General features: G+C 72.8%; 45 protein-coding genes and 1 tRNA gene (2 of these 46 cut by a window edge). 17 read left to right on the top strand and 29 right to left on the bottom strand.

The genetic code is table 11. The annotated features are described in order from the left end of the window. On the top strand, positions 1-652 hold the 3' end of the coding sequence (locus tag ABLM29_RS02520) for an MMPL family transporter (RefSeq protein WP_349712103.1). Its footprint begins 1,748 nt before the window's first position; only the last 652 of its 2,400 coding nucleotides appear in the window; its start codon lies off the left edge, out of view; its stop codon occupies positions 650-652. Positions 653-769: 117 nt separating this feature from the next. Here the strand turns inward: ABLM29_RS02520 and ABLM29_RS02515 are convergent, their stop codons facing one another. From ABLM29_RS02515 to ABLM29_RS02490, 6 genes are all read right to left on the bottom strand, one after another. Further along, positions 770-1,270, bottom strand: a complete 501-nt coding sequence (locus ABLM29_RS02515; RefSeq protein ID WP_349712101.1) for a glutathione peroxidase — start codon at positions 1,268-1,270, stop codon at positions 770-772. A 72-nt stretch (positions 1,271-1,342) separates the two neighbouring features. Then, positions 1,343-2,092, bottom strand: a complete 750-nt coding sequence (locus ABLM29_RS02510) for an amino acid ABC transporter ATP-binding protein (RefSeq protein WP_349712099.1) — start codon at positions 2,090-2,092, stop codon at positions 1,343-1,345. Next, on the bottom strand, positions 2,089-2,958 hold the full coding sequence (locus tag ABLM29_RS02505; protein ID WP_349712097.1) for an amino acid ABC transporter permease: 870 nt from the start codon (positions 2,956-2,958) through the stop codon (positions 2,089-2,091). Before ABLM29_RS02505 ends, ABLM29_RS02510 begins: the two co-directional genes overlap by 4 nt. 28 nt (positions 2,959-2,986) lie before the next feature. Continuing rightward, entirely contained in the window at positions 2,987-3,877 is an 891-nt protein-coding gene (locus ABLM29_RS02500; RefSeq protein WP_349712096.1) for an ABC transporter substrate-binding protein, read from the bottom strand. Between the two features lie 99 nt (positions 3,878-3,976). Beyond that, the gene (locus ABLM29_RS02495; RefSeq protein ID WP_349712094.1) at positions 3,977-4,456 is read right to left on the bottom strand and encodes a hypothetical protein; all 480 of its coding nucleotides are present in this window, start codon (positions 4,454-4,456) and stop codon (positions 3,977-3,979) included. Then, the gene (locus ABLM29_RS02490) at positions 4,456-5,094 is read right to left on the bottom strand and encodes a nitroreductase family protein (protein ID WP_349712093.1); all 639 of its coding nucleotides are present in this window, start codon (positions 5,092-5,094) and stop codon (positions 4,456-4,458) included. Before ABLM29_RS02490 ends, ABLM29_RS02495 begins: the two co-directional genes overlap by 1 nt. A 133-nt stretch (positions 5,095-5,227) precedes the next feature. On the opposite strand from ABLM29_RS02490, the gene ABLM29_RS02485 reads away from it, so the two are divergent. Together ABLM29_RS02485 and ABLM29_RS02480 are read left to right on the top strand one after the other, a co-directional pair. Beyond that, on the top strand, positions 5,228-6,568 hold the full coding sequence (locus ABLM29_RS02485; protein ID WP_349712170.1) for an NAD-dependent malic enzyme: 1,341 nt from the start codon (positions 5,228-5,230) through the stop codon (positions 6,566-6,568). Between the two features lie 523 nt (positions 6,569-7,091). Then, the gene (locus tag ABLM29_RS02480; protein ID WP_349712092.1) at positions 7,092-8,546 is read left to right on the top strand and encodes a SulP family inorganic anion transporter; all 1,455 of its coding nucleotides are present in this window, start codon (positions 7,092-7,094) and stop codon (positions 8,544-8,546) included. A 69-nt stretch (positions 8,547-8,615) separates the two neighbouring features. Here the strand turns inward: ABLM29_RS02480 and ABLM29_RS02475 are convergent, their stop codons facing one another. From ABLM29_RS02475 to ABLM29_RS02420, 12 genes are all read right to left on the bottom strand, one after another. Then, on the bottom strand, positions 8,616-10,058 hold the full coding sequence (locus ABLM29_RS02475) for an amidase (RefSeq protein WP_349712091.1): 1,443 nt from the start codon (positions 10,056-10,058) through the stop codon (positions 8,616-8,618). Positions 10,059-10,214: 156 nt separating this feature from the next. Beyond that, positions 10,215-11,165 carry a YhjD/YihY/BrkB family envelope integrity protein gene (locus ABLM29_RS02470; RefSeq protein WP_349712089.1) on the bottom strand — a complete coding sequence of 317 codons (951 nt, stop codon included), beginning with the start codon at positions 11,163-11,165 and terminating at the stop codon, positions 10,215-10,217. A 189-nt stretch (positions 11,166-11,354) separates the two neighbouring features. Next, positions 11,355-12,365, bottom strand: a complete 1,011-nt coding sequence (alc, locus tag ABLM29_RS02465; RefSeq protein WP_349712087.1) for an allantoicase — start codon at positions 12,363-12,365, stop codon at positions 11,355-11,357. Continuing rightward, positions 12,362-13,672 (bottom strand): allantoinase AllB, encoded by a 1,311-nt coding sequence (allB, locus tag ABLM29_RS02460; RefSeq protein WP_349712085.1) that lies wholly within the window; start codon positions 13,670-13,672, stop codon positions 12,362-12,364. The genes alc and allB overlap by 4 nt, the downstream gene beginning before the upstream one ends. Continuing rightward, positions 13,669-14,529: a factor-independent urate hydroxylase gene (pucL, locus tag ABLM29_RS02455; protein WP_349712083.1), complete on the bottom strand. Its 861-nt coding sequence runs from the start codon at positions 14,527-14,529 to the stop codon at positions 13,669-13,671. Before pucL ends, allB begins: the two co-directional genes overlap by 4 nt. A 1-nt stretch (position 14,530) precedes the next feature. After that, a complete protein-coding gene (gene uraH / locus ABLM29_RS02450) occupies positions 14,531-14,824 on the bottom strand; it encodes a hydroxyisourate hydrolase (RefSeq protein ID WP_349712081.1) in 294 nt (97 codons plus the stop codon). Beyond that, the gene (gene uraD / locus ABLM29_RS02445) at positions 14,821-15,303 is read right to left on the bottom strand and encodes a 2-oxo-4-hydroxy-4-carboxy-5-ureidoimidazoline decarboxylase (protein WP_349712079.1); all 483 of its coding nucleotides are present in this window, start codon (positions 15,301-15,303) and stop codon (positions 14,821-14,823) included. The genes uraH and uraD overlap by 4 nt, the downstream gene beginning before the upstream one ends. Next, on the bottom strand, positions 15,300-16,487 hold the full coding sequence (locus tag ABLM29_RS02440; RefSeq protein ID WP_349712077.1) for a DUF6986 family protein: 1,188 nt from the start codon (positions 16,485-16,487) through the stop codon (positions 15,300-15,302). The genes uraD and ABLM29_RS02440 overlap by 4 nt, the downstream gene beginning before the upstream one ends. Continuing rightward, on the bottom strand, positions 16,480-18,033 hold the full coding sequence (gene aceB / locus ABLM29_RS02435) for a malate synthase A (protein WP_349712075.1): 1,554 nt from the start codon (positions 18,031-18,033) through the stop codon (positions 16,480-16,482). The genes ABLM29_RS02440 and aceB overlap by 8 nt, the downstream gene beginning before the upstream one ends. A gap of 307 nt (positions 18,034-18,340) precedes the next feature. Further along, entirely contained in the window at positions 18,341-19,204 is an 864-nt protein-coding gene (xdhC, locus tag ABLM29_RS02430; protein WP_349712073.1) for a xanthine dehydrogenase accessory protein XdhC, read from the bottom strand. After that, positions 19,204-21,483 carry a xanthine dehydrogenase molybdopterin binding subunit gene (locus ABLM29_RS02425; protein WP_349712071.1) on the bottom strand — a complete coding sequence of 760 codons (2,280 nt, stop codon included), beginning with the start codon at positions 21,481-21,483 and terminating at the stop codon, positions 19,204-19,206. The genes xdhC and ABLM29_RS02425 overlap by 1 nt, the downstream gene beginning before the upstream one ends. Continuing rightward, positions 21,480-22,928: a xanthine dehydrogenase small subunit gene (locus ABLM29_RS02420; RefSeq protein WP_349712069.1), complete on the bottom strand. Its 1,449-nt coding sequence runs from the start codon at positions 22,926-22,928 to the stop codon at positions 21,480-21,482. The genes ABLM29_RS02425 and ABLM29_RS02420 overlap by 4 nt, the downstream gene beginning before the upstream one ends. A 215-nt stretch (positions 22,929-23,143) precedes the next feature. Here ABLM29_RS02420 and ABLM29_RS02415 point away from each other — a divergent pair, with 215 nt between their 5' ends. From ABLM29_RS02415 to ABLM29_RS02390, 6 genes are all read left to right on the top strand, one after another. Next, positions 23,144-23,641: a hypothetical protein gene (locus tag ABLM29_RS02415; RefSeq protein WP_349712067.1), complete on the top strand. Its 498-nt coding sequence runs from the start codon at positions 23,144-23,146 to the stop codon at positions 23,639-23,641. 160 nt (positions 23,642-23,801) lie between these two features. After that, on the top strand, positions 23,802-25,160 hold the full coding sequence (locus tag ABLM29_RS02410; protein WP_349712066.1) for a MurL-like N-terminal domain-containing: 1,359 nt from the start codon (positions 23,802-23,804) through the stop codon (positions 25,158-25,160). Next, complete coding sequence (gene murD / locus ABLM29_RS02405; RefSeq protein ID WP_349712065.1) at positions 25,150-26,505, top strand: UDP-N-acetylmuramoyl-L-alanine--D-glutamate ligase; 1,356 nt, start codon at positions 25,150-25,152, stop codon at positions 26,503-26,505. The genes ABLM29_RS02410 and murD overlap by 11 nt, the downstream gene beginning before the upstream one ends. A 36-nt stretch (positions 26,506-26,541) precedes the next feature. Continuing rightward, complete coding sequence (locus ABLM29_RS02400; protein ID WP_349712063.1) at positions 26,542-27,357, top strand: aminotransferase class IV; 816 nt, start codon at positions 26,542-26,544, stop codon at positions 27,355-27,357. A gap of 144 nt (positions 27,358-27,501) precedes the next feature. Then, positions 27,502-28,884: an MBL fold metallo-hydrolase gene (locus ABLM29_RS02395; RefSeq protein WP_349712061.1), complete on the top strand. Its 1,383-nt coding sequence runs from the start codon at positions 27,502-27,504 to the stop codon at positions 28,882-28,884. A 57-nt stretch (positions 28,885-28,941) separates the two neighbouring features. After that, positions 28,942-29,103, top strand: coding sequence for a DUF8730 family Cys-rich protein (locus ABLM29_RS02390; RefSeq protein WP_349712059.1), 162 nt, complete (start codon positions 28,942-28,944; stop codon positions 29,101-29,103). 274 nt (positions 29,104-29,377) lie between these two features. Here the strand turns inward: ABLM29_RS02390 and ABLM29_RS02385 are convergent, their stop codons facing one another. The 9 genes from ABLM29_RS02385 to ABLM29_RS02345 form a co-directional block, all read right to left on the bottom strand. Then, on the bottom strand, positions 29,378-30,892 hold the full coding sequence (locus tag ABLM29_RS02385) for a CoA-acylating methylmalonate-semialdehyde dehydrogenase (protein WP_502889146.1): 1,515 nt from the start codon (positions 30,890-30,892) through the stop codon (positions 29,378-29,380). 4 nt (positions 30,893-30,896) lie between these two features. Further along, on the bottom strand, positions 30,897-32,228 hold the full coding sequence (locus tag ABLM29_RS02380) for an aspartate aminotransferase family protein (RefSeq protein ID WP_349712058.1): 1,332 nt from the start codon (positions 32,226-32,228) through the stop codon (positions 30,897-30,899). 182 nt (positions 32,229-32,410) lie between these two features. Next, complete coding sequence (locus ABLM29_RS02375) at positions 32,411-33,559, bottom strand: ABC transporter substrate-binding protein (RefSeq protein ID WP_349712057.1); 1,149 nt, start codon at positions 33,557-33,559, stop codon at positions 32,411-32,413. Positions 33,560-33,635: 76 nt separating this feature from the next. After that, positions 33,636-34,439: an ABC transporter permease gene (locus ABLM29_RS02370; RefSeq protein ID WP_349712055.1), complete on the bottom strand. Its 804-nt coding sequence runs from the start codon at positions 34,437-34,439 to the stop codon at positions 33,636-33,638. Next, positions 34,436-35,320, bottom strand: coding sequence for an ABC transporter ATP-binding protein (locus tag ABLM29_RS02365; protein ID WP_349712053.1), 885 nt, complete (start codon positions 35,318-35,320; stop codon positions 34,436-34,438). The genes ABLM29_RS02370 and ABLM29_RS02365 overlap by 4 nt, the downstream gene beginning before the upstream one ends. Then, positions 35,317-36,282: an ABC transporter permease gene (locus ABLM29_RS02360; RefSeq protein ID WP_349712051.1), complete on the bottom strand. Its 966-nt coding sequence runs from the start codon at positions 36,280-36,282 to the stop codon at positions 35,317-35,319. The genes ABLM29_RS02365 and ABLM29_RS02360 overlap by 4 nt, the downstream gene beginning before the upstream one ends. A gap of 10 nt (positions 36,283-36,292) precedes the next feature. After that, the gene (locus ABLM29_RS02355) at positions 36,293-37,321 is read right to left on the bottom strand and encodes a TIGR03842 family LLM class F420-dependent oxidoreductase (protein WP_349712049.1); all 1,029 of its coding nucleotides are present in this window, start codon (positions 37,319-37,321) and stop codon (positions 36,293-36,295) included. A gap of 128 nt (positions 37,322-37,449) precedes the next feature. Continuing rightward, positions 37,450-38,892 carry a dihydropyrimidinase gene (gene hydA, locus ABLM29_RS02350; RefSeq protein WP_349712047.1) on the bottom strand — a complete coding sequence of 481 codons (1,443 nt, stop codon included), beginning with the start codon at positions 38,890-38,892 and terminating at the stop codon, positions 37,450-37,452. 47 nt (positions 38,893-38,939) lie between these two features. After that, positions 38,940-39,788 carry a nitrilase-related carbon-nitrogen hydrolase gene (locus ABLM29_RS02345; protein ID WP_349712046.1) on the bottom strand — a complete coding sequence of 283 codons (849 nt, stop codon included), beginning with the start codon at positions 39,786-39,788 and terminating at the stop codon, positions 38,940-38,942. Positions 39,789-39,946: 158 nt separating this feature from the next. On the opposite strand from ABLM29_RS02345, the gene ABLM29_RS02340 reads away from it, so the two are divergent. Then, the gene (locus ABLM29_RS02340) at positions 39,947-41,302 is read left to right on the top strand and encodes an aminotransferase-like domain-containing protein (RefSeq protein WP_349712045.1); all 1,356 of its coding nucleotides are present in this window, start codon (positions 39,947-39,949) and stop codon (positions 41,300-41,302) included. A 185-nt stretch (positions 41,303-41,487) separates the two neighbouring features. Continuing rightward, on the top strand, positions 41,488-47,106 hold the full coding sequence (locus ABLM29_RS02335) for an ATP-binding protein (RefSeq protein WP_349712043.1): 5,619 nt from the start codon (positions 41,488-41,490) through the stop codon (positions 47,104-47,106). A gap of 79 nt (positions 47,107-47,185) precedes the next feature. Here the strand turns inward: ABLM29_RS02335 and ppdK are convergent, their stop codons facing one another. Further along, a complete protein-coding gene (gene ppdK / locus ABLM29_RS02330; protein WP_349712041.1) occupies positions 47,186-49,852 on the bottom strand; it encodes a pyruvate, phosphate dikinase in 2,667 nt (888 codons plus the stop codon). 181 nt (positions 49,853-50,033) lie between these two features. Here ppdK and ABLM29_RS02325 point away from each other — a divergent pair, with 181 nt between their 5' ends. Then, the gene (locus tag ABLM29_RS02325) at positions 50,034-52,181 is read left to right on the top strand and encodes an MMPL family transporter (RefSeq protein ID WP_349712040.1); all 2,148 of its coding nucleotides are present in this window, start codon (positions 50,034-50,036) and stop codon (positions 52,179-52,181) included. Between the two features lie 208 nt (positions 52,182-52,389). On the opposite strand, the gene ABLM29_RS02320 is transcribed toward ABLM29_RS02325, so the two are convergent. Continuing rightward, positions 52,390-52,473: transfer RNA gene (locus ABLM29_RS02320), tRNA-Leu, on the bottom strand. A gap of 241 nt (positions 52,474-52,714) precedes the next feature. Between ABLM29_RS02320 and ABLM29_RS02315 the strand changes: the two genes are divergently transcribed. The 5 genes in view from ABLM29_RS02315 to ABLM29_RS02295 are tightly spaced (at most 14 nt apart) and all read left to right on the top strand, a layout consistent with a single transcriptional unit that may run on beyond the window. Then, positions 52,715-53,440, top strand: a complete 726-nt coding sequence (locus ABLM29_RS02315; RefSeq protein ID WP_349712038.1) for an FHA domain-containing protein — start codon at positions 52,715-52,717, stop codon at positions 53,438-53,440. Continuing rightward, positions 53,433-53,903 (top strand): FHA domain-containing protein FhaB/FipA, encoded by a 471-nt coding sequence (locus tag ABLM29_RS02310; RefSeq protein ID WP_349712037.1) that lies wholly within the window; start codon positions 53,433-53,435, stop codon positions 53,901-53,903. Before ABLM29_RS02315 ends, ABLM29_RS02310 begins: the two co-directional genes overlap by 8 nt. Beyond that, the gene (locus ABLM29_RS02305) at positions 53,903-55,285 is read left to right on the top strand and encodes a PP2C family protein-serine/threonine phosphatase (RefSeq protein ID WP_349712035.1); all 1,383 of its coding nucleotides are present in this window, start codon (positions 53,903-53,905) and stop codon (positions 55,283-55,285) included. Before ABLM29_RS02310 ends, ABLM29_RS02305 begins: the two co-directional genes overlap by 1 nt. Positions 55,286-55,299: 14 nt before the next feature. Then, on the top strand, positions 55,300-56,709 hold the full coding sequence (locus ABLM29_RS02300) for an FtsW/RodA/SpoVE family cell cycle protein (RefSeq protein WP_349712033.1): 1,410 nt from the start codon (positions 55,300-55,302) through the stop codon (positions 56,707-56,709). Beyond that, positions 56,706-57,671, top strand: partial view of a peptidoglycan D,D-transpeptidase FtsI family protein gene (locus tag ABLM29_RS02295; protein WP_349712031.1) — the 5' portion only. It continues 546 nt past the right edge of the window; the window shows 966 of its 1,512 coding nt (coding positions 1-966); it begins with the start codon at positions 56,706-56,708; its stop codon lies off the right edge, out of view. Before ABLM29_RS02300 ends, ABLM29_RS02295 begins: the two co-directional genes overlap by 4 nt.

Here is a 57,671-nt window from a genome sequence, read left to right as displayed (position 1 = left end):
GATCGTGGTCGGCCTGGCGTTCGTACTGCTGGTCGTGGTGTTCCGCTCGATCCTGGTGCCGCTCACCGCGACCCTGGGCTTCCTGCTCTCGATCATGGCCACCTTCGGCGCCACCGTGCTGATCTTCCAGGAGGGCGCCCTCGGGCTCGTGGAGGGGGCGCCGATCATCAGCTTCCTGCCGGTGATGCTGATCGGCATCGTGTTCGGCCTGGCGATGGACTACCAGGTCTTCCTGGTGAGCCGGATGCGCGAGGCACACGTGCACGGGATGAGCACCCGCGAGGCCGTGATCGACGGGTTCCGCAACAGCGCCCGCGTGGTCAGCGCCGCGGCCACGATCATGCTCGCCGTGTTCGGCGCGTTCATCCTGATCGACAACGAGATCATCAAGGTGATGGGCTTCGCCCTGGCGGCCTCCATCCTCTTCGACGCCTTCATCGTCCGGATGGTGCTGATCCCGGCCGTGCTCTTCCTGCTCGGCGAGAAGGCCTGGTGGATCCCCGCCTGGCTGGACCGGATCCTGCCGAACGTCGACATCGAGGGCGAGGCGCTGGAGCGTGACTCGATCCCGGGCCGCAAGCCGCTCGACGCGGACCGCGCGGACGACTGGGACGGGGACCGCGACGACGACCTCGAGGTGCTCGGGGTCTGACGCCCCACGCGCGAGTCGGCAGAAACTGACTGTCAGTTTCTGCCGACTCGCGGAATCCGACGCCGAGTCGGCAGGAAGTTCCTGCCGGCTCGGCGCATTTTTCGGGTCGTGTGGGCCTCAGCCCTCGGTGGTGCGGGCCTTCGCCAGCGCCTTCTCGATGTCGCCGGTCAGCTTCTCCGGCTTGGTGGTCGGGGCGTAGCGGTCGATCACCTGACCGTCGGGGCCGACCAGGAACTTGGCGAAGTTCCACTTGATCGCGTCGCCGAGGATCCCGCCGTGCTCGCTCTTGAGCCACCGGTACAGCGGGTGCGCGCCGTCGCCGTTCACCTCGATCTTGGCGAACATCGGGAAGCTGACCCCGAAGCTCGACTCGCAGAAGGTGGCGATCTCGTCCTCCGTGCCCGGCTCCTGGTGCCCGAACTGGTCGCACGGGAAGCCGAGGATCGTGAAGCCCTTGTCGCCGTAGGAGTCGTACAGCGCCTGCAGGCCCTGGTACTGGGGCGTCAGGCCGCACTGGGAGGCCACGTTGACGACGAGGACCACCTGGCCCTCGTACGCGGAGAGGTCGAGGTCCTGGCCGTCGATCGAGGTCGCGGAGAAGTCGTGCATCGAGGTCATGGGGCCAGTGTGGCAGGGGACCGGACACCGCGGTCCGGTACGAGCGGGGCCGGTACGACGCCCGCCACCCGGTCAGGCCGGCAGCACGCGCCGCAGGAAGTCCCGCGTCCGCTGCTCCCGCGGAGCCGCGAAGACCTGCTCCGGCGGGCCCTCCTCCAGCAGCCGGCCGCCGTCCAGGAAGCAGACGCGCGTGGCGACGTCGCGCGCGAACGACATCTCGTGGGTGGCGATCACCATCGTGGTGCCCGCCTCGGCCAGGCCGCGCACGATGCCGAGCACCTCGCCGACCAGCTCGGGGTCGAGCGCGGCGGTGATCTCGTCGAGCAGCAGCAGCCGCGGCTCGGTGCACAGCGCGCGGACCAGCGCCACCCGCTGCTGCTGGCCGCCGGAGAGCCGGTCGGGGTGCTGGTCGGCGTACTCGCCGAGTCCGAAGCGCATCAGCAGGTCCCGGGCCCGCCGCTCCGCGTCGGCCTTGGACAGGCCGTGCACCGCCCGCGGCGCGAGCGTGCAGTTGGCCAGCACCGTGCGGTGCGGGAACAGGTTGTAGGCCTGGAAGACCATGCCGATGTCGCGGCGCACCTCGCGCGGGTCGACCAGCGGGTCGGAGACCTCCCGGCCGCCGAACTCGATCACGCCGTCGTCGATCTCCTCGAGCAGGTCGAGGCAGCGCAGCAGCGTCGACTTGCCCGACCCGGACGAGCCGATCAGGCAGACGACGTCGCCCGCCTCGACGCGCAGCGAGACGTCGTCGAGGACCACCCGGTCGCCGTACGACTTGCGCAGGTTCCGTGCCTCCAGCACCACGTTCGAACGGCGGGTCACAGCGCTCCCGCCCTCTCCCGGCGCGCGATCCGCCGCGCCAGCCAGTCGCAGAGCCGGGCCAGCGGCACGGTCAGCGCGATGAAGAAGCAGGCGACGACGACGTACGGGGTGAAGTTGAAGTTGTAGTTGGCGTAGTCGCGGGCCGTGAAGAGCGCGTCGAAGAGCGACACCGAGGCGACCAGCGCCGTGTCCTTCTGCAGCGAGACGAAGTCGTTGAGCAGCGGCGGCACGACCCGGCGTACCGCCTGCGGCACCACCACGAACCGCATCGTCTGGCCGCGGGTCAGCGCCAGCGCCTCGGCGCTGGCGATCTGGGAGGGGTGCACCGACTCGATGCCGGCCCGGAACACCTCGGCGACGTAGGCGGAGTAGGAGACCACCAGCGCGGCCGTGGCCCAGAAGAAGATCGAGTTGGTGACCCCCTGCAGCCCCAGCCCGGGGATGCCGAAGACGAAGAGGAAGACCAGCAGCAGCGTCGGGATGCCGCGGACCACGTCGGTGTAGCCGGTCGCCAACCCGCGCACCGGGACCAGCCACGGCGAGCGGGACTGGCGGACCAGCGCGATCGCCAGGCCGAGGACCAGGATCAGCGGCTCGGCGATCAGGAACATCTTCACGTTGAGCCAGAAGCCGTCCACGATCGCCGGCAACGAGTCCCGCGCATGCTCCGGGTCGAAGAAGGTCGCCTGGACGCGCGGCCAGCCCGGAGAGGCGAGCAGCGCGACGGCCACGCCGGCGATCGCGACCACGCTGGCCAGCGTGGCGATCGCCGTCCGGCGTCGCCGCAGCGCCCGGCGCGCGGCGCGGCGCTCCTGCTCCCGCACGCTCGGCTGCCAGCCGCCCGCGGGGTTCACCTTGGTGGTCACCGCAGAATCATCCCGTGCCGCGCGGACCTCACTGCAGCTCGGGCACGCTCACCACGTCGGACAGCCACTCCTGCTCGATCTGGTCGAGCGTGCCGTCCTCCCTCAGGGTCTCCAGGGCGCCGTTGACGCACGGCAGCAGCTCGCTGCCCTGCTCGAAGAGCATGCCGAACTCCTCGGTCTCGCCGCCCTCGACCTGGAACTGGCCGATCAGCGTGCTCTTCGGGATCTCGACGGCGCTGATGTAGAAGGCGGTCGGCAGGTCGGCCAGGATCGCGTCGACCTGCCCGTTCTCCATCGCCTGCTTGGCCACGTTGGTGTCGTCGAAGACGAGCGGGTCGGCGTCGGGCTGGATCACGTCGCGGATCGCGGTCAGCGAGGTGGTGCCGGTCTGGGCGCCGAGCTTGAAGCCGGCGAGGTCCTCCAGGCTGGTGGCCTGCGCGGCCGGGCTGTCCTTGAGCGCGATGACGGCCTGGGCGGCGGAGTAGTAGCCCTCGGAGAAGTCGACGACCTGCTCGCGCTTGTCCGTGATGGAGATCTGGTTGATGTCGAAGTCGAAGTCGGTGCCGCCCGGCTTGAAGAGGCTGTTGAAGCCGACCTTGATCCACTCCACCTGGTCGGCGGAGAAGCCCAGCTCCTCGGCGACCGCGTAGGCGACGGCGGACTCGTAGCCCTGGCCGTTGCTCGGGTCGTTGTCGCTGAACCAGGGGTCGTACGCCGGGGAGTCGGTGCCGATGGTGAGCACGCCCGCGTTCTTCAGCGGCAGGTCCTCGACCGCGCACTCGTCCGCCGCGGCGACCTCGCCGGTGTTGTCCGTCGGCTCCTCCTCGGCGGCGCAGCCGACCAGGGCGGCACCGGCCACGCCGGCCAGGGCGAGGGACGCGAGCGAGCGGGACAGACCGTGACGACGGATCAAACGCATGATGGGGATGCTAGGGCCTCGCCACTCCGGGTGACCCGCCGGTAGCCGGATTCGGGCGCGTCGCCGCCCGGATTCCGTCCGCGTGGCCGCGGCGCGGCGTCAGAACGGCCGGGCCTGGTCCGGGTCCTCGGGGTCCTCCTCGCCGTCCGCCGACCACCGGCCCAGCCGGCGCGCGCGCCACAGCAGGACCACCAGCAGCACCAGCATCACGTCGATGACCAGCAGCACCACCCAGCCCGTCGCCGTGCCGGTCTCGCCCTCGACCGAGAAGGTCGCGGGCCGGCCCGGCACCGACCGGACGTCGACCTCGCCGGACGCCTCGGCGCTGGCGAAGGCGGCGCGGTCGACCTCCACCGGCCACAACTGCTGCTCGGGATCCAGCTCGTCGTCGTACCGGAACTGGAGGACGTAGCGCGGCCCGTCGCCACCCTCCAGGACGTTGGCGTGCACCACCTCCGCGGTGGTCTCCACCCCCGAGCGGCTCAGCCGGAACTCCGACCAGAGGTGGTGCCCGATCGGCAGGTTGACCAGGACCGCGACGAAGATCAGGCCCCACAGGACGCTGCGGCTGCGCCCCATCAGCCGGTCCCCTCCGGCGCGCCGTCCCAGGGCGTGCCCCAGGAGCCGGCGAAGGCGAAGTCGGCCACCGGCCGGCGGTCGCGCACCCGCTCCTCCTTGCTCCGGTCACGCTCGGTCGCGGTCGCCGGGTCACCCGGTACGCCGACGGCGATCCCGGTCAGCAGCCGGACGTAGGAGGGGTAACCGAGCTCCGCCGCCACCGCGTCCCGGTCGAACCCGGCGAACTGGTGGGCGTGCAGGCCCATCGCGCGCGCCTGCAGGGTCAGGTGGGCGGCCGCCTGGCCGAGGTCGTGGAACGAGTACTCGGGCTGGTCCGGGCCCTCGCCCGCCTCGTCCGCCGCGAACTGCGCCGCACCCAGGAACACCACCGACGCCCGCGGCACCCAGGTCGAGTTGCCACGGCGCAGGTGCGCGACCAGGACGGCGTGCGCCGGCGTACCGCGCTCGGCGACGAGGAACCGCCACGGCTGCATATTGCCGCGGCTGGGCGCCCACCGGGCCGCCTCCAGCAGCGCCGCGACCTGCGCGGGCTCGAGGCGGTGGGCATCGTCGAAGATGCTGGGGCTCCAGCGCGAGCGCATCGGCTCGGCGAGGACCTCGGCTCCGGGCATCGGGGCGTGGGCCGGGCTGTCGGGCATGGCGCCCAGTATCGCGAGTCCGCGCGCCAGGAGGGCATCGGTGCGCTACTTGGGAGTAACGGCCCGGCCGGATGAGAATCGGCAGGTGACTCGACCCGTTCCGACCGCCACGTCCTCGTCCAACTCCATCACCATGCGCCTGCACACGGCGCCGGACCACCGCGTGGTGGGGGCGGTCGCCACCGCGATCGCCGTGGCCGGGGGCGTGGTCACCGCGATCGACGTCACCGAGTCCGGCCACGAGCGGCTGGTCGTCGACGTGACCTGCTCCTCGGCCGACGCCGAGCACGCGCTGGTGCTGCAGACGGCCGTCGCCGGGGTGCCCGGCGTGGAGGTGCACAAGGTCAGCGACCGGACCTTCCTGCTGCACCTCGGCGGCAAGATCGAGGTGCAGTCGAAGGTCCCGCTGAAGACCCGCGACGACCTGTCGATGGCCTACACCCCCGGCGTCGGCCGGGTCTCGATGGCGCTCGCCGAGAACCCCGACGACGTCTCCCGCCTCACCGTCAAGGGCAACGCGGTGGCCGTCGTCACCGACGGCTCCGCGGTGCTCGGCCTGGGCAACATCGGCCCCGGCGCGGCCCTGCCGGTGATGGAGGGCAAGGCGGCCCTGTTCAAGCGGTTCGGCGGCGTCGACGCCTGGCCGATCTGCCTGGACACCCAGGACGTCGACGAGATCGTGCGCGCGGTCGAGCTGATCGCCCCCGGCTTCGGCGGCATCAACCTCGAGGACATCGCCGCCCCGCGCTGCTTCGAGATCGAGGCCCGGCTGCGCGAGCGCCTCGACATCCCGGTCTTCCACGACGACCAGCACGGCACCGCGATCGCCGTGCTCGCCGGCCTGACCAACGCCCTGCGGGTGGTCGGCAAGTCCCTCACCGAGAGCCGCGTCGTGGTCTCCGGCGGCGGCGCCGCCGGCACCGCCATCGTCACCCTGCTGCTCGCCGCCGGCGTCACCGACATCGTCGTCTCGGACCGGTTCGGGCTGATCGTCGCCGGCGACCCCGACCTCTCCCCCGCGCACGCCGAGCTGGCCGCGGTGACCAACCCGCGCCAGGTCCGCGGCGGGCTGCGCGACGCGCTGCAGGACGCCGACGTCTTCATCGGCGTCTCCGCGCCGAACATCCTCGAGCCGGTCTGGATCAAGGAGATGGCCGCCGACCCCATCGTCTTCGCGATGGCCAACCCGGTGCCGGAGGTCGACCCGGCCGCTGCCGCCGAGTACGCCGCCGTCGTCGCCTCGGGCCGCTCCGACTTCCCCAACCAGCTCAACAACGTGCTGGTCTTCCCCGGCGTCTTCCGCGGCCTGCTCGACGCCCGCGCCGGCCACGTCACCCTGGACCAGATGATCCGCGCCGCCGAGGCGATCGCCAACGTCGTCACCGACGACGAGCTGAACGCCTCCTACATCATCCCGAGCGTCTTCCACCACGAGGTGCACCAGGCGGTGGCGACCGCCATCTCCGGCCACTGACCGAGCCGGGGGTCGGGGCAGCCCGAACCGGGGCTCGGGGCAGGCCGAACCGGGGTTTGGGGCAGGCCGAACCGGGGCTCGGGGCAGGCCGAACCGGGGGTTAGGGCAGGCCGAACCGGGGGTTAGGGCGGCGCGGGCCCAGCGCGACGCTGCCCAAGCCGCCCTTCGGCGCGGCGCGAGCCCCGGTTCGGTGCGGCGCAGGTGCCGGTTCGGCACGGCGCGAGCCCCGGTTCGGCGCGGCGCGAGCCCCGGTTCGGCGCGGAATCGGGGTCGCGGGCGGGCCGACGGTAGGCTGACCCACGGTGCTGTGCCGGCGATGGGGCCGGCCCGCCGCAGCGTCGCCCGCGGGGCCGAGACCTCGCGCCCGGGCAGCGCACCGTCGTACGTCGTGGTCGGACCGCGTCCCGCCACGCCGCGCCTCGACGCCCGAGCCGCGACACCCGCGACCCGAAACCGGAGCCGAGCCTTGTCCCAGACTGCGCCTGCCCAGCCGGCGACCCCGCCCGAGCAGACCGTTCGTGGGGTGCTGCGCTCCCCCAAGCTGCTGCGCACCGAGGCCCTCGCCGGCCTCGTCGTCGGCCTGGCGCTGATCCCGGAGGCGATCGCCTTCTCGATCATCGCCGGCGTCGACCCCCGGGTCGGCCTCTTCGCCTCGTTCACGATGGCCGTGGCGATCTCGTTCCTGGGCGGTCGCCCGGCGATGATCTCGGCCGCCACCGGCGCTATCGCGCTGGTCATCGCGCCCGTGGTGCGCGAGTACGGCTACGACTACCTGATCGCGACCGTGCTGCTCGGCGGCCTCATCCAGATCGCGCTCGGCGCGGCCGGCGTCGCCCGGTTGATGCGCTACATCCCGCGCTCGGTGATGGTCGGCTTCGTCAACGCGCTCGCGATCCTCATCTTCTCCTCGCAGATCACCCACCTGGTCGACGTACCGTGGCTGGTCTACCCGCTGACCGCGGCCGGCGTCGCGATGATCGTGCTCTTCCCGCGGGTCAACACCGTGATCCCCGCCCCGCTCGTCGCGATCGCCGTGCTGACCGTGCTGGTCGTGGCCGGCGGGCTCAGCGTCCCGACCGTCGGCGACGAGGGCGCCCTGCCCGACAGCCTGCCGTCGTGGTTCATCCCGGACGTGCCGTTCACGATGGAGACGCTGCGGATCATCGCGCCGTACGCGCTCGGCATGGCGCTGGTCGGCCTGCTGGAGTCGCTGCTCACCGCGCAGCTCGTCGACGACATCACCGACACCCGCTCGGACAAGACCCGCGAGTCGCTCGGCCAGGGCGCCGCCAACGTGATCACCGGCTTCTTCGGCGGCATGGGCGGCTGCGCGATGATCGGCCAGACGATGATCAACGTGAAGATCTCGGGTGCCCGCACCCGCGTCTCGACCTTCCTCGCCGGCGTCTTCCTGCTGATCCTCGTGGTCGGCCTCGGCGACGTCGTGGCGATGATCCCGATGGCCGCGCTGGTCGCGGTGATGATCATGGTGTCGGTCGGCACCTTCGACTGGCACTCGATCCAGCCCTCCACGCTGCGCCGGATGCCGAAGTCGGAGACCACGGTCATGCTGACGACGGTCGCCTTCACCGTGGCCACCCACAACCTCGCCATCGGCGTGGTCGTCGGCGTCCTGGTCGCGATGACGCTGTTCGCCCGGCGGGTCGCCTCGCTGACCCAGTTGCACCGCGAGGTGATCACCGTCGACGGCGTCGCGACGGCGCACTACCGGGTCACCGGCGAGCTCTTCTTCGCCTCCAGCAACGACCTGTACGCGCAGTTCGACTACGCCGCCGACCCCGAGCAGGTCGTGATCGACCTGACCGAGTCCCACATCTGGGACGCCTCCACGGTGGCGGCGCTGGACGCGGTCACCACGAAGTACGAGCGGCACGGCACCGAGGTGCGGATCGTCGGCCTCAACCAGCCCAGCGCCGACCGGCACGAGCGGCTGACCGGGACCCTCGCCTCGCACTGACGCGGCGCGAGCCCCGGCTCGGCACGGCGCGAGCCCCGGTTCGGCACGGCGCGAGCCCCGGTTCGGCGATCAGCCCGCCCAGACCGGCGGTCGCCGCCCGGACCACGGGCGGGCGGCCTCCATCTGTCCGGCGAGCCGGAACAGGGTCGCCTCGTCGCCGTACCGGCCCAGGAAGTGGACGCCGACCGGCAGTCCGTCGGCGTCGTTCCACCACAGCGGGACCGACATCGCCGGGTTGCCGGTGATGTTGGCGACCACGCCGGCGTAGGCGGTGGTGCGACCGCCGTTGCGGAGCGCGCGCAGCGGATCCTCCGCGGTGGAGGTGATCGCCCCGATGGGCGCCGGCAGGTCCGACAGCGTCGGCGTCAGCCAGACGTCGACCCCGGCCAGGAACTCCGCCACCCTCCGGGCGAACCGCTGGAGCACCTCGACCGCCTCCAGGTAGTCGGCCGCACTCACCTTCCGTCCCGCCTCGAGGTAGGCCCAGGTCAGCGGCTCGAGGTCGTCGCCCTCGGGCGGGCGCCCGAGCTTGCGGGTCCAGTGCGCAACCACCCAGGCGATGGCGGCGTCGAGGACCGTGCCGATCGCCGCACCGACCTCGGCGGTGAGCCCCGGCAGGTTCGCCTCCACCGGCTCGTGCCCGAGGTCGGCGCACAGCGCGACGGCATCCTCGAGCGCGGCGACGCAGTCGGGGTGGGGCCGCCGACCGTCGAACCGGCGGCCGGAGAAGCCGATCCGCAGCGGCGGGGGCTCCAGCCCGACCTCGCCGGCGAACGTGCCTGCGTGCGGCGGCGCCGGGTAGGGGTCGCCCACCATCCGGCCCGCCAGCGCGTCGAGGAGGCCCGCGCTGTCGCGCACGGACCGGGTCAGCGCGTGCTCGCAGGCCCAGCCCCCGACCAGGTCGCCGAACTCGGGACCGACCGGCACCCGCGCGCGGGTCGGCTTCAGGCCGAAGACGCCGCACGCCGAGGCCGGGTAGCGCAACGATCCGCCGAGGTCGTTGCCATGCGCCATCGGCACCATCCCGGAGGCCACCGCGGCCGCCGAACCGCCGCTCGACCCACTCGTCGACCGGTCGACGTCCCAGGGGTTGCGGGTCGGGCCGCTGAGCAGCGGCTCGCAGGCGGGCACCATCCCGAACTCGGGGGCGTTGGTCTTGCCGAGGATCACCAGGCCGGACGCCCGCAACCGGCGGACCAGCTCGGTGTCGTGGGTGGAGACCACGTCACGCAGGAACCGGGAGCCCTCGTGGAACGCGACCCCCTCGACCTGCGCGGCCAGATCCTTCACCAGGAAGGGGACCCCCGCGAAATGGGCGTCCGGCTGGACCCGCTCCGCAGCCTCCAGCGCGGCGTCGAAGGCCGGAGTGATCACCGCGTTCAGGGCCGGGTCCACCCCCTCGATCCGCTCGATCGCCGCGGCGACGAGGTCGCGCGGGCGGAGCTCCCCGCGGTGCACCAACGCCGCCTGCGCGGTGGCGTCGAGGGCGGCCAGCTCGGCAACCAGGGACATGGGTCCTCCTCGCCGGTGGTCCGTCCCGACAGTTCACACCAGGTGCCCGTCCCGCGCCACCGTCCTCGGGGACGTTCGCTCCCGCTGTTCGGCGCGAGCGCCGGTTCGGCGCGGCGCGAGCCCCGGCTCGGCCTGCCCCAAGTCCCGGCTCGGCGGTCAGGGACCGGCAGGTCGGCTGTCGGGGTCCGCGGTCGGCGGGGTCGGCGCGGCGGGCGAGCTGAAGCGGCGCGCCCAGGCGACGACCGGCCGCCAGCTGCCGACGACCTTCCGGACCGTGGGGTCCTCGGAGATCACGCGGCCGAGCAGGGCCGAGGCGACCATGATCGCGGCGTACCCGATCAGCCAGCTCGAGACCGCCAGGATGATGCCGAGGGTGCCGAACTGCTCGGCGTTGTTGCGCACGTACGGCGGCATCACCAGCGCCGAGCCCTGGTTGTAGATCACGCCGAGGTAGCCGGTCAGCGCCGCGCCGAGCAGCAACCGGTGCCACGGCACGCGGCCGAAGAGCAGCGCCCAGCTCGTCACGAGCCAGACGCCCGTCATCAGCAGTCCCTGGAGGAAGAACTCGAACCCGTTGCCGAGGAGCCCGTCGAGGCCGCTGATGATGCCCTTGATCGCGGCGAAGATCTGCAGCGTCATCAGCCAGCCGATCAGCCACAGCAGGCAGCGGCGCAGGCCCGAGACGCCGCCGATGTGCTTGCACGCCCAGATCCGCTCGTACATCCGCTGGATGGCGCGGGAGAAGCTGGTCGCGGAGAAGATCGTGATCGCCAGGCCGATGTAGCCGGTGTGCGTGCGCACGGTCGCCGGGTCGAGCTCGTTCTGGATGATCGTCGTCCCCGACTTGCCGACCCCCGAGGCCGAGGAGAACTGCCCGACGGCGTCACCGACCAGGGTCGGGAAGAACGCGGACAGCACCACCAGCACCGGCACCAGCGCGAGCAGCCCCTGCGCGGCGATCAGCATGCAGCGGTCGATGAACTCGATCCGGACGAACTCACTGATCAACCGGCCGATGATCGGGATCCGGTCGACCAGGTCCTTCGCCTGGTCCCGACGCATCTGGTACGTCGACCGCCACCGCTCGCGGGTCCCGGCGATGTCCACGGTCCCTCACCTCCCGTTCCCGGCGCCGCGCGGCCGTCCGGCGGTGCGGGTGACACGGTACGCAAGCACGGCAGGGGTGCGGGGCGACGTGCCGGATCCGGAGGTGCCCGAGCCCCGGTTCGGCCTGCCCCAAGCCCCGCGTCGGCCTGCCCCAAGCCCCGGCTCGGCCTGCCCCGAGCCCCGGCTCGGCTACGTCAGCTCGCCCCAGACGCGCAGGCGCGCCATCCCGCCGTCGGGGAACACGTCGAGGCGGACCGACTCCACCGGCACGCCCTCGGCCGGCACGCCCTCGGCCGGCACGCCCTCGGCCGGCACACCCTCGGCCGGGGTGCCTCCGACCGCGAAGACGTGGCGGGTGTCGGGCTGCAGGCGGGTGCGCGGCAGCAGCGCCACCCCGTCCGCCGGGGCGTCCGCCCCGAACCCGGTCAGCGAGGCCCAGCCCGGGGCGTTGCCGACGAAGTAGCTGGTGTCGAGCTCGACGCGGCGCACCACGCCGCGGCCGGCCAGCCGCACCTCCACGAAGTCGTTGCCGTCGTCGCGGCGGCGGGCGTTCTCCCAGCCGTCGCCCATGCTGCGCGCCCGGCCGGGCAGCAGGAGCTGCGAGGCCGAGCCGTAGAAGGCGTCGGAGCAGCCGGTGATGGTGCCGCCGTTCTCCAGTGCGGCGAGGTCGACGGTGCCGGTCAGCAGCGCCGGGTCCGGGGAGGCCACCCCGTGCACCCGGAACCGCGCCACCCCGCCGTCGGGGTAGATGGTGAGCCGGACGTGGGTGACGCGACGGTCCGCGGCCTCCCCGGTGAGCTCGAAGGCGTTCTCGCAGTCGCCCTTGACCTCCACCTTCCCCAGCAGCGGGAACCAGCCGTCGATCTCCTCCGGCGACGGGTACCCCTCCACCGCGGCCCCCTCGACGGAGACGTACGGCGGGTAGTTGCCCGCGAAGTAGGCGGTGTCGACCACGACGCCGCGCACGCGCCCGGGCACCGCGAGCCGGACGATGGCGTGGTCCGAGCCGGGCTCCCGGCGGCGGCGGGTCTCCCAGCCGTCGTACACCTTGCCCTTGTGCCCGAAGTCGTCCGAGCGCTCGGCGGGGCCGGGCTTGATCAGGTTCTCCTTCTCCGCGAAGAGCTCGTCGTTCGCGAAGACCACCGCGCCGCCCAGGGCGCGGGAGGCCAGGTCCGGCAGGCTCCGGAAGTCCATCGTCATCGCAGCTTCCCTCCCAGCAGCCGCCCTCGCGGCTCCTCGTCCGTCTCGATCCTCTCCCCCAGCAGCCAGGTGCTGCGCACGCGGCCGGTCACCTCGCGGTGGTGGTACGGCGACACCGGGTTGCGGTGCTCCAGGGCCGGCGCGTCGATCGTCCACGCCTCGTCGGGCGCGAAGACCACCAGGTCGGCGTCGGCGCCGACCGCGATCCGGCCCTTGCGGCGCAGGCCGACCAGGTCGGCGGTCGCCGTCGCCATCCAGCCGACCACCTCGGCCAGCCCGATCCCGCGCTTCCGCGCGCCGCTCCACACCAGCGGCAGCCCGAGCTGGAGGGAGGCGATGCCGCCCCAGGCGGTGCGGAAGTCGCCGGTCAGCTTCAGGTCGGCCGTGGCCGGGGAGTGGTCGGAGACCACGCAGCGCAGCGTCCCGTCCTGCAGCGCGGCCCACAGCCGGTCCTGGTGGTCGCCCGACCGGATCGGCGGGCAGCACTTGAACTCGGTGGCGTCGTCGGCCACGTCCGCCTCCGACAGCGTCAGGTAGTGCGGGCAGGTCTCCGCGCTCAGCACGCCGGGGTGCGCGGCCAGCACAGCCAGCGCCTCCGCGCCCGACACGTGGACGACGTGGATCCGGCAGCCCGTCGCCTCCGCGACCTCGACCAGGCGGGCGACGGCGTCGCCCTCCGACGGGCCGGGCCGCGAGGCCAGGAAGTCGGCGTACCCGGGACCGGCGGGATCGAGGATCTGCTCGCCGTCCTCGGCGTGCACGATCAGCAGCGAGCCCAGCCGGGCGATCTCGGTCGCGGCGGCGTCGAGCTCGGTGCCGGAGAGCGGCGGGAACTCGTCCACGCCCGAGTCGAGCAGGAAGCACTTGAACCCGACCACCCCGGCCTCGTGCAGCGCGGCGAGGTCGCCGACGTTCCCGGGCACCGCTCCGCCCCAGAACCCGACGTCGACGAAGCACTGTCCCTCGGCGGCCTCGCGCTTGACCTCCAGCGCGTCGAGCGTGGTGGTGGCCGGGATCGAGTTCAGCGGCATGTCCACGATCGTGGTCACGCCGCCGGCCGCGGCCGCCCGGGTGGCGCTCGCGAAGCCCTCCCACTCGGTGCGGCCGGGCTCGTTGACGTGGACGTGGGTGTCGACCAGGCCGGGCAGCAGCACCTCGTCGTCGGCCAGCGCGATGATCCGGTCGCCGAACGACAGCTCCCGGTCGGCCCGGACCTCCTCGACGGAGGCGATCCGGCCGCCCTCGACCAGCACGTCGCGCTCGGCGATCCCCTCCGGCAGGACCGCGTTGCCACGGAAGACGATCACCCGCGCTCCACCGTCGCCTCGATCAGGCCGTAGGGCCGGTCGGCGGCGTAGAAGACCTCGCCGTCGTTCTCGATCCCGAACCGGTCGAGGTCGTACAGGAAGTGGTGCTTGTTGGGCGCGGCGAAGGAGATCTCGGCGATCTCGGCGTGCTTCTCCAGCACCGCGCTGCCCATCGCGAAGAGCGTCTGCTGCAGCGCCTTGCTGTAGTGGTCGGCGAAGGTGGCCAGAACCGTCTCGACCACCGAGGCGTACGTCGCCTCCCAGTCCACGCTCCCCGCGCCCGCGGTGGAGGCGTAGCGCCACGTGGCGACCAGCGACGTGGCCAGGATCCGGTCGTCGGCCTCCTCCAGGGTGGTGAACTCGTCGCGCAGGAAGCCCTTGAACTCCGACCCGGTGGACTTGAGGATGACCAGGTCCTTGATGCCCGAGACCACCTCGACCCCGTCCGGGCCCATCTCGACGACGGTGGTGCGCACGCCCCGGCCCGAGCGCACGAACGCGTGGTCGTGGTCGCCGATCCGCTCCCAGGCGTACTGCTCGACCGCGATCCTGGCCTCCTCCGCGGCCGGCGTCGCCTCGAGCAGCCGCGTGCCGACGGCGATCGCGTACTCCTCGACGGCGCCGGTGGCGTGCTCCTTGGCCAGCGCGAACGCGGTGTTCTTCTGGGTGTCGGTGGGCAGCACCGCCGACTGGTCGCCGACCGTGTGCGCCGCCGCGAAGTCGCCGCGCAGGCTGGTGGAGACGTTGAAGTCGTGGATCTCGTGGCGCGGGGTGTCCCGGACGATCCGCACGACGCGGTTCTCGGCCTTGCCGTACTGGTTCTTGCCGAGGCGGATGCCGCTGGTCGGAGTGGACATGTCAGGACCCCCTGTAGGTCGAGTAGGAGTACGGGCTGAGCAGCAGCGGCACGTGGTAGTGGCCGTCGTCGCTGACGGCGAACGTGATCACCACCTCGGGGTAGAACGGCGTGGCGACCTCGAAGGTCAGCCGGTAGGTCCCGTGCGGCAGCGACGCGGGGCCGAGGTCGCGGACCCGGCCGTCGTCGTCGGTGACGCCGGTCGCCTCGATCCCGGGCCCCTCCAACCGGACCGGTACGCCGGCCTTGGGCCGCCCCGCGGCGGCGTCAAGGACGTGGGTGGTCACCTGGCTCACGACGCGCCCTCCTCCGTGCCGACCGCCTTCCCCAGCCGCGACAGGGCCAGGGAGCGCATCTCGGCGCGGACCACGTCGTCCTCGCGCTCGGCGTCGTTGGCCAGCCGGAGCCTCAGCTGCTCGATGATCTCAGCGCCCGAGCGGCCCTGGGCGTGGATCAGGAAGACCCGGCCGAACCGCTCCTCGTAGGCAAGGTTGAGGTCGATCAGCTCGTCGGCCTCCGACGTCCGGACGCCGCCCTGCTCCTGCCGCGACCAGCGGGCGTGGGTGCTGGCGCCGGTCGCGCGCTCCCCGATCCGCGGGTGCGCGCGGACGGCGCGGTCCACCTCGGCCTCGGGCAGCGCGTCGAAGGCCTCGCCGGCCGCGTCGGTGAGGGCCTCCAGGTCGTCGTACGGGCCGGCGGCGAGGACCGCGTCGACCCAGGCCGGGGACTCGCAGCAGGCGAGCAGGGTGGCGGCGTCGAGATCGATCGGCTTCATGCGACTCCTCCGGTCGTGGTGAGGGCGGTCAGGTCCGCGAGGGAGTGGGAGACCTCGGCCTCGTCGACCGCGCCGCACTCGACGGCGCGGAGCACGTAGTCGGCCAGGGCCGCGGCCGTCGCCGGCTCGTCCAGGTACGTCGACGACTGCCGCCCGAGGTAGGCGTCGAGCCGCTCCGTGGCGAGCGCCAGGCCGTCGCGGAAGTAGGCGAAGGTGGCCAGGAACCGGCTGGGCAGCTGGGCCGGGAGCAGGTCCCAGCCCTGGTAGAGCCCGCGGTGCAGCGACCGGGTGACCAGGCGCGCGTGCAGCCGCCACGCCTCGGCGCGGGCGTCCCCGGCCGGCGCGACGTTGGACGAGCCGTCGCAGACGAAGACGCCGGTGCCGGCCGCGGCGGCCTGCATCACGGCCTTGGCGTGGTCGGCGACCGGGTGGTCGAGCGCCTGGTCGCGCGCGGCGATGCCGAGCGAGCGGGCGTAGTCGTAGGTGCCGTAGTGAAGCCCGGTGACCCGGCCCTCGCCGGCCTCGATCATCGCCGGCAGCGGGGCGGTGCCGTCCGGGCCGAGCACCGCCTGCGCGGTCTCGACCTGGATCTCGAAGGTGAGCGCGCCCGCGGCCAGGCCGTGCCGCTCCTCCAGCGTGCCGGCGATCAGCGTCATCGCCGCTACCTGCTCGACCGAGGTGACCTTGGGCAGCGTCAGGTGGTCGCTGTCGGGGCGGTGACCGCCGGCGCCGAGCCAGCGGTCCAGCGTCCGCAGCGCCCGGGCGCGGGTGGGCGCCTCCAGGGACTTGAACCGGATCCCCTGCTCGGGCGCCTGCGCGGCGAACGCGGCCACCCGGTCGATCTCGGCGTCCTCGACATCGTCGGGACGCACGCCGTAGCCGTCCTCGAAGTCGATCCGCAGGTCGTCGACCGGCCGCTCGGCCAGCCGGACCCGCACCCGCTCGACGACCTCGGGATCGGCGCCGAGCACGTCGGCGCACTCGTCGAGCAGCGCGGCGGCCTGGGCGCCGTACCGGGCGACGGTGTCGGCGTCGTACCGGTCGGCGGGCACGTAGACGGTGTGCACCGGCTGCGGCGCCCGCGGCCTCGTACGCCGGCGCGCCAGCGTGGCGTCCGCGTCGGCGAGCAGTGCGTCGACCCGCCCGGCGAGCGTGGCGAGGTCCCCGGCCGACCGCTCAGCCATCGATCGCCTCGTAGGCGGGCAGGGTCAGGAAGTCGACGTACTCCTCGTCGAGGACGACCCGCTCGAAGATCGGGCGGGCTTCGGCGACCTGGTCGCCCAGCGCGGCGGCGACCTCGTCGATCGTCGCGGCGACCAGCTCGCGGGTGATGGTGCGGCCGTCGTCGAGCGTGGAGCCGTTGTAGATCCACTGCCAGAGCTGGGAGCGGGAGATCTCCGCGGTGGCGGCGTCCTCCATCAGGTTGTGGATCGCGACCGCGCCCTGGCCGCGCAGCCAGGCGGCGAGGTAGAGCAGCGCGACCTCGACGTTGAGCCGCATCCCGTCGTAGGTGATGGCGCCGCCCGCGGAGGCGACGTCGAGCAGGTCGCTGGCCGTCACCGACACGTCGTCGCGCTGCCGGTCGAGCTGGTTGGGGCGGTCGCCGAGGACCGCGTCGAAGGCCTCGACGCAGATCGGCACCAGGTCGGGGTGGGCCACCCAGGAGCCGTCGAAGCCCTGGCCCGCCTCGCGCTCCTTGTCGGCCTTGACCTGGGCGAACGCCTTCGCGTTGACCTCGGCGTCGCGGCGGCTCGGGATGAACGCGGACATGCCGCCCATCGCGAAGGCGCCGCGGCGGTGGCAGGTCTTGACCAGCAGCTCGGCGTAGGAGCGCATGAACGGCACGGTCATCGAGACGCTGGCGCGGTCGGGGAGGACGAACTCGGGGCCGGCGTCGCGGTGGCACTTGATCATCGAGAACAGGTAGTCCCAGCGGCCGGCGTTGAGCCCGGAGGCGTGCTCGCGCAGCTCGTAGAGGATCTCCTCCATCTCGAAGGCGGCCGGCACCGTCTCGATCAGCACGGTGGCGCGGATGGTGCCGCGCGGGATGCCGAGCGCGTCCTGGGCGTGGTTGAAGACGTCGTTCCAGAGCCGCGCCTCGAGGTGGCTCTCCATCTTGGGCAGGTAGAAGTACGGCCCGCTGCCCTGGCGGAGCAGCTCGGCGGCGTTGTGGAAGACGTAGAGGCCGAAGTCGACCAGCGCGCCGGCCAGCGGGACGTCTCCGGCCGTGCCGAGGTCGAGGTGCCGCTCGTCCAGGTGCCAGCCGCGCGGGCGCATCACGATCGTGGCCAGCCGGCCCTCGTCCAGCGCGTAGGACTTGCCCTCGGCGGAGGTGAAGTCGACCTGCCGGCGGATCGCGTCGTAGAGGTTGACCTGCCCGCCGACCACGTTGGACCAGTGCGGGGTGCTGGCGTCCTCGAGGTCGGCCAGCCAGACCCGGGCGCCCGAGTTGAGCGCGTTGATCGTCATCTTCCGGTCGCACGGGCCGGTGATCTCCACCCGCCGGTCCTGCAGGTCGGTGGGCGCGGGCGCCACCGTCCACGCGGACTCGCGGACCTCGGTGGTCTCGGGCAGGAAGCCGAGCGGCAGGCCGCGGCGGGCCGAGCGGGCGACCAGCAGCTGCTGGCGGCGTACGCCGAAGGCCTCGTGCAGCGAGCGGACGAAGTCGAGCGCGGGCTCGGTGAGGATGCGCTCGGCGCCCTCGACGCTCGGAGTGGTGTGGTCGGACATGCGGTGCAGGGTCCTTTCGCGGTCGCGGATCGGATGAGCTGCGGACCCCCGGGGTCGGTCGGGTGGCGACCCGGTGGGTGAAGCTGTGGTGGGCTCGTCTCCGTCTGACGGTAGACGCATGCGGCGCATGGGCCGGGCGAGCGCGTGCTCGACCAGCACCCTCGGCCGGGCCGGGACGCGGACCGCGATCGCGGACGGCGCCTGCTGCCGATCGTGCCGACGCAGCGGGTGCCGGGTGAGGTCCACCGGGTCGGCGTGGCCCACCGAGCGCAGCTGTTCGCCGACAAGCGACCACGTGGCCAGGACCCTAGCAGCCGGTCGGCGCCGTGATCGGCCGGGCCGCGGCCGCCTCCTCCAGCGCCAGCACCTCGGCCGCCACGTCCACGGCGATCGCCGCGGGCTGCTTGCTACGCAGCGTCCCCGCGCCGATCGGGCACCGGATCTTGTCGACGTCGGCGTCGTCGTGGCCGGCCGCGCGGAGCTGCCCGCGGAACCGGCTCCACTTCGCCGAGGAGCCGATCAGCCCGATCGCGCCGAGGTGCGGCGCCCGCAGGGCGGCGTCGCAGATGGCGAGGTCCTCGGCGTGGTCGTGGGTCATCACCAGCACCTGGGCGCCGCTCGGCAGGTCGGCGATCGCCGCCTCCGGCAGCACCGGGAAGTGGCGGGTCTCGACGCGGGCGACGGCCCCGGCGACGGCCGCGGCCAGGTCGGGCGAGGCGAGCACCTCGGCGCGGGAGTCGACCAGGTAGAGGTCGAGGTCGAAGCGGGCCAGGATCCGGGCCAGCTCGAGGCCGACGTGGCCCGCGCCGAACACCGCCACCGCCGGCACGACGGCGAGCGGCTCGATCAGCAGCGTCACCTCTCCGCCGCAGCACTGGACGCCGTGCTGGTACTCCGCCTTGTCCGAGAGCGCGACCGTCATCGTCTCCGGCCCCGGGCGCGAGTCGGCAGAAACTTTCTGCCGACTCGGCGCCTCGGCGAGCTCGCGGGCGCGCCGGATCGCGACCTCCTCCACGTTGCCGCCTCCGACCGACCCCCAGGTGCGGTCGGGCCCGACCACCATCTTCGCGCCGGCCTCCCGCGGGGCGTGCCCGCGCGCCTCGACCACGGTGACGAGCGCGCCGGGCAGGCGGCCCCGGCGGAGCTCGGTCACCCCGTCGATCCAGGTCATCACAGGGGTGTCCCGGCCAGGTCCGGCAGGTCGTCGGCGATGGTCATCGTCCGGCGGGCGGCGTCGAGGGCCCAGTAGACCGCCTCGGGGGTGGCCGGCGAGGCCAGCTCCACCGCGCGGCCCTCCGGCCCGAACGCGGCGGCCGCCTCGCGCAGCGCCTCGCGGACCGAGAACGCCAGCATCAGCGGCGGCTCCCCGACCGCCTTGGAGCCGTGCACGACACCGGACTCCGTCGCCTCGGGCAGGAAGTCGACGTTGAGCACCTCAGGGAGCTCCGAGAGGCTCGGCAGCTTGTAGGTGCTGGCCGCGTTGGTGAGCAGGCGCCCGCGGCCCGGCCCGTCGCCCTCGTCCCAGCGCAGGTCCTCCAGCGTCAGCCAGCCCACGCCCTGGAGGAAGCCGCCCTCGACCTGGCCCCTGTCCACCAGCGGCGAGAGGCTGTCGCCGACGTCGTGGACGATGTCCACCCGGCGTACGACGTAGGCGCCGGTGAAGCCGTCCACCTCGACCTCGGACGCGGCGACGCCGTAGGCGAAGTACTTGAACGGGTGGCCGCTCATCGTGGCGGCGTCCCAGCTCAGGCCCTCGGTCCGGTAGAAGCCGGCGGCGGAGAGCTGGATCCGGGAGAGGTAGGCGGTCCTGACGCGCTCCTCCCAGGTCTCGCCCTGGATGCCGGCGATCCGCTCCAGGATCTGCTCGCAGGCGTTCTTGATCGCGGCACCGTTGAGGTCGGCGCCCGAGGAGGCGGCGGTGGCCGAGGTGTTGGGCACCTTGTCGGTCCGCGTCGGCGCCAGCCGCACCTTCTCCAGCGGCAGGCCGAGCGTGGTCGCGGCGACCTGGAGCATCTTGGTGTGCAGTCCCTGGCCCATCTCGGTGCCGCCGTGGTTGATCAGCACCGACCCGTCCTTGTAGACGTGGACCAGCGCGCCCGCCTGGTTGAACGCGGTGAAGTTGAACGAGATGCCGAACTTGACCGGGGTGACCGCCAGCGCGCGCTTGCGGTGCGGGTGCGCGGCGTTGAAGGCCTCGATCTCCTCGCGCCGGGCGGCGAGGCCGCCGGACGCCTCGACCTGGTCCCAGGCGAGCGCGAGCCGCTCCGGGTGCCGGACCGGCTGGCCGTACGGCGTCTCCTGGCCCTCGACGTAGAAGTTGGCGCGCCGCAGCTCGCCGGGATCGATCCCGAGCAGCGGCGCGCAGCGGCCGAGGATGTCCTCGATGACGAGCATCCCCTGCGGGCCGCCGAAACCGCGGAACGCGGTCTGGGAGGTCTTGTGGGTGCGCGCGACGCGGCCGGCGGCCCGGACGTTCGGGATCCAGTAGGCGTTGTCGATGTGGCACAGCGCGCGGGAGAGCACCGGCTCGGAGAGGTCGAGGCTCCAGCCGCCGTCGGCGGTCAGGGTGGTGTCGAGGGCGAGGATCCGGCCCTCGTCGTCGAAGCCGATCCGCCACGACGCGTGGAAGCCGTGCCGCTTGCCGGTCATGGTCATGTCCTGGGCGCGGGTCAGCCGGACCAGCACGGGCCGGCCGGTCAGCCGGGCGCCCAGGGCGGCGACCGCGGCGAACCCGTGCGGCTGCATCTCCTTGCCGCCGAAGCCTCCGCCCATCCGCAGGCACTGCACCGTCACCTCGTGGCTGTGCAGCCCGAGCACGTGGGCGACGATCTCCTGCGTCTCGGTCGGGTGCTGGGTGCTGGACTGGACGAAGACCTGTCCGGCCTCGTCGACCTGCGCGAGCGAGGCGTGGGTCTCCAGGTAGAAGTGCTCCTGGCCCGCGAACTCGGTCACGCCCGTGTAGACGTGGGTCGCGGCGCCGAAGCCGGCGACCAGGTCGCCGCGCTCGGAGCAGAGCGCCGTCCCCTGGAAGGAGTCGGCCTCGATCGCCTCGCGGACGGTGACGAGCGAGGGCAGCGGCCGGTAGTCGGCCTCGACCGCGGCGGCGCCGAGCCGCGCGGCCTCCAGCGTCTCACCGAGCACCCAGGCGACGGCGTGGCCGTGGAACATCACCTCGTCGGGGAAGAGCGGCTCGTCGTGCTTGGTGCCCGCGTCGTTGACCCCGGGGACGTCCGATCCGGTCAGCACCTGTACGACGCCCGCGACCGCGTACGCCGGCGCGACGTCGAGCCGGGTGACCCGGGCGTGGACGTGCGGCGCCTGGACGGGGTGGGCGTGCAGCGTGCCGGGCAGCCGGCCGGCCAGGTCGTCGGTGTAGAGGGCCTCGCCGGTGACGTGGGCGGCGGCGCTCTCGTGCGGGATCGGGGCGCCCACCCCCTTGCTCGCGCTCATGCCGGGCTCCCCTCTGCCTGCCCCGCTCGTTCGAGCTCGGCGTGGAACCGGAGCAGCGCCTGGCCGAGCATCGCGGTCCGGTAGGCGGCGCTGGCCCGGTGGTCGTCCATCGGGGTGCCCTCGCCGGCGAGCACGGCGGCGGCGCGCTCGACGGTCGCCTCCGTCCAGGGCTGGTCGACCAGGGCGGCCTCGGTGGCGAGCGCGCGGATCGGCGTGGCGGCGACCCCGCCGAGGCCGATCCGGGCGCCCCGCACGACGCTGGCGCCGTCGGGTCCGGCGGGGGCCAGGTCGAGGGCGATCGCCACGGCGACGCTGGAGATGTCGTCGAAGCGGCGCTTGGCGATCTTGTGGAAGGCGGTCGCGCCGGCGAGCGGGAGCGGGACGCGGACGGCGCGGATCAGCTCGTCCGGGCGTCGTACCGAGGTGCGGTAGCCGGTGAAGTAGTGGTCGAGGCGGACCGTCCGCTCCGCCACACCGTCCGGGCCGTCGAGGGAGGCCAGCACGACCTCGGCGTCGAGGGCCAGCAGCGCCGGGGCGAGGTCGCCGATCGGGGAGCCGGTGCCGAGGTTGCCGCCGATGGTGGCGGTGTTGCGGATCAGCCGGGAGGCGAACTGCGGCAGCGTCTGCGCCAGCAGCGGCAGCCGCCCGTCGAGGCGGCGCTCGACCTCGGTGAGGGTGAGCGCGGCACCGATCTCGACGTGGTCCTCGCCCCAGGCCAGCTTGCGCAGCTCGGGGAGGCGGTCGACGGCGACCACCCGCTCGTGGCGGGTGCCGCGGATGTTGGCCTCCACCCCGGCGTCGGTCCAGCCCGCGACGACGGCCGCGTCCGGGTCCTCGGCCAGGAGCCGCAGCGCGGCGGGGAGCGCCGCCGGGCGCACGAACCAGCCGGTGGGCGCCGCGGGCACGGCCGGCGGCTCCTCCCGGGTGCGGGCCAGCAGCGGGTCGTCGGCCTCGGCCGCGCCGAGCGCCTCGGCGGCCTCGACGATCGGCCGGTAGCCGGTGCAGCGGCACAGGTTGCCGCTGAGCGCGTGGTGGTCGAAGTGCTCCCGGCCGGGGCGGTAGTACTCGGCGGCCATCGAGCAGATGAACCCCGGCGTGCAGTACCCGCACTGGGAGCCGCCGCGCACCGCCATCTCCCGCTGCACCGGGTGCAGCCCCTCCGGACCGGCGGCGGTGCCCAGCCCCTCGGCGGTGCGCACCTCCTGGCCGGCCAGCGCCGCGGCGGGCATCAGGCAGGCGTTGACGGCGACCCACTCGGTCGGGTGCCCGTCGGCCGCGGCCGCCGCGGGCCGGGCGACCAGCACCGCGCACGCCCCGCACTCGCCCTCGGCGCACCCCTCCTTCGCACCCGTCAGCCCGCGCCCGCGCAGCCAGTCCAGCGCGTTCTGGTGCGCGGGCGCCGTGGCCGTCGTCGGCACGCCGTTGACCAGCGCAGAGACCTCCATGTCGCACCCCCGTCTTCCGTCGGAACGGCCAACCGTCTCATCGACCGCGGTGGGCCGGTGGGACGTCGGCACAGGTGAAACATCGATTTTATGTCCCGGCGACGACCGCGGGCACAGAAGGACAGCCGAGGGGGTCCCCCACGCGGGGGATGGCAGCGGGGGCGAGCCGCGGCTACCGTCGAACGACCTGGCGCCACGAGTCGAGGACGCAGCCGATGCCCACTCCCTCCATCACCCGCCGAGGCACCGCGGCAACGCTCGCCGCGCTCGCGCTCACCCTCGTGCTGGTCACGCTCGCCGGCCCGGCGACCGGCGCGCCGCCGACGGCGGTCCGGGGCGCCGACCCGAGCACCGCGGCCGCGCGCGCCGCGAGCCTCAAGCCGTCGTTCAAGCAGCTCGCCGGCAAGTACTACGGGCACACGCGGAGCCTGCGGATCACGAAGAAGGGCCGGGCCCGCACGGTCGTCTACTCGGGGTGCTGCACGGAGATCAGCGACATCAAGTACCGGCTCACGCACCTCAGGAAGAAGGGCAAGCGCCTGCTCGCGCGGGCGACCGTGAAGAAGGTCGTCTACTTCAACCCGGACTACGGCAACGCGCCCCAGGTCGGCAAGCGCTACCGGCTCCGCTACCGGGTCCCGAAGGACATCGCCAGCCTCGCCGGGCTGCCCTACTGCGGCGAGGACGCCGAGGTCGGCGCCTGCGGCGCCTGACGGCGCGGGTGGCCGGGGCGGGGGCGCGTCGGGGGCGCGTCGTCACATCCAGATTGGCCCCGTTCCGGCCGATTCAGGGGCCAATCCGGATGTGACGACGCCCAAGACCGACCCCCGGCGGGAATCGGGCGCGACACGCCCGCTCCCGTAGACTCCGCCCGTGGTGAGCGCGCAGATCCAGGAGACCGTCAGGGTCACGGAGGTCGAGTGCGCCGACCCCCGGATCGACGGCTCGACCGTCTCGCTGACCTACCGGGCGAAGGCCGACGGCGCCACGGTGCACGAGTTCACCGAGACGATCGAGCTGCCCGGCAGCGTCGACCACGTGGACCCCGCCGTCCTCACCCCGGTGCTGCGGCTGCTCTCGCTCGCCGCGTCGCTCTCCTACTTCAAGGCGTTCGCGCCGGCCGCGATCGCGGTGCCGAGCGGGCTGACCGAGGCCGAGCGGCGGTTCGCGGGCGAGGTGACCCGGCACGGGCTGGGCGAGTTCGCCTACGTGAACCGGATCCCCGAGGTCTTCCGCACCGAGATCGCCGGCCCGACGCTGCCCGAGACCAGCCGCGGCACCAGCCCCGGCAGCGCGGCCACCCCCGAGGACCCGCGCCGCGCCCTGGTCGCGGTCGGTGGCGGCAAGGACTCGATCGTCTCCATCGAGGCGCTCAAGGGCGCCGGCCTCGACGTCGGCCTCTTCTCGGTCAACTCCTACGCCCCGATCGAGGCGACCGCGGTGGCGGCGGGCATCCCGCTCACCTCCGCGCGGCGCCGGCTCGACCCCGCGCTCTTCGAGCTCAACGCGGCGGGCGCGCCCAACGGCCACGTCCCGGTGACGGCGGTGAACTCGCTGGTCGCGGTGCTCACCGCCCTCGCCCTCGGGTACGACGCCGTGGTGTTCAGCAACGAGGCCAGCTCCTCCTACGGCAACGTGCACTGGGAGGGCCAGACGATCAACCACCAGTGGTCCAAGGGGATCGACTTCGAGCGGCTGCTGCGCGAGAGCCTGCCGGCCGGCGCCCCGCAGTACGTCTCGCTGCTGCGCCCGCTCACCGAGCTGCGGATCGCGCGCGGGTTCGCCCGGCTCAGCGGCTACCACCCGGTCTTCACCAGCTGCAACCGCGCCTTCAAGCTCCGCGCGGAGGACCGCACCTCGTGGTGCGCGGACTGCCCGAAGTGCCGGTTCGTCTTCCTCTGCCTCGCGCCCTTCGTCAGCCGGGCGGCGCTGCTGGAGATCTTCGGCGGCCGCGACATGTTCGCCGACGCCAGCCAGCTGACCGGCTTCCAGGAGCTGCTCGGCGTCGAGGGCCTGCTCAAGCCGTTCGAGTGCGTCGGCGAGCCCGACGAGTGCCGGGTCGCTCTGTCGCTGCTGCGCGAGCACGCCGACTGGGCCGACCACCCGTTCCTGGCGCTGCCGGAGATCGCGCCGATCACCGCCACCGACGCCGAGCGGGAGGCCGTCTTCGCCTTCCGCGAGGACGAGCACCTGCTGCCGCCGAGCCTCGAAGCGGTCGCCCGTGCGGTTTGAGGAGCTGACCGGCGCCACCGTGGTGATCTGGGGCGCCGGCCGCGAGGGGCGCGCCGCCCTGGCCGAGCTCGGCCGCCGCGGCGTCGGCGCGGTCGTCGCGGTGACCGGCGACGGCGCCGTACCCGACGACCTCGCCCCGGTGGCCGTCACCGGCGACGCCGCCGTAGCAGCACTGGAGTCCGCCGACGCGGTGGTGAAGTCCCCCGGCGTCCCGCACACCGAGCCGCAGTTCCTGCGCCTGCGCGAGCTCGGCGTCACGGTCACCTCGCTGACCGACCTGTGGCTCTCGGCGAACCCCGACCGCGTGATCGGGGTGACCGGCACCAAGGGCAAGAGCACCACGTCCTCGCTGATCCACCACGTGCTGGGCGGGGTGGGGCTGAGTGCCTCCCTCGTCGGCAACGGCGGCACCCCGGTGACCGCCGGGGACACCGGCGAGGCGCAGGTCGCGGTCACCGAGGTCTCCAGCTACCAGGCGGCCGACCTGACCGCGTCGCCGCGCGTCGCGGTGGTCACCTCCCTCTACCCCGAGCACCTGCCCTGGCACGGCGGCTACGAGCGGTACGTCGCCGACAAGCTCAACCTCCTCGCGCACGGCCCCGAGGCGGTCGTGGTGCCGTCGGCCGGCGGCGAGCTGGCCCGCCTGGCCGCGTCCCGGCTGACCGCCGACACCCGGCTCATCGCCCCGTTCGACATGGGGATCGCCTTCTCCGACTCCGGCCTGTCCTGGGACGGGATCGGCAGCCTCGGCGCCGCGGAGATCCCGGTGCGCGGCCTCCACAACCTCGGCAACGTCGCCCTCGCGCTCACGGCCGTGACCGCCTACGCCGACCTCGACCGCGACGGCCGGATCCACGCCCTGGAGTCGCTCCGCACGTTCGCGCCGCTGGAGCACCGCCTGGAGCACGTGCCCTCCGACGACGACCGGACGTGGGTGGACGACAGCCTGGCGACCGCGCCGGAGGCCGTGGTCGCCGCGCTGCGGGCCTACCCCGGCTCCCGGGTCACCCTGCTCGCCGGCGGCGCCGACCGCGGCCTCGCGTTCGCCCCGCTCCTCTCCTACCTGGCCACCCGGTCCCCGGGCACCGGGGCCGCGGCCGCCCGCGCGGTCGACGTGATCGCCGTCGGCCCCGCCGGCAAGCGACTGCTCGCCGAGGCCGGCGACGCCCTGCCCGGGGCCCGGCTGGCGCCCAGCTTTGCCACCGCCCTGGCGTGGGCCCGCGAGGACGGCGCCGCCCACTCCGACGTCGTGCTGCTCTCGCCGGGTGCGCCGAGCTTCGACGAGTTCGCCAGCTACGAGGAGCGCTCCGCCGCGTTCCGCGCCGCCGCGGCCGGCGACGCCTGAGACCCGACCGAGCCCGACCGAGCCCCGGCGACCGGCATGACGACCCGCTACTCCCTCGACGGCGTCCCCGTCGCCGCGGTGCCTCCGGACCTCGCGCTCTACCCCTACGGCGCCTTCACGACGTTCGTCGCCGTCGACGGCACGGTCCTCGGCTGGCGCCGGCACCTGGCCCGGCTGGCCCGCGGCGCCGAGGAGCTGTGGGGGCACCGGCTCGACCACGACCGGGTGCGGGACGCCGTCCGCGCCCACCTCGCCGACGCCGCCTCCGGCGACGGCACGGGCCCGGTGACCGTCCGCGTCACCGCCTACCCCGCCGACCTCCGGCTCGCCGCGCCCGAGGAGGCGCGCGGCTGCCGTCTCCTGGTCTCTTCCTCCCCCGCGACGTTCCCGTTCGAGCCGGTCGAGGGCCTCACCGCGCGCACCGCCCAGCACACCCGCGCCCTGGCCCACCTGAAGTCCACCGACCTGCTCACCCAGATCCGGCTGCGCCGCGACGCCCGCCTCGCCGGGTACGACGACGCGCTGCTCGTCGACGGCGACCGGGTCCTGGAGGGCACCACCTGGAGCGTGCTGGCCTGGCGGGGCGGCACGGTCGGCACGCCCGACGCCGACGTCCTCGACAGCATCACGGTCGCCCACCTCGCCGAGGTCGCCGCCGGGCTGGGCCACGCGGTCGAGCGCCGCACGGTCACGCTGGCCGACCTGGCCGCCGCGGAGCTGGTGCTCGCGGTCAACGTCAACGCCCCCGCCCGCGCGCTCGCCCGCGTCGACGACGTGGACCTGCGGGTCGACCGGCCGCTGCTGGAGGCCGTCGCGTCGGCGTACAGCGCGCTGCCGCGCGAGCCCGTCTGAGCGTTCGGCCCCGTGGATCGCCTCGAAAGAAGGGGTCCGAAGGACTGGGGAATATCCCCCCGGGGGGTTAAGGTTGTGCCTGTCGTCGGGTGCAGCAGCACCCATCCACCTCCGCCGAAGCCCCGCGCAAAGGAGCCCGCGACCATGATCTTCACCCAGTACTACCTCGACTGCCTGTCCCAGGCCTCGTACCTCATCGCGGACGAGGCCTCCGGCAACGCCGTCGTGGTGGACCCCCGCCGCGACATCGGCGAGTACCTCGCCGACGCCGAGGAGCGCGGCCTGACGATCGTGGGCGCGATCAACACCCACTTCCACGCCGACTTCGTCTCCGGCCACCTCGAGCTGGCGGCCGCGACCGGCGCGTGGATCGGCTACGGCGAGGTCGCCGAGACCGAGTTCGACTCCCGCTCCCTGGCCGAGGGCGAGCGGATCCCGCTCGGCGGCGCGGACGGCGTCACCCTCGAGATCATGGCGACCCCCGGGCACACCCCGGAGTCGATCAGCGTGCTCGTCTACGAGCACGGCACCGACGCGGTCCCCTACGGCGTGCTCACCGGCGACGCGCTCTTCATCGGTGACGTCGGGCGCCCCGACCTGCTGGCCTCCTTCGGCGTCACCGCCACCCAGCTCGGCCAGATGCTCTACGACTCGGTCCAGCACAAGCTGATGGGCCTGGCCGACGAGGTCCGGGTCTTCCCGGCCCACGGCGCCGGCTCGGCGTGCGGCAAGAACCTCTCCACCGAGACGCAGTCGACCATCGGCGAGCAGCGGCGCTTCAACTACGCCTGCCAGCCGATGACCGAGGAGCAGTTCCTCGCCGTCGTCACGGCCGGCCAGCCGCCGGCGCCGGAGTACTTCGTCTACAACGCCACCCTCAACCGCCAGCAGCGCGACCTGCACGCCCCGGACGCCGAGCTGCCCGCGCTGGACGCCGCGGCGTTCGACGCGGCGGTCGCGGCCGGCGCCGTCGTCATCGACGCCCGCGAGAACACCGCCTTCGCGGCCGGCCACCTGGCCGGCGCGATCAACGTGCCCGTCGACGGCCGGATGGCCGAGACCGTCGGCATGGTCACCGACCCGGACGCGAAGATCGTCCTGATGGCGGCGGACGGCGAGGAGGGCGAGGCCGCGACCCGCCTGGTCCGGATCGGCTTCGACGGCGCCATCGGCTACCTGGACGACGTCGAGGGCTACCTGCTCTCCCACGAGTCCCAGGTCCGGCGCGCGAGCCGGCTCACCCCCGACCAGCTGGTGCGGGCGCAGAACGAGGGACCGGTCCAGGTCGTCGACATCCGCGGGCCGGGCGAGATCGAGGCCGGGATGATCGCCGGCGCCCTCACGATCCCCCTCGCCGAGCTGCGCAACCGGGCCGGCGAGCTCGATCCGCACGCCCCGACCGTGCTGTACTGCGCGGGTGGGTGGCGGTCCTCGGTGGGCGCCAGCCTGCTGCGCTCCGAGGGATTCGACGACGTCTCCGACATCCTGGGCGGCTACAGCGCCTGGGACGCGATGGCACTGGCCTGACCCCCGACCCGATCACCGACCGACCCCACCACCAGAACTGCTGAAAGAGGAACCACCATGTGCTCTCCGGCCACCTGCAACAACTGCGGCAAGGCGTCCTACACCGGCTGCGGCCAGCACGTCGAGCAGGTCCTGGGCCACCTGCCCCAGGACCAGCGCTGCCAGTGCGACGCGCAGCCGCTCGCCGACACCCTGATGGGCAAGCTCTTCGGTCGCTGACCGGTCGCCGTTGGTTGAGGTGCGAGGCCGCCCGCGGCCGAGCCTCGAAACCAAGGCACCCCGGTTGTGGTGGTTTCGAGGCTCGCTTCGCTCGCACCTCAACCACCGGCCAGGCTCGCTTCGCTCGCACCTCAACCACCGGCCAGGCTCGCTTCGCTCGCACCTCAACCACCGGCCTGGCTCGCTTCGCTCGCACCTCAACCACCGGCCAGGCACGAGCCCCACGCGACAGCGGCCGCACCCGAACCCGGGTGCGGCCGCTTCGTCGTACCGCTCAATCGTTGCGGGGGAAGCCCAGGTTGATCCCGCCGTGCGACGGGTCCATCCAGCGTGAGGTGACCGCCTTCTCGCGGGTGAAGAAGTCGACGCCCTGCGGCCCGTAGGCCTTCGCGTCGCCGAACAGCGACTGCTTCCAGCCGCCGAACGAGTGGTAGGCGACCGGGACCGGGATCGGCACGTTGACGCCGACCATGCCCACCTGGGCGTCGCGGACGAACCGTCGGGCGGCGCCGCCGTCGTGGGTGAAGATCGCGGTGCCGTTGCCGTAGGGACCGCCGTTGACCAGGTCCACCCCCTCCTCGTACGTCGCCACCCGCACCACCGACAGCACCGGACCGAAGATCTCGTCGGTGTAGACCTTCGACGTGGTCGGCACGTGGTCGACCAGCGTGGGCCCGAGCCAGAACCCGTCGGCGGCGCCGTCGGCCTCCACGGCCCGGCCGTCGACGACCACCGAGGCGCCGTCGGCCTCGGCCACGTCGAGGTAGCCGGCCACCTTGTCCCGGTGCTCGCGCGTGATCAGCGGGCCCATGTCGCAGGCGCGGCGGCCGTCGCCGGTGACCAGCTTGCCCATCCGGTCGGTGATCCGGTCGATCAGGTCGTCGCCGATCGGGTCGACCGCGACGACCACCGAGACCGCCATGCAGCGCTCGCCGGCGGAGCCGAAGCCGGCGTTGACCGCGGCGTCGGCGACCAGGTCGAGGTCGGCGTCGGGCAGCACCAGCATGTGGTTCTTCGCGCCGCCGAGCGCCTGGACCCGCTTGCCGTGGGCGGTACCGGTCTCGTAGACGTACCGCGCGATCGGGGTGGAGCCGACGAACGAGATCGAGGAGACGTCGGGGTGCGTCAGCAGCGCGTCCACCGCCTCCTTGTCGCCGTGCACCACGTTCAGCACCCCGGGCGGGAGACCCGCTTCCGCGAACGCCTCGGCGATCCAGTTCGAGGAGCTCGGGTCCTTCTCGCTCGGCTTGAGCACCACGGTGTTGCCGGTCGCGATCGCGATCGGCACGAACCACAGCGGCACCATCGCCGGGAAGTTGAACGGGGTGATCACGCCGACCACGCCGAGCGGCTCCTTGAGGGAGTAGACGTCGACGTCGGTGGCCACCTCGAGGGAGTGCGCACCCTTGGACAGGTGCGGGCTGCCGCAGGCGAACTCGACGACCTCCAGGCCGCGGGCGATCTCGCCGGCGGCGTCGGAGAGCACCTTGCCGTGCTCGGAGGTGAGGATCGCGGCCAGCTCGTCGCGACGGTTGTTGAGGATCTCCCGGAAGCCGAACATCACCTGCTGGCGGCGGGCGATCGAGGTGCGGCCCCAGGTCGCGAACGCCTCGGTGGCGGCGGCCACGGCGGCGTCGAGGTCGGTGGCGTTGCCCAGCCGGACGTGCTTGGTCACCTCCCCGAGCGCGGGGTCGTGGACCGGGGCGGTCCGGGACGACGTACCGGCGGTGAGGGCGCCCCCGATCCAGTGGTCGAGGACGGGCAGGTCGGTGGTGGCGGTGTCGGACACGGTTTCAGAGCTCCTCGTCGAGCTGGCTCAGGACGGTGTCGTAGATGCCCAGCGCGGTGTCCACCTCGGCGGCGGTCACCACGCAGGGCGGTACGACGTGGATGCGGTTGTCTGCGATGAACGGGAGCAGCCCGGCGCCGACGAGCGCGGCCTTCGCGCGCGCCATGGTCGCGGGCGGCAGCGGGGCCCGGGTGGCGGGGTCGGCGACGAGCTCGAGCGCCCAGAAGACGCCGGAGCCGCGGGCCTCGCCGACCACCGGGTGCCGCTCGGCCAGGTCGCGCAGGCCGGGGCCGAGCACGTCGGCCCCGATCAGCTTGGCGTTCTCGACGATCCCCTCGGACTCCATCGCGTCCAGGGTGGCCACGATGGAGGCGGCGCCGAGCGGGTGGCCGGAGTAGGTGAGGCCGCCGGGGAAGACCCGCTCGTCGAACGTGGCGGCGATCTCGTCGCTGATCACCACGCCGCCGATCGGCACGTAGCCGGAGTTCACGCCCTTGGCGAAGGTGATCAGGTCGGGGGTCACGCCGAAGGCGTCGAAGGCGAACCACTCGCCGGTGCGGCCGAAGCCGGCCATCACCTCGTCCAGGATCAGCTTGATGCCGAACTCGTCGGCCAGCGCCCGGACGCCGGGCAGGTAGCCGGGCGGGGGCACCATGATCCCGGCGGTGCCGGGCACGCTCTCCAGCAGGATCGCCGCGACGGTGGAGGGGCCCTCGCACTCGATCACGCGGCGCAGGTGGTGCAGCGCGCGCTCGCACTCCTCCTCGGGCGTGGTCGCCCAGAACTCGCTGCGGTAGAGGTAGGGCCCGAAGACGTGGACGTGGCCGCGGGCGTACTCGTTGGGGATCCGGCGCCAGTCGCCGGTCGCGGTCACCGCCGCGGTGGTGTTGCCGTGGTAGGAGCGGTAGCGGGAGATGATCTTGTCCCGGCCGGTGTGCAGCCGGGCCATCCGGATCGCGTTCTCGACCGCGTCCGCGCCGCCGTTGGTGAAGAAGACCTTGTTCATGCCCGTGGGCGCGCGGTCGGTGATCCGCTCCGCGGCCTCGCCGCGGGCCAGGTTGGCGATCGCGGGGCCGATCGTTGCGAGCTTCTCGGCCTGCTCCTTGATCGCGGCCACCACGGCCGGGTGCTGGTGGCCGATGTTGACGTTGACCATCTGGCTGGAGAAGTCCAGGTAGCGGTTGCCCGCGTGGTCCCAGACCGTGCTGCCGGAGCCGCCGGCGAGGACGAGGGGGTCGAGCGCACCCTGGGCCGACCAGGAGTGGAACACGTGCGCCCTGTCCAGGCGCTTGGCCTCGGCGTCGAGGTCGACCTGGGTCTCGATATCGGTGGTCACGGTTCCGTTCCTTTCGCGGGGGATGTGTCGAGTCTCGTCCTCGGGGAGGTCGTGTTCAACGGCCGGCGGTGCTACCGGTGGTTGAGGTGCGAGGCGCCCCGGCGCCGAGCCTCGAAACCACCCCTGTCGACGAGGGGTGGTTTCGAGGCTCGCTTCGCTCGCACCTCAACCACCGGAGTGGGTCAGCTGCCGCCCTCGGTGAGGGTCACCTCGATCGGCTCGAAGTCCGAGCCGGTCGTGTCGACGTCGCCGCCAAGCTCGGAGATGGCGTCCTCGATGTAGGCGTTGTCGTAGGCGGTGGCCGGGGGCTCCTCGGTGATGAGGTGCTGGCCCTGCTCGTTGACCGCCGCCAGGGCGCCGGCGACCGTCTGGTCCCAGGCGGCCGCGTCGATCACGCCGATGCCGTCCGGCGAGGGCCAGATCAGCTTGTTGGTCTCGTTGGCCATCCACAGCTCGTGGCTCGGGCCCCAGCTGGAGCCGGCGGCGACGGTGATCTCCGCGGCCGACTCGACGTTGTCGCGGGCGTAGGCCCAGCCCTTGATGACCGCCTTGAGGAACGCGACGGCCGTGTCGGCGTAGTCCACGTCGGACTCCAGGCGCTCGGCGTCGGCCCAGATCGCGTCCTGGAGCATGCCGCCCTCGGTGTCGGCGTACGAGATCACGTTGAAGTCGTCCGGCGTGTAGAGCTCACCGGTGTCGGGGTCGACCGACTCGAGCAGCTGGGCGTACTCGTTGTAGGTCATCGCCTGCGCCGCGTCGATGTCGCCCTGGAGGAACGCGTTCATGTTGAAGTCCTGGGTGACGATCTCGACCGAGGTCGAGTCGAGGCCCTCCGCGGCCATGGCGGCGAAGATCTCCCACTCGTTGCCGAAGCCCCAGGAGCCGATCTTCTTGCCCTCGAAGTCCGCGACCTCCTCGATGCCCGAGTCGGCCCAGGCGACCTGGAGCGTGCCGGAGCGCTGGAAGATCTGGGCGATGTTGGTCAGGTTCGCACCCTGCTCGATCGAGCCGAGCACCTTCGGCACCCACGCGATCGCGAAGTCGACGTCGCCGTTGGCCAGCGCGTCCTGCGGGACGATGTCGCCACCCGACGGGATGATCTCGACCTCGAGGCCCTCCTCCTCGAAGAAGCCCTGGTCGACGGCGGCGTAGTAGCCGGCGAACTGGGCCTGCGGCAGCCACTGCAGCTGCAGCTTGACCTCGGTCAGGTCACCGGAGGCGGAGCCGCCCCCGCTGCCCTCGTCGTCGTCGCTGCCGCACGCGGCGAGGACGCTGGTGGAGGCCAGGAGGGCCGCCGTCACCGCGAGTCCGCGGCGCACAGATGTCAGCATGCTGTTTCCTTCCAACGGGTGGTGATGAGGACGTACGCCGCGCCACGCTGCGCCAGGCGGACGGTGCGGCCGGGGCTCACGTGAGGGCCCCGGTCGGCAGGAGGCGCTGCACGAGCCTTTCGAGCAGCGCGGTCACGACGTACGCGACCAACCCGAGAACGATGGCGGCCGCGACGTAGGCCCACGCGCGTGCGTAGGCGCTGGTCGCGGCGCTGGTGGAGATGAAGCTGCCGAGGCCGCCGCGCGGGCCGCCGAAGTACTCGGCGACCAGCGCGGAGATGACGGCCAGCGAGCTGGCGACGCGGATGCCGGTGAGCACGTACGGCGCCGCCGAGGGCAGCGTCAGCGTGCGGAACCGCTGGCCGGGCGAGGCGGCGTAGGCGCGCATCAGGTCCCGGTGCAGCGCGGTCGTCTGGTGCAGGCCGCGGACGCTGTTGACGTAGACGGGGACGAACGCGGCGATCCCGGCGATCACCCGGCGCCCGTACTCGCTGTCGGCGCCGTACATCGAGTTCAGCACCGGGGCCAGCGCCACGATCGGCACCACGGCCAGGCCGGCGACGACCGGGGCGAGCATCCCCTCGGCCCAGCGGGCGCTGCTGGCGATCGCGGCCAGCCCGACCCCGACCAGCGTGCCGCCGACCAGCCCGATGAAGGCGTTGGTGCCGGTGATCCAGAAGGCCTCGCGGATCGCGTCGGCGTTGGCCCGCCACTCCTCGGCGATCTCCGCCGGGCCGGGCAGCAGGTACGGCGACACCTCGACCACCGAGACCAGGAACTGCCACACGGCGAGCCCGACCAGGCCCACCACGACCGGGGCGGCGACGCGGCCGATCCGCGTCCACCCCGGCGGTGCGCCGGTCGCGCTGGCGCTGCTCACCGCGCCTCCCGGCCCGACCCGGTCACGGGGGTGCCGTGCAGCGCCTCGCGCACCTCGGTGACCTTGGCGAAGAAGTCGCGGTCCTCGCGCAGCGCGTCGTCGCGGGGGACGTCGCGCCCGATGCCGGTGACCACCTCGCCGGTGATCCGGCCCGGCCGCGGCGACATCACCACGACCCGGTCGGCGAGGAAGACGGCCTCGGGGATCGAGTGGGTCACGAAGACGACGGCGGCGCCGGTCTCGGCGCAGATCCGGGCCAGCTCGGCCTGCATCCGCTCCCGCGTCATCTCGTCGAGGGCGCCGAACGGCTCGTCCATCAGCAGCAGCCGCGGCTGCTCGGCCAGGGACCGGGCGATCGCGACGCGCTGCTGCATGCCGCCGGAGAGCTGGTCGGGGTGGTGGCCGGCGAAGTCGGAGAGCCCGACCATCTCCAGCAGCTCGGCGACCCGCGCCTTGCGCTCGCCGCGGCCGAGGCCGTGCAGCTCCAGCGGCAGGGCGACGTTGGCGGCGACGGTGCGCCACGGCAGCAGCCCGGCCTGCTGGAACGCGATCCCGTAGTCCTGGTCGGCGCGCGCGGTGGCGGCGGCCTTGCCGAACACCTCGACGGTGCCGGAGGTGGCCGACTCGAGGTCGGCGATGACCCGCATCAGGGTCGACTTGCCGCAGCCGGACGGCCCGATCAGCGCCGCGAACTCCCCGGGGGCCAGGGTGAGGTCGACGTCGCTGAGCGCGTGCACGACCCCGGCGCGGGTGCCGAAGGTCTTGGTCACGCCGCTGACCCGGACGGCCGGCACCGCCGTGCCGGTGGCGGCGGGGGCGCCGACGGGGGTGGCGGCGGCGCCGACGGGGGTGGCGGCGGCGTTGTCGGAAGGCTGGGTCACGGGGCCTCTCCACGTCGGTAGGGGCGCAGCAGGACGCCGATGAGGGTGACGACGGCGCCGGCCACGAGCCCCAGCGCGATCGCGCCGAAGATCGGGGCCCACGCCTTGGCGGGGTCGCCGGAGGCCTGCCCGGCGTAGGAGACGAGCAGCCGGCCGATGCCGTCGAGGTAGCCGGTGGAGACCTCGGCGACGACCGTGCCGACGACGGCGCTGGCCGCGCCGAGCCGCAGGGCCGGCAGCAGGTAGGGCACCGCGGAGGGGATCCGGACCCGGAGCAGGGTGGCCCACCAGCCGGCCGCGTAGGCGCGCATCAGGTCGGCGTGGATCGCCGAGTGCGACTGCAGCCCGCGCAGCGCGCCGACGGCGACGGGGAAGAACGCCAGGTAGCTGGCGATCACCGCGACCGAGAGCCACGGCGGCCACTCCCAGGAGCCGATCTCGATCCGCGACCCCCAGGAGCGCACGATCGGGGCGAAGGCGATCAGCGGGACGGTCTGGCTGAGCACGATCCAGGGCAGCAGGCCCCACTCCACGACCCGGACCCGCGCCATCGCCACGGCCAGCAGCAGCCCGACGGTGGTGCCGACCACCCAGCCGACCGCGGCGATGCCGAGCGAGACCAGTGCCGCGGCGGCCACGGTCTGCCAGAGCGCCTCCTCGGCGATGCTGGTGGTCGGCTCGAAGAGGCGGCGCACCATGTCCCAGACGTGGGGCATGGCGAGGTCGGTGGTGCGCGGCAGCACCCGCGTCTCTCCGATCAGCACGCCGTCCTCGGGGGCGAGCGCCTTGTAGGCCTCCCACAGCGCGGCCACGGTGAGCAGGCCGAGCAGCCCGAGCGCGACGACGCGCAGCCGGCCGAGGGCGCCGAGCCCGCGGTGCCGCCGGTGCGGGGTCGCGTCGGCGCCGGAGGGCGCGCCCGGGGGTGCTCCGGGCGCGCTCGTGGTCAGGGCGGTCGAGGTCATCGGTCGCGGGTCAGGCCTTCGCGGTCACGTGGTCGCGCAGGTGGGGCATGATCGACTCGCCGTACACCCGGAGCGTCTCCTCCTTGTTGTCGTGCTGGAGGTAGATCGCGAACTGGTCCACGCCGATCGCCTTGAGCTCCTCGAGCTTGGCGACGTGCTGCTCGGGGGTGCCGAGCAGGCAGAACCGGTCCACGATCTCGTCGGGCACGAAGTCGACGTGGTCGTTCTCGGCCTTGCCGTGGGTGTTGTAGTCGTAGTCGGTGCGGCCCCGGATGTAGTCGATCAGCACCTCGGGGAAGTCCGCCTCCTCGCCGTACTTGGCGACGATGTCGGCGATGTGGTTGCCGACCATGCCGCCGAACCACCGGGTCTGGGAGCGCATGTGCTCCCACGACTCGGGGGTGTCCTCGCCGACGTACGCCGGCGCGGCGACGCAGAAGGTGAGCGAGTCGGGGTCGCGGCCGGCCGCCTCCGCGGCCGCCTTGACCTGGTCGATCATCCACTTCGCGACGTCCACGTCGGCCAGCTGCAGGATGTAGCCGTCGCCGGCCTCGCCGGCCGCCTTGAGGGCCATCGGGCCGTACGCAGCGATCCAGACCTCGAGCTCGGAGGTGCGCGCCCAGGGGAACTGCAGGGTGGCGCCGTTGACCTCGGCCGGGCGGCAGCTGCCCAGCTCGCGGATCACGTGGGTGGCCTCGCGGACCTCCTTGAGCGTGGTCGGCCGGCCGTTGAGCACCCGGACAGCGGAGTCGCCGCGGCCCATGCCGACCACCGTGCGGTTGCCGTACATCTCGTTGAGCGTGGCGAAGACCGAGGCGGTCACCGTCCAGTCGCGGGTGGCGGGGTTGGTCACCATCGGCCCGACGATCACCCGCCGGGTCTCGGCCAGGATCTGGCTGTAGATGACGTACGGCTCCTGCCAGAGCAGGTGGCTGTCGAACGTCCACACGTAGTCGAAGCCGTGCTCCTCCGCCTGCTTGGCCAGGCCCACGGTGCGCCAGGCCGGCGGGTTCGTCTGCAGGACGACGCCGAAGTCCATCTGTCTGCCTCTCCTTCTGCCGGTGGTTGAGGTGCGAGCGAAGCGAGCCTCGAAACCACCTCGTGGTCGGTTCCCCTTGGTTTCGAGGCTCGGCCGCGGGCGGCCTCGCACCTCAACCAGCGGGGATGTCAGTGCAGGTACTGCGTCAGGCCGCGCTTGAGGTACTGGCCGTGGCCGGCCCGGCCGTGGAACTCGCCGTCGGAGACGAGCACGGAGCCGCGGCTGATCACCACGTCCACGTGGCCGTCGATCTCGTAGCCCTCCCAGGCCGAGTGGTCCATGGCCATGTGGTGAGTCTTCCCCTCGCCGATGCCGATGGAGGTGTGGCCGTTCGGGTCGTAGACGACGATGTCGGCGTCGGCGCCCGGCGCGATGACGCCCTTCTTGCCGTACAGCCCGAACATCCGGGCCGGGGTGGTGGAGGTGATCTCCACCCAGCGCTCCAGGGTCAGCTGGCCGGTCACGACGCCCTGGTAGAGCAGGTCCATCCGGTGCTCGATCGAGCCGATGCCGTTGGGGATCGCCCGGAAGTCGCCCTTGCCGAGTTCCTTCTGGTCCTTCATGCAGAACGGGCAGTGGTCCGTGGAGACCATCTGCAGGTCGTTGGTGCGCAGCCCCTGCCACATCGCGTCCTGGTGGCCCTCCGCGCGGGAGCGCAGCGGGGTCGAGCAGACCCACTTGGCGCCCTCGAACTCGCCCCACTGCTCGCTGACGGCGCCGAGCTGCTCCTCCAGGGAGAGGTAGAGGTACTGCGGGCAGGTCTCGCCGAAGACGTTCTGGCCGCGGTCGCGGGCCGCGGCGAGCTGGGCCACCGCCTGCTGGGCGCTGACGTGGACGACGTACAGCGGCGCGTTGGTGAGGTCGGCCAGCATGATCGCGCGGTGGGTGGCCTCCTCCTCCATCTGCCAGGCGCGGGCGACGCCGTGGAAGTACGGCGTGGTCTTGCCGGCGTTGTAGAGCTGCTCGGCGAGGACGTCGATGGCGGGGCCGTTCTCGGCGTGCATCATCGTCATCAGGCCGGATTCGGCGGCCACCTGCATGGCCTTGAGGATCTGGGCGTCGTCGGAGTAGAAGACGCCCGGGTAGGCCATGAACAGCTTGTAGGAGGTGATCCCCTCGTCGACGAGGGTGGTCATCGCCTTGAGCGACTGCTCGTCGACGCCGCCGATGATCTGGTGGAAGCCGTAGTCGATCGCGCAGTTGCCGCGGGCCTTGTCGTGCCAGGCGGAGAGGCCGTCCTCGACCCGCTCGCCGTAGCGCTGCACGGCGAAGTCGATGATCGAGGTGGTGCCGCCCCAGGCGGCGGCGGTGGTGCCACTCTCGAACGTGTCGATGGCGTGGGTGCCGCCGAACGGCAGCTCCATGTGGGTGTGGGCGTCGATGCCGCCCGGGATGACGTACTTCCCGGTCGCGTCGACCACCCGGTCGACGCTCGCGGCGAGGTCGCTGCCCAGCAGGGTGGAGCCGGGGGCGAGGACGGCGACGATCGTCTCGCCGTCGACCAGGACGTCGGCCTCGGTGCGGCCGGTGGACGACACCACGGTGCCGCCGGTGATCAGCAGGGTGCTCATGTCACTCCCCTTGTCGAGGTGGCTCGGCTGGTGGACTCAGGGCCGGGTCACGGCTGGGTGATCGCGGCGTAGGAGTCCGGCCGGCGGTCCCGGTAGAACTGCCAGTCGTCGCGCATCTTCTGGACCAGGTCCATGTCCAGGTCGCGGATCAGCAGCTCCTCGGAGTCGGAGCTGCCGAGGTCGCCGACGAAGTTGCCGCGCGGGTCGATCACCTGGCTGGTGCCGTAGAAGTCCACGGCCTCCTCGCCGTACTCGTTGTCCTCCAGCCCGACCCGGTTGGGCTGGAGCACGAAGTAGCCGTTGGCGACCGCGGCGCACGGCCCCTCGACCTCCCAGAGCCGGTTGGAGAGGCCGGGCTTGGTGGCGTTGGGGTTGAAGACCATGTGGGCGCCGTTGAGCCCGAACTCGCGCCACCCCTCGGGGAAGTGGCGGTCGTAGCAGATGTAGACGCCGATCGGCCCGACCGCGGTGTCGAAGACCGGGTAGCCGAGGTTGCCGGGCCGGAAGTAGAACTTCTCCCAGAACTTGTCGACGTGCGGGATGTGGTTCTTCCGGTACTTGCCGAGGATCGTCCCGTCGGCGTCGACCACCACCGCGGTGTTGTAGTAGACGCCGGTCTGCTCCTCCTCGTAGATCGGGAGGACCATCACCATGTGCAGCTCCTTGGCGAGGGCCGCGAAGCGCTGCACGATCGGGCCGTCGGCCGGCTCCGCGTAGCGGTAGTACTTGGGGTCCTGCGTGATCCCGAAGTAGGGGCCGTAGAAGAGCTCCTGGAAGCACATCACCTGGGCGCCGGCGGCGGCCGCGTCCCGGGCGAACTTCTCGTGCCGGTCCAGCATCGAGTCCTTGTCACCGGTCCACGTGGTCTGGCTGATCGCGGCGCGCACGATGGTCATCGGTACCTCCGTCGAATCGTTCGTCGGGTCGTTCAGGCTGCTGAGAGTTCCGTTATCCTTGGACTTGAACATTTCGCGTGGATTTCTTCAATGTACCCCTCTCGTGGCTTTTGTGAAGGCCGTTGCGAGGCGGACTTCCCCACCTCTAGGCAGGGCTGATGACCGCTCACGACCCGGGCCTGGCTCCGGTCCTCGACCTCGCCGACCGGACCCCCCGCGGCATCGCCGGCGCGTACGGCCGGGCGATCCGCTCGGGCGAGCTGCGCCCCGGCGAGCGGCTGCCGACGGTGCGGGACGTCGCGGCCGCGCTCGGCGTCTCCCCGGCGACGGTCTCGTCCGCGTGGCAGGCGCTGCGGCGTACCGGACTGGTGGTGTCGCGCGGCCGCGCCGGCTCGTTCGTCCGGGCCGAGGAGGTCGGCTGGCTCTCCCCGCGGCACCGCGGGCTGGTCGGCGCCGAGCCGGACCGGCTGCGCCTCGACCTCTCCCGCGGCACCCCCGACCCCGCGCTCCTGCCCGACCTCGGGCCCGCCCTGCACCGCGTCGGCCAGCGGGCCGGGACGGCGGCGTACCAGGACGAGCCGGTGCTGCCCGGGCTGCGCGACGCGCTGCTGGCCACCTGGCCCTACCCGGCACCGTCGCTGACCGTGGTCGACGGCGCCACCGACGGCATGGCCCGCACGCTGGAGCAGGTGGTGGGGTACGGCGACCGCGTGGTGCTCGAGTCGCCCGGGTTCCCGCCGCTGTTCGACCTCGTCGAGGAGCTCGGCGGCGTGGTCGTGCCGGTGGGGCTGGACGAGCACGGGGTGCGGCCCGACGACCTGCGCCGGGCGCTCGAGCAGCAGCCGGTCGCGGTCGTGCTCCAGCCCCGCGCGCAGAACCCCACCGGGGTCTCCACCACGACCGCGCGCGCCCGGCAGCTGGTCGACGTGCTGCGCCGGGGCAAGGACGTGCCGTGGGTGGTCGAGGACGACCACTCCGCCGGGATCAGCGCCGGCGCCGACGTCAGCCTCGGCACGTGGCTGCCCGAGCGGGTCGTCCACCTGCGCTCGTTCTCCAAGTCCCACGGCCCGGACCTGCGGATCGCCGCGCTCAGCGGGCCGACCGCGATGGTCGACCGGATCGTCGCCCGGCGGATGCTCGGCCCCGGCTGGACCTCCCGGATGCTGCAGACCATCCTGCTCGACCTGCTCACCGCGGCGTCGTCGCTGGAGCAGGTGACCGAGGCGCGGCGCCAGTACTTCGCCCGCCAGCGGGTGCTCGTCGACGCCCTGGCCGAGCACGGCGTCGAGGTGCCCACCCCCGACGGGATCAACCTGTGGCTGCCGGTCGCCGAGGAGCGGGCCGCGCTGGTCGAGCTGGCCGCCGCCGGGATCCGCGTCGCCGCCGGCGCTCCGTTCCTGGCGGCCGACGGGGCGGACGGGGCGTCGTACGTCCGGGTCACCTCGGGGCTGGTCCACCCCGCCGACGCGCCCGAGCTGGCCCGGGCGCTGTCGGCGGCGGCGCGGGCCGGCTGAGTTCGCCGTCGTCACATCCAGATTGGCCCCTTTTCGGCGCGGAATGGGGCCAATCGGGATGTGACGACGGAGCACGGCATCCACCGCAGGCACGGAGCGCTTTGTGCAGACCCTCCAAGAGTGCGGGGCCAACGTTGGGGCCTACGGCCGCGCTACGGGGGTACCCGGTGCGGAAACCTACAAGGGTGACTTCTCCGGCGGCTGAGCACTCCGTTTCCGACCCCACGCGCGACCCGGAGGCGTTCCGGCGGATCGCGATCGTCAACCGCGGTGAGGCCGCGATGCGCCTGATCCACGCGGTGCGCGACCTGAACGCCGAGGGCGCGGACCTGGTCACCATCGCGCTGCACACCGACGTCGAGCGGACGGCGATGTTCGTCCGGGAGGCCGACGAGGCGTACCTGCTCGGCCGTGCCGCCGACCGGCCCTACATCGACCTCGCCGCCCTGGAGCGGGCCCTGGTCGAGTCCCGGGCCGAGGCGGTCTGGGTCGGCTGGGGCTTCGTCGCCGAGGACCCGGCGTTCGCCGACCTGTGCGCCCGGCTCGGGATCACCTTCATCGGCCCCAGCGCCGAGGCCATGCGCAAGCTCGGCGACAAGATCGGCTCCAAGCTGATCGCCGAGGAGGTCGGCGTACCCGTGGCGCCGTGGAGCCGCGGCGGCGTGGACACCCTCGACGAGGCGCTCGCCGCCGCGGAGTCGATCGGCTACCCGCTGATGCTCAAGGCGACCGCCGGCGGCGGCGGCCGCGGCATCCGCCGCGTCGACACGGCCGCGGACCTCGCCGACGCTTACCAGCGCACCCGCGACGAGGCCGAGCGCGCCTTTGGCAGCGGCGTCGTCTTCCTGGAGCGGCTGGTCACCGGCGCCCGCCACGTCGAGGTGCAGGTGATCGCCGACGGCCAGGGCACGGCGTGGGCGGTCGGCGTCCGCGACTGCTCCGTCCAGCGGCGCAACCAGAAGGTGATCGAGGAGTCCGCCTCCCCGCTGCTGGAGGCCCAGCAGGCCGAGGACCTCAAGGCCTCGGCCGAGCGGCTCGCGCTCGCGGTCGGGTACGCCGGCGCGGGCACCGTCGAGTTCCTCTACCACCCCGGCGAGCGCACCTTCGCCTTCCTCGAGGTCAACACCCGCCTCCAGGTCGAGCACCCGATCACCGAGGTCACCACCGCGCTGGACCTGGTCAAGCTGCAGATCCACGTCGCCTCCGGCGGCCGCCTCGAGGGCGAGCGGCCCGGCGAGGCCGGCCACGCCGTCGAGGCGCGGCTCAACGCCGAGGACCCCGACCGCGACTTCGCGCCCTCCCCCGGCCGGATCGCCCGGCTCCAGCTGCCCGCCGGTCCCGGCATCCGCGTCGACACCGGCGTCGCCGAGGGCGACACCATCCCCGCCGACTTCGACTCGATGATCGCCAAGATCATCGCCTCGGGCCGCACCCGCGACGAGGCGCTGGCCCGGCTGCGCCGCGCGATGGCCGAGACCACCGTCGTGATCGAGGGCGGCGTCTGCAACAAGTCCTTCATCCTCGACCTGCTCGACCAGCCCGAGGTGGTCGGACCTGGCCGGGGCGGCACCTCCGGGGGCCTGGGGGCGGAGCCCCCAGTGTGGGCGGACACGGGTTGGATCGACCGGGTCCGCGCCGAGGGCCGCCTGGTTGCCCACGAGCACTCCGGCATCGCGCTCGTCGTCGCCGCCATCGAGGCGCACGAGGAGCAGCAGGCGATCGAGGTGGCGCGCCTCCTGGAGACCGCCCACGGCGGCCGACCGCAGGTCCAGCACCAGGTGGGCGGGACCATCGACCTCAAGCTGCGCGGCGTCGCCTACAAGCTCGTCGTGCTGCAGGTCGGGCCGCACCGCTACCGCGTCACCCTCGGCGCGGGCGGCGAGCAGCAGACCGTCGAGGCCGAGCTCGTCCGGATCGACGCCGACCGCAGTCAGCTGCTGGTCTGCGGCCGCCGGTTCCGGCTGGTCACCGCCTCCCACGGCCCGGTGATGCTGGTCGAGGTCGACGGCGTCACCCACCGCGTCTCCCGCGACGAGGGCGGCGTGCTCCGCTCCCCCGCCCCCGCGCTCGTCGTGGCCACCCCGACCACCGTCGGCGACGTCGTCGAGGCGGGCGCCCCGGTGCTGGTGCTGGAGTCCATGAAGATGGAGACGGTGCTGGTCGCGCCGTTCGCCGCCCGGGTCCGCGAGGTGCTGGTGATCGCCGGCAGCCAGGTCGAGACCGGCGCCGCGCTGGTCCGCCTCGACCCGGTCGCCGACGGTGACGACGAGACGCCCGAGGAGACCGACGAGGCCGGGCCCGGCATCGAGCTGCCCGAGCCCACCCCGAACGGCGACGCGGCCGGGCGGGTCGCCCGCGGCCTGACCGACCTCGCCGCGCTGCTGCTCGGGTACGACGTCGACGCCCGCGACGGCGGCTCGCCGCTGCCGGCCTACCTGGCCGCGCGCGAGGAGCTCGCCACCGCCGGGGCCGACGTGATCGGCGCCGAGATCGAGCTGCTCGAGATCTTCGCCGACATGGCCGAGCTCAGCCGCAACCGGCCCGCCGGCGAGGAGATGCACACCGAGCTGCGGGTGCACAGCTCGCGCGAGCACTTCCACACCTACCTGCGCAGCCTCGACGTCGAGCGCGACGGGCTGCCCGACCACTTCCGCGACCGCCTGTGCCGCGTGCTGGGCCACTACGACGTGGACGGGCTGGACCGCACCCCGGAGCTGGAGCAGGCCGTCCACCGGATCTTCCTCGCCCAGCAGCACACCGGCCCCGACACCGAGGTCGCCACCGCCGTCCTCGGTCGCTGGGCGGCCGACCCCGCGCCGTCCGAGGAGCTCGCCACCCGGGCCCGCGGCCTGCTGGAGCGCCTCGTCCGCGCCACCCAGCTGCGGCTGCCGGTCGTCGGCGACCTCGCGCGCAGCATCCGGTTCCGCTGGTTCGACCAGCCCGAGGTGGACCGGGAGCGCGCCAGCGTCGTGGCCGGCGTCGGCGACGAGGTCGCCGCGCTCGCCGCCGACCCGCACGCGACCGACTACGACGCCCGGATCGCCGCCCTGGCCGCGATCCCCGAGCAGCTCGTCGGGTTCCTCGCGGAGCGACTCGAGGGCGGCGTACCGGAGCACGAGCCGATGCTCGAGGTGCTGATCCGCCGCCACTACGGCGAGCACGACCTGCGCTCGGTGCACACCTTCTCCACCGACGGGCGCCCGGCGGTCACCGCCGAGTACACGATCGCGGGGCTCAAGACGCGGATCCTCAGCACGCTCGGCTCGGTCGAGGAGCTGGGCGACGCCACCGGCGCGCTGAGCACGCTGGTCGTCGAGCACCTCGCCGCCCGCACCCCCGGGTACGACGGCGTGGTCGACCTCTACCTGTGCTGGCCCGAGCAGCCGGAGTCCGACGACGAGACCAGCGCCGCGCTGGCCGAGATCCTCGGCACGCTGCCGTGGGTCCAGGACACCCGCCGCGTGCTGGTCGCCACCTGCGCCGGCGGCGGCCGGCCGGTCGGGTACTTCGAGTTCCGTCCCGCCCCCGACGCTGCCGACGGTTCCGGCGTCGCCGAGGACACCCTCGTCCGCGGCGTCCACCCGATGGTCGGCGAGCGGCTCAACCTGCGCCGGCTGCGGAACTTCGACGTCACCCGGCTCCCCGCACCCGCCAGCGTCTTCCTGTACGAGTGCGTCGCCAAGGAGAACCCCAGCGACCGCCGGCTCGTCGCCCTGGCGCAGGTGCGCCAGCTGAGCGTCGTGCGCGACGAGGACGGCGAGGTGGTCGGCGTACCGCACGCGGAGCGGGCGATCGAGAACTGCCTGGAGTCGATCCGCCGCGCCCGCACCGCCCGCGGCGCGGCCGGCAGCAAGCTCGACATGAACCACGTCTGGGTCCACGTCTGGCCGGTGGTCGACGCCGACATCTCCCAGCTCACCGCGCTGCAGGGCAAGATCACCCCGCTCACCGACGGCGCCGGGATCCACGAGGTGGTGGCCGAGGGCCGGCTGGCCTCCGACGACGGCCCGGTCCCGGTGAGCATCCGGTTCCACCGCCAGCCCGGCGCGGGCATCACCGCCTCGGTCGCCTCGCCCACCACCGAGCCGCTGCGGCCGCTGGACGACTACGACGCCAAGGTGCTGCGCTCGCGGCGCCGCGGGCTGGTCTACCCCTACGAGCTGGCCGACATCCTGGCCGGCCCCGGCGGCACCATGGTCGAGCACGACCTGGACGAGGACGGCCGCCTGGTGCCGGTCCACCGCCGCTACGGCCTCAACAAGGCCGGGATCATCTGCGCGGTGGTCACCACCAAGACCGAGCTGCACCCCGACGGCATGACCCGGGTGCTGCTCTGCGGCGACCCGACCAAGGCGCTCGGCGCGGTCTCCGAGCCGGAGTGCCGCCGGATCATCGCCGCCCTCGACCTCGCCGAGGAGATGGGCGTCCCGGTCGAGTGGTTCGCGATCTCCGCCGGCGCCCGGATCTCGATGGACTCCGGCACCGAGAACATGGACTGGGTGGCCGCCGCGCTCAAGCGGATCGTCACCTTCACCCAGGACGGCGGCGAGATCAACGTCGTGGTGGCCGGCATCAACGTCGGCGCCCAGCCGTACTGGAACGCCGAGGCCACGATGCTGATGCACACCAAGGGCATCCTGGTGATGACCCCGGACAGCGCGATGGTGCTCACCGGCAAGCAGTCGCTGGACTTCTCCGGCGGCGTCTCGGCCGAGGACAACTACGGCATCGGCGGCTACGACCGCGTGATGGGGCCGAACGGGCAGGCGCAGTACTGGGCGCCCGACCTGGCCGGGGCGTTCGACGTGCTGGTCGCGCACTACGACCACACCTACGTCGTACCGGGTGAGAAGGGGCCGCGCCGCGCGCCGACGACCGACCCGGCCGACCGGGACATCTCGGTCTACCCGCACGCGTCGGCCGACAGCGACTTCACCACCGTCGGCCAGATCTTCGACCCGGCCCACAACAAGGACCGCAAGAAGGCCTTCGACATCCGCACCGTGATGCGGGCGGTCGCCGACCAGGACCACACCACGCTCGAGCGGTGGGCCGGCATGGCCGACGCCGAGACCTCGGTGGTCCTCGACGCCCACGTCGGCGGGTTCCCCGTCTGCCTGCTGGGCATCGAGTCGCGGCCGGTGCGCCGCCGCGGCTTCCCGCCCACCGACGGCCCGGACACCTACACCGCGGGCACGCTGTTCCCGCGGTCGTCGAAGAAGGCGGCGCGGGCGATCAACGCCGCGTCGGGCAACCGGCCGCTGGTCGTGATGGCGAACCTGTCGGGCTTCGACGGCTCGCCGGACTCGATGCGCAACCTGCAGCTGGAGTACGGCGCCGAGATCGGCCGCGCGATCGTCAACTTCGACGGCCCGATCGTCTTCTGCGTGATCTCGCGCTACCACGGCGGCGCGTTCGTGGTCTTCTCCAAGGCACTCAACCCGTCGATGACGGTGCTGGCGGTCGAGGGGTCCTACGCCTCGGTGATCGGCGGCGCGCCCGCCGCGGCCGTCGTCTTCGCCGGCGAGGTCGACAAGCGCACCGCCTCCGACGCCCGGGTGAAGGAGCTGGAGCAGCGCCTGTCGGCGGCCACCGGCGCCGAGCGCGGGGCGCTGGCCGGTGAGCTCACGGAGACCCGCGCCGCCGTACGGGCGGAGAAGATCAACCAGGTCGCCGGGGAGTTCGACGGCGTGCACGACATCCACCGCGCGGTGGCCGTCGGGTCGGTCGACGCGGTGATCACCGGTGCCGAGCTGCGGCCGCGGATCGTGGCGACGATCGAGGAGTTCCTCGCCCGGGGGTGAGGCCGGTCTGGGCGTCGTCACATCCAGAATGGCCCCGAAATCGGCCGAAAAGGGGCCAATCCGGATGTGACGATGCACCTCAGCGGCGCGCCAGCACCGCCCGCGCCGCCTCCCACCGCGCCACCGGCACCCGGAACGGCGAGCACGACACGTAGTCGAGCGCGATCTCCTCGAAGAAGTGGATCGACTCGGGGTCGCCGCCGTGCTCGCCACACACCCCGAGGTGGAGGTTCGGCTTGGTGTCGCGGCCCAGCCGGGTGGCGAGCCGGACGAGCTCACCGACGCCCTGGACGTCGATCGACTCGAACGGCGAGATCGGCAGGATGCCGCGGTCCCGGTACGTCGGGAAGAACTCCGCCTCCACGTCGTCGCGCGAGAAGCCCCACGTGGTCTGGGTGAGGTCGTTGGTGCCGAAGGAGAAGAAGTCGGCGTTCTCCGCGATGCGGTCGGCGGTGACCGCCGCCCGCGGCAGCTCGATCATGGTGCCGACCGGGATGCTCAGCTCGACGCCACGCTCCACCGCGACCGCCGCGACCACCTCCTCGAGCTGGTCGCGGACCATCCGCAGCTCCCGCTCGCTGGCCACCAGCGGCACCATCAGCTCGGGCCGCGGGTCGTCGCCGAGGTCGATCCGGTCGGCGGCCGCCTCGGCGACCGCGCGCGCCTGCATGGCGAACAGACCCGGTACGACGATGCCGAGCCGGACGCCCCGCAGTCCGAGCATCGGGTTCTGCTCGTGCAGGCGGCGGACCGCGACCAGGAGCTCGTGGCCGTGCGGGTCGTCGACGCGCCGCTCGTCCTCGATCGCCACCCGGACCGCCAGGTCCGTGAGGTCGGGGAGGAACTCGTGCAGCGGCGGGTCGATCAGCCGGATCGTCACCGGCAGCCCGTCCATCGCGGCCAGGATGTCGCTGAAGTCCTGCCGCTGGAGCGGGAGCAGCTTGCGCAGCGCCGCCGCCTGCTCGTCGGCGTCCCGGGCGACCACCAGGTCCTCGACCAGCTCCCGGCGCTCGCCCAGGAACATGTGCTCGGTGCGGCACAGCCCGACCCCGCCGGCGCCGAACCGCCGGGCGCGGGCGGCGTCCTCGGGGGTGTCGGCGTTGGCGCGGACGCCGAGGCGGCGCAGCGCGTCGGCGTGCTTCAGCAGCCGGCCCACGCCCGCCGCGACCGGGTCGTCGACGTGCTCGCCCTCGAGGTAGCGGACCACGTCGGAGTGGCCCACCGGCACCTCGCCGAGGAACACCTCGCCGGTGCCGCCGTCGATCGAGACCACGTCGCCCTCGGCCACCTCCGGGCCGCCGCGGATCCGGAACCGGCGCTGGTCGAGGTCGATCGTGATCGCCTCCGCGCCGCACACGCAGGTGCGCCCCATGCCGCGGGCGACCACCGCGGCGTGCGAGGTCTTGCCGCCGCGGGCGGTGAGGATGCCGCGGGCGGCGACCATGCCCGGCAGGTCGTCGGGGGCGGTCTCCTTGCGGACCAGGATCACCTCCTCGCCGCGCTCGGCCCACTCCACCGCGGTCTCGGAGTCGAGCACCACGCGGCCGACCGCCGCGCCGGGCGAGGCGTTCATGCCGGTCGTCACCGGCCGCCGGGAGCGGTCCGGCTCGAAGCGGGGGAACATCAGGCTGGCCAGCTGGTGCCCGGTGACCCGGCTCAGCGCCTCGTCGAGGTCGATCAGCTCCTCGTCGACCATGTCGACCGCGATCCGCACCGCCGCCTGGGGAGTCCGCTTCCCGACCCGGGTCTGCAGCATCCACAGATGGCCGTCCTCGATGGTGAACTCGAGGTCGCACATGTCGCGGTAGTGGTGCTCGAGCACCGACATGATGAGCCGCAGCTCGTCGTAGGAGGCGCGGTCGATCCCGGCCAGGTCGGCCAGCGGGACCGTGTTGCGGATGCCCGCGACCACGTCCTCGCCCTGCGCGTTGGCCAGGTAGTCGCCGTACACGCCCGTCGCGCCCGTCGCGGGGTCACGGGTGAAGCAGACGCCCGAGCCCGACGCCTCGCCGCGGTTGCCGAAGACCATCGCCTGGACGTTGACCGCCGTGCCGAGGTCCTCGGGGATCCGCTCCTGGCGCCGGTAGAGGGCCGCGCGCGGGGTGTTCCAGGAGTCGAAGACGGCGTGGATCGCCAGCCGCAGCTGGTCCCGCGGCGCCTGCGGGAACGGGTCGCCGGTGTGGTCCTCGATGATCGCCTTGAACTCGCCGACGAGCACGCCCAGGTCGGCGGTGACCAGCTCGGCGTCCGAGGCGACGCCGCGGTCGGCCTTGAGGGCCTCGATCCGCTCCTCGAACCGGTCGGACGGTACGCCGAGGACCGTGCTGCCGAACATCTGCAGCAGCCGCCGGTAGGAGTCGGTGGCGAACCGCTCGTCGCCGCTCTGCTCGGCGAGGCCGACCACCGAGTGGTCGTTGAGACCGACGTCGAGGACGGTCTCCATCATCCCGGGCATCGAGAACTTCGCCCCGGACCGCACCGAGACCAGCAGGGGGTCCTTCGGGTCGCCGAGCCGACGGCCCATCCGCCGCTCCAGCGCCCACAGGTGCGCGTCGACCTCCGCCTCGAGGCCGACCGGCTCCGACCCGTGCTCGAGGTAGGCGCGGCAGGCGTCGGTCGAGATGGTGAAGCCGGGCGGCACCGGGAGCCCGAGCCTGGTCATCTCGGCCAGGTTGGCGCCCTTGCCGCCGAGCAGGTCCTTCTGCTCCTTGCTGCCCTGTGCGAAGTCGAAGACGAACGTACCCATGCCCCGAGCCTGCCCGTCTTCGGAGGCGGGCGCGAGGGGCGATGGTCCCGAGCGGACGGCGTCCGATGAGTCCTGAGGGCTCTCGGGGTCGGACTAGGGGAGAAACCCGATGGAGAGTGTCCATGCTCGCTGGGAGAGTCGAACCATGCACCGACAGATAGCTGGCCGGCTGACCGGCCCCGTGACCAAGTGGTTGGTCCTGCTGTTCTGGCTCGTGGCATTCGTGATCTTCGGCAGCCTCTCGTCGAAGCTCATCGACGTCCAGAACAATGAGGCCTCCTCCTGGCTGCCCTCGAGCGCCGAGTCCACGGAGGTGGCCAACGAGTTGGCGGACACCGTCGACCCCAACAACATCCCGACGCTGGTCGTCTACTCCAGCGACTCCGGGCTCACCGCCGCCGACCGCGGCGAGATCGACGCCCAGGCGGCCGAGCTGGCCACCATCGACGGCGTCGTCGAGGGCAGCGTGCTCACCCCCGAGCAGGCGGCGCAGGCGGGCTTCCCCGCCGAGTCCGCCGACGGCGAGGTCGCCGTCACCTCGCTCACCTTCAACTTCGGCGCCAACGGCTGGAACGACATCCCCGACGCGGCCGCGGAGGTCCGCGACATCGCGCAGATCGACGGCGTGACCGTCCACCTCGCCGGGTACGGCGGCCAGGCCGCCGACGCCGCCGAGGTCTTCGAGGGCGTCGACACGACGCTGGTCCTCGGCGCCCTGACCGTCGTCGTCATCATCCTGCTCTTCACCTACCGCAGCCCGATCCTCTGGGTGCTGCCGATCTTCAGCGTGGTCGTCGCCTACACCGTCTCCGGCGGGGTGGTCTACCTGCTCGCGAAGTACGCCGACCTCACCGTCAACGGCCAGAGCCAGGCGATCCTCGGCATCCTGGTGATCGGGGCGGGCACGGACTACGCCCTGCTCCTCGTGGCCCGCTACCGCGAGGAGCTGCGACGCCATGACGACCGGCACGCGGCGATGGCCGTGGCGCTGCACCGCGCCGCGCCGGCGATCCTGGCCAGCGCCTCGACCGTGGCCGCGGGCATGCTCTGCCTGCTGATCGCCGACCTCAACTCCACCGCCGGCCTGGGGCCGGTCAACGCGGTCGGCATCGGCGTCACATTCCTGGTGATGGTCACCCTGCTGCCGGCGCTGCTGGTGATCTTCGGCCGGTGGATGTTCTGGCCCAAGCGGCCGGCCTTCGGCTCGCACGAGCCGAACACGACCGGCCTGTGGGCCAAGGTGGGGGGCGCGATCTCCCCGCGCCCACGCCGCGTCTGGCTGGTCACCACCGGCGTGCTGCTGGTCGCCTGCCTCGGCATCCTCAAGATCGACGCCGGCGGGATGTCGACGGAGGACACCTACACGAAGGAGTTCGACGCGATCGTCGGCCAGAAGGTGCTGGTGGAGCACGGCCTCGTCGACAACTCCAACACCCTCCAGGTGGTCGCGAACACCGACAGCATCGGCGACGTGCAGCAGGCGGTGGCGGCCGTGCCCGGCGCCGGCGACCCGACGGACCCGCAGCCGATCTCCGACTCGCGGTCCTACTTCGAGGCGACCGTCGACGCCGACATCTCCTCGCAGACGGCGTACGACATCGTCGGGCAGAGCCGTACGGCGGCGCACGGCGTCGACGGCGCCGACGCGCTCGTCGGCGGCGGGTCGGCGTTCTACCTCGACACCAAGGAGGCGGCCAACCGGGACAACCGGGTGATCATCCCGACCGTGCTGCTGGTGGTGCTGCTGATCCTGATCGGGCTGCTCCGCGCGCTGGCCGCGCCACTGATCCTGGTGGGCACGGTGGTCCTGTCCTTCGGCGCGGCGATGGGCCTCTCGGCGCTGGTGTTCGACTACGTGGCACCGCTGGTCACCGACCACTGGCCCGAGGGCGTGCAGGTCGATCCCGGGTTCCCGCTGTTCGCCTTCGTGTTCCTGGTGGCGCTCGGCATCGACTACAACATCTTCCTGATGACCCGGGTCCGCGAGGAGACCGCCACCTACGGCACCCGCCAGGGGTCGCTGATCGCGCTGAGCTCCACCGGCGGCGTGATCACCTCGGCGGGGATCGTCCTGGCCGCGACCTTCCTGGTGCTGGCCTCGATCCCGTTCGTCTTCCTGGTCGAGCTGGGCGTCGCGGTCGCCCTCGGCGTACTGCTCGACACGATCATCGTCCGCTCGGTGCTGGTCACCGCGATCAACCTCGACCTGGGCGGGAAGATCTGGTGGCCCAGCGCCCTGGACCGCAAGCCGCCGGTCACCCCTCCGGCGGAGGCGGCGCCGGAGGGCGTCGGGGTGGGCCAGCCCACCCCGGTCGGGGCCGACGACTGAACTCGCCCTCCGCACCCTCCGCCGCCCCGGCTGCCACCGCGCGGTCGGGGCGGCGGGGTGTCTCGGCGTGGTCGCGCCGGATCGGGGGCGGGGTCGTGTGCCCCAGACAGCGGTAGAGCGGGGTCTCAGGCACACGACCGCGTTCCGGCGCGCGGCACCGGCACTCGAAAAACAAGAAACCCCCAGGTCATCCCTGGGGGTTTCGCTGTGCGCGAGGGGGGAGTTGAACCCCCACGTCCTTTCGGACACACGGACCTGAACCGTGCGCGTCTGCCTATTCCGCCACTCGCGCTCGTGTGGTGAAGCGCCTGAAGGCTAACCCAGTCCGGGCCCCGGACCCAAAACGGGGACCCACTCGGCGCAGGGGGAGGCTCTCACGGTCTGGCGGGGATGCCGGAACGGCGAGGGCTGCCCCGATACGATCGAGCGACCGATCGGACCACTCCGGGGCTGTACTGGCACACTCCGGGGCGGTCCAGCACGCAGAAACAGACCCCGACGCCGGAGTCGGGAAACGGAAGGGGGTGCCCACCGTGGGAGGACTGCAGCGTTTCGAGGAGCGACTCGAGCGGGCCATCTCGGGCATCTTCGCCCGCACCTTCCGCTCGGCCGTGCAGCCGGTGGAGATCGCCGCCGCACTCCAGCGCGAGCTGGACAACAAGGCGCAGATCATCTCCCGCGAGCGGCGGATGGTGCCCAACATCTTCCACGTGGAGCTGTCGGTCGGCGACCTGGAGCGGATGGCGCCGTACACCGGCACGCTGGCCGACGAGCTGTGCGACCAGCTGCGCGACCACGCCGACCAGCAGGGGTACGTCTTCCCCGGTCCGGTCCACGTCGACTTCGAGCGCGCCGAGGACCTCGGCACCGGACGGTTCCGCGTGCTCAGCAAGGCGGAGGCGGCGGTCACCGACCGCACCCGCCCCGACCGCTCGGGACGCCCGAGCCGCGCCGTCCTCGAGATCAACGGCGCCGAGCACCCGCTCTCCGCGCCGGGCGTCGTCGTCGGCCGCGGCAGCGAGGCGGACCTGCGGATCAACGACCCCGGCGTCAGCCGCCGCCACGCCCAGTTCCTGATCAGCCAGACCAGCACCGGGCAGGGCCCGGTGCAGATCGAGGTGCACGACATGGGGTCCACCAACGGCATCCGGGTCGACGGTCAGAAGGTCACGCGGGCGGTGCTGCGCGACGGCTCCCGCGTGCAGATCGGCCACACCGACATCACCCTCCGCCTCCACGAAGGCGGCGCCGGTGCCTGAGCTGACCCTCTTCCTGGTGCGCATCGCGTACCTGGCGATCCTGTGGATCTTCGTGCTCTCGGCGATCTCGGTCATCCGCTCGGACATGTTCGGCGCCCGGCTGCCCAGCCCCGCCGCCGCTCCCCCGGCGCCCCGCGCGACCAAGCAGAAGACCACCCCGCGCAAGCGCGGCACGCCCACCCACGTCGCCGTTGTCGACGGCCCCAACGCCGGCATCACCGCCGACCTCGCCGACGCGCCGATCCTGATCGGGCGCGGCAACGACGCGGCCATCAAGCTGGACGACGACTACGTCTCCACCCGCCACGCGCGGATCGTGAACAGCAACGACCAGTGGCTGGTCGAGGACCTCGGCTCGACCAACGGCACTTATCTCGGCACCCAGCGGATCACCCAGCCGGTCCCGGTGAGCCTCGGCTCCCAGGTCCGGATCGGAAAGACGATCGTGGAGCTGAGGAAGTAGTGACCCACCCCGATCCGACCGCTGCCACGCCGGCGGCCCCGAAGACTCCCGCGGGTCCGCTCCGGCTCCGCTACCACGCCGTCTCCGACGTCGGCCGGGTCCGCAAGGACAACCAGGACTCCGGGTACGCCGGCCCGTGGCTGCTCGCGGTCTGCGACGGCGTCGGCGGCGCGGCCCGCGGCGACATCGCCTCCAGCACCGCGATCGGCGAGCTCCGCCAGCTCGACGAGCCGCCCGGCGGCATCGACCTGCTCGCCCGGCTCAGCGACGGCATGCACGAGGCCCACGACTCCATCGGCAGCCAGGTCGACCACGACCCGGCGCTCAACGGCACCTCGACCACCGCCACCGTCGGGCTCTTCGACGGCCAGCGGCTCGCCGTCGGCCACGTCGGCGACTCCCGGGCCTACCTGCTCCGCGACGGCGAGCTCTCCCAGCTGACCAACGACCACACGTTCGTGCAGTCGCTGATCGACGAGGGCCGGATCACCGAGGCCGAGGCGCGGGTCCACCCGCACCGCAACCTGATCCTCAAGGCGCTCGACGGCCTGCACGAGGTCGAGCCCGACCTGTTCGCGCTCGAGCTGGTCCCCGGCGACCAGCTCTTCCTGTGCAGCGACGGCGCCTGCGGCGTGCTCGACGACGACCGGATCGCCCGCATCCTGCGCGGCTCCAGCCCCGAGTTCGCCGCGGTCGAGATGGTCCGGGCCAGCCTGGACGCCGGCAGCTCCGACAACGTCACCTGCGTCGTCGCCGACGTGATCACCGCCGAGCAGGCCGAGGCCGACCCCACCGTCGCCGCCCTCCAGCCCGAGGTCGTCGGCGCCGCAGCCGAGCTGAAGCGGCGGATGCCGCGCGCCCTGTTCCGCGGCCACCGCTCCGGCGACACCGGCGAGCTGGAGCCCGTCGACGCCGAGATCCCCGAGGGGATCGACTTCGTCATCCAGGCCGACCCGCCGGTCGACCCCGAGGCCTACCGCTACGCGCCCCGCGCCCCGCGCCGCTACGCCTGGGCCCGCCGCCTGCTGGCCCTCGCGCTGCTCGTGGGCATCGGCTGGAGCCTGGTGGCCACGGGCTACTGGTGGACCCAGCGGCAGTACTACGTCGGCGAGTCCGACGGGTACGTCGCGATCTACCGCGGCGTCGACGGCCTGCCCCGCATGTCCAGCGTCTACCAGACCAGCGACCTCGCCGTGGACGACCTCTCCGAGGAGGCCCGCCTCGACGTCGAGGGCGGGATCGCCGCCGACAACCTCGAGGACGCCGCCCAGACCGTCAACCGCCTCGCCGAGCGGATGGTCGGCGACGACACCGACGACACCGAGGGCCCCACGCCGACGGCACCCACCGACGTACCCTCCGACGAGCCGAGCCAGGGCTGACCGGGGCGACGACGATGCAGTCCAACTCCTCCCTGATGGGCTTCGTGCACCGCCGCCGGCGGGGCGCGGAGCTCTTCCTGCTGGTCATCGCGCTCGCGGTCGGCATCGGCGCGTACGCCGCCGTCGGCCTCGGCGTGGACGGGGAGGTGCCGACCAACCTGATCGGGTACGGCGGCTGGCTGACCGGCCTCATCATCGCCGCCCACGTGACGGTCCGCCTCGTGGCCCCGTACGCCGACCCGGTGCTGCTCCCCGTCGTCGCGGCGCTCAACGGGCTCGGCCTGGCGATCATCCACCGGCTCGACCTGGCCGTCGACACGGCCAACGCCAGCCGCCAGCTGGTCTGGATGAGCCTCGGCGTGGCGCTCTTCATCGCGACGCTGGTGCTCATCCGCGACCACCGGATCCTGGCCCGCTACACCTACACGTTCGGCCTCGCCTCGATCGCGCTGCTCCTGCTGCCGATGCTGCCGGTGATCGGCAACGAGGTGAACGGCGCGCGGATCTGGATCCGGATCGGCCCGATCGGCTTCCAGCCTGGTGAGGTCGCGAAGGTGCTGCTGGTGCTGGCGTTCGCCAGCTACCTGGTGCAGCACCGCGACGCGCTGGCGCTGGCCGGGCGCCGGTTCCTCTTCATCGACCTGCCCCGCGGCCGCGACCTCGGCCCGATCCTGGCGATGTGGGGCATCAGCCTCGCGATCCTGGTGCTGCAGAAGGACCTCGGCTCCAGCCTGCTGTTCTTCGGCCTGTTCCTGGTCATGCTCTACGTGGCGACCGAGCGGCCGGGGTGGCTCTTCGTCGGCGGGCTGATGTTCCTCGGCGGCGCGATCGCGGCGTACGTGGCGGTCCCGCACGTGACGCAGCGCGTCGACATCTGGCTCGACCCGTTCGCCGACCGCAACGGCGACGGCTACCAGCTCGTGCAGAGCCTCTACTCGTTCTCCTGGGGCGGCCTGATCGGCCGCGGCCTGGGCCAGGGGATGCTCACCATCGGCTCCGGCGACTCGGTCCACCTGCGGGTCCCCGAGGCCCACAACGACTTCATCATGGCGGTCATCGGCGAGGAGCTCGGCCTGACCGCGGTGATGGCGGTGCTGCTGATGTACGGCCTGATCGTGGAGCGGGCGCTGCGCGCGGCGCTGATCGCCCGGGACGGCTTCGGCAAGCTCGTCGCGACCGGCCTCGGCACCGTCATCGCGATCCAGGTCTTCGTGGTCACCGGCGGCGTCACGCGCCTGGTCCCGCTGACCGGCCTGACCACCCCGTTCCTCTCCGCCGGTGGCTCCTCGCTGGTCGCGAACTGGGTGATCATCGCGCTGCTGCTGCGGATCTCCGACAGCGCGCGCCGCCCGGCACCGCAGTCCGCGGCGGCCGAGGACCCCGACCAGTTCGCCACCCAGATCGTGAAGGTGGTGGACCGATGAACAAGCCGATCCGCGCCGTCTCGATCTTCTCGCTGGCGCTGTTCGTGGCGCTGATGGTCAACGTCACCTACATCCAGTTCTGGAAGGCCGAGGACTACAACACCGATCCGGCCAACGCGCGCGCCGCGGAGGCCTCCTTCGCCCGCGAGCGCGGGCTGATCCTGGTCGGCCAGGACCCGGTGGCCCGCAGCAAGCCGGTCGACGACCAGTACAAGTACCTGCGCGTCTACCCCAAGCCGTTCCAGTACGCCCCGATCACCGGCTACCTCCAGCTGGGCAGCCAGACCGGGATCGAGCGCTCCCAGAACGCGATCCTCTCCGGCGAGGACCCGCGGCTCTTCGTCAACCGCCTCGTCGACCTGCTGCAGGGCGACTCCAACCAGGGCGGCAACGTGGTGCTGACGATCAACCAGCGCGCCCAGCGGATCGCCTACGAGATGCTCCAGGAGACCGTCGGCCCGGAGGGCGAGGGCTCGGTGGTGGCCATCGAGCCGAAGACCGGGCGGATCCTGGCGATGGTCTCGCTGCCGACGTACGACCCCAACGAGCTGGCCAGCCACAACGCCGCCGAGCGGACCAAGGCCTACGACCGGCTCGAGGCCGACGAGAGCGAGCCGCTGCTCAACCGCGCGATCCAGACCCGGCTCTTCCCGGGCTCGACGTTCAAGGTCGTCACCGCCGCCGCCGCGATCGAGAACGGCCTCTACACGATCGACGACAACGTGCCGTCCGGCGCCAGCTACCAGCTGCCCGGCACCACCGGCGAGCAGAACGTCGTCGACAACGAGGGCCGCTACCTCTGCAACTCCGAGGAGATCTCCTTCGCGACCGCGATGGCCCAGTCCTGCAACACCGCCTTCGCCAAGATGGCCGTGGAGCTCGGGCCGGAGAAGATGCGCGCGACCGCGGAGGCGTTCGGCTTCAACAGCGACTACCTGCTGGACCTGCCCGGGCAGGCGCAG

It is taken from the genome of Nocardioides sp. YIM 152588, assembly GCF_040191335.1.
In the GTDB taxonomy this organism is placed as follows: domain Bacteria; phylum Actinomycetota; class Actinomycetes; order Propionibacteriales; family Nocardioidaceae; genus Nocardioides.
Note: the sequence above shows the minus strand (reverse complement) of the source record. Positions and strands in the feature narration are given on the sequence as shown.

Excerpts from the sequence above, each read along its gene's own strand:
- ABLM29_RS02515 (WP_349712101.1), bottom strand. The coding sequence starts at position 1,270 with ATGACCTCGATGCACGACTTCTCCGCGACCTCGATCGACGGCCAGGAC.
- ABLM29_RS02500 (WP_349712096.1), bottom strand. The coding sequence starts at position 3,877 with ATGCGTTTGATCCGTCGTCACGGTCTGTCCCGCTCGCTCGCGTCCCTC.
- ABLM29_RS02495 (WP_349712094.1), bottom strand. The coding sequence starts at position 4,456 with ATGGGGCGCAGCCGCAGCGTCCTGTGGGGCCTGATCTTCGTCGCGGTC.
- ABLM29_RS02490 (WP_349712093.1), bottom strand. The coding sequence starts at position 5,094 with ATGCCCGACAGCCCGGCCCACGCCCCGATGCCCGGAGCCGAGGTCCTC.
- ABLM29_RS02485 (WP_349712170.1), top strand. The coding sequence starts at position 5,228 with ATGCGCCTGCACACGGCGCCGGACCACCGCGTGGTGGGGGCGGTCGCC.
- ABLM29_RS02475 (WP_349712091.1), bottom strand. The coding sequence starts at position 10,058 with ATGTCCCTGGTTGCCGAGCTGGCCGCCCTCGACGCCACCGCGCAGGCG.
- alc (WP_349712087.1), bottom strand. The coding sequence starts at position 12,365 with ATGACGATGGACTTCCGGAGCCTGCCGGACCTGGCCTCCCGCGCCCTG.
- pucL (WP_349712083.1), bottom strand. The coding sequence starts at position 14,529 with ATGTCCACTCCGACCAGCGGCATCCGCCTCGGCAAGAACCAGTACGGC.
- uraD (WP_349712079.1), bottom strand. The coding sequence starts at position 15,303 with ATGAAGCCGATCGATCTCGACGCCGCCACCCTGCTCGCCTGCTGCGAG.
- ABLM29_RS02440 (WP_349712077.1), bottom strand. The coding sequence starts at position 16,487 with ATGGCTGAGCGGTCGGCCGGGGACCTCGCCACGCTCGCCGGGCGGGTC.
- aceB (WP_349712075.1), bottom strand. The coding sequence starts at position 18,033 with ATGTCCGACCACACCACTCCGAGCGTCGAGGGCGCCGAGCGCATCCTC.
- xdhC (WP_349712073.1), bottom strand. The coding sequence starts at position 19,204 with ATGACCTGGATCGACGGGGTGACCGAGCTCCGCCGGGGCCGCCTGCCC.
- ABLM29_RS02425 (WP_349712071.1), bottom strand. The coding sequence starts at position 21,483 with ATGAGCGCGAGCAAGGGGGTGGGCGCCCCGATCCCGCACGAGAGCGCC.
- ABLM29_RS02420 (WP_349712069.1), bottom strand. The coding sequence starts at position 22,928 with ATGGAGGTCTCTGCGCTGGTCAACGGCGTGCCGACGACGGCCACGGCG.
- ABLM29_RS02415 (WP_349712067.1), top strand. The coding sequence starts at position 23,144 with ATGCCCACTCCCTCCATCACCCGCCGAGGCACCGCGGCAACGCTCGCC.
- ABLM29_RS02400 (WP_349712063.1), top strand. The coding sequence starts at position 26,542 with ATGACGACCCGCTACTCCCTCGACGGCGTCCCCGTCGCCGCGGTGCCT.
- ABLM29_RS02395 (WP_349712061.1), top strand. The coding sequence starts at position 27,502 with ATGATCTTCACCCAGTACTACCTCGACTGCCTGTCCCAGGCCTCGTAC.
- ABLM29_RS02390 (WP_349712059.1), top strand. The coding sequence starts at position 28,942 with ATGTGCTCTCCGGCCACCTGCAACAACTGCGGCAAGGCGTCCTACACC.
- ABLM29_RS02375 (WP_349712057.1), bottom strand. The coding sequence starts at position 33,559 with ATGCTGACATCTGTGCGCCGCGGACTCGCGGTGACGGCGGCCCTCCTG.
- ABLM29_RS02360 (WP_349712051.1), bottom strand. The coding sequence starts at position 36,282 with ATGACCTCGACCGCCCTGACCACGAGCGCGCCCGGAGCACCCCCGGGC.
- ABLM29_RS02355 (WP_349712049.1), bottom strand. The coding sequence starts at position 37,321 with ATGGACTTCGGCGTCGTCCTGCAGACGAACCCGCCGGCCTGGCGCACC.
- hydA (WP_349712047.1), bottom strand. The coding sequence starts at position 38,892 with ATGAGCACCCTGCTGATCACCGGCGGCACCGTGGTGTCGTCCACCGGC.
- ABLM29_RS02345 (WP_349712046.1), bottom strand. The coding sequence starts at position 39,788 with ATGACCATCGTGCGCGCCGCGATCAGCCAGACCACGTGGACCGGTGAC.
- ABLM29_RS02340 (WP_349712045.1), top strand. The coding sequence starts at position 39,947 with ATGACCGCTCACGACCCGGGCCTGGCTCCGGTCCTCGACCTCGCCGAC.
- ppdK (WP_349712041.1), bottom strand. The coding sequence starts at position 49,852 with ATGGGTACGTTCGTCTTCGACTTCGCACAGGGCAGCAAGGAGCAGAAG.
- ABLM29_RS02300 (WP_349712033.1), top strand. The coding sequence starts at position 55,300 with ATGCAGTCCAACTCCTCCCTGATGGGCTTCGTGCACCGCCGCCGGCGG.